General features: G+C 39.8%; 39 protein-coding genes, 1 tRNA gene and 1 other RNA gene. 27 read left to right on the top strand and 14 right to left on the bottom strand.

Translation table 11 applies throughout. The annotated features are described in order from the left end of the window. Positions 1 to 11: 11 nt before the first annotated feature. The 4 genes from EG2_RS15205 to EG2_RS15190 all read left to right on the top strand — a co-directional run bounded on the left by EG2_RS15205 (position 12) and on the right by EG2_RS15190 (position 5268). Positions 12 to 1427 (top strand): SpaH/EbpB family LPXTG-anchored major pilin, encoded by a 1416-nt coding sequence (locus EG2_RS15205; protein ID WP_060815291.1) that lies wholly within the window; start codon positions 12 to 14, stop codon positions 1425 to 1427. Then, positions 1424 to 3301, top strand: a complete 1878-nt coding sequence (locus EG2_RS15200; RefSeq protein ID WP_060815290.1) for a SpaH/EbpB family LPXTG-anchored major pilin — start codon at positions 1424 to 1426, stop codon at positions 3299 to 3301. Before EG2_RS15205 ends, EG2_RS15200 begins: the two co-directional genes overlap by 4 nt. A 277-nt stretch (positions 3302 to 3578) precedes the next feature. Beyond that, positions 3579 to 4418 carry a class C sortase gene (locus EG2_RS15195; protein ID WP_060815289.1) on the top strand — a complete coding sequence of 280 codons (840 nt, stop codon included), beginning with the start codon at positions 3579 to 3581 and terminating at the stop codon, positions 4416 to 4418. Between the two features lie 598 nt (positions 4419 to 5016). Next, the gene (locus tag EG2_RS15190) at positions 5017 to 5268 is read left to right on the top strand and encodes a hypothetical protein (protein ID WP_060815288.1); all 252 of its coding nucleotides are present in this window, start codon (positions 5017 to 5019) and stop codon (positions 5266 to 5268) included. A gap of 297 nt (positions 5269 to 5565) precedes the next feature. Here EG2_RS15190 and ssrA read toward each other — a convergent pair. Beyond that, positions 5566 to 5929, bottom strand: a transfer-messenger RNA (tmRNA) gene (ssrA, locus tag EG2_RS15185). A 62-nt stretch (positions 5930 to 5991) separates the two neighbouring features. Further along, positions 5992 to 6762, bottom strand: a complete 771-nt coding sequence (locus EG2_RS15180; protein ID WP_060815287.1) for a Cof-type HAD-IIB family hydrolase — start codon at positions 6760 to 6762, stop codon at positions 5992 to 5994. A 143-nt stretch (positions 6763 to 6905) separates the two neighbouring features. On the opposite strand from EG2_RS15180, the gene EG2_RS15175 reads away from it, so the two are divergent. Genes EG2_RS15175 through EG2_RS15165 form a run of 3 tightly spaced genes read left to right on the top strand, consistent with a single transcriptional unit; the run spans position 6906 to position 9410 of the window. Next, the gene (locus EG2_RS15175; protein WP_060815286.1) at positions 6906 to 7256 is read left to right on the top strand and encodes an SdpI family protein; all 351 of its coding nucleotides are present in this window, start codon (positions 6906 to 6908) and stop codon (positions 7254 to 7256) included. Then, the gene (locus tag EG2_RS15170) at positions 7237 to 7950 is read left to right on the top strand and encodes a response regulator transcription factor (protein ID WP_003127824.1); all 714 of its coding nucleotides are present in this window, start codon (positions 7237 to 7239) and stop codon (positions 7948 to 7950) included. Before EG2_RS15175 ends, EG2_RS15170 begins: the two co-directional genes overlap by 20 nt. Continuing rightward, positions 7950 to 9410, top strand: coding sequence for a sensor histidine kinase (locus tag EG2_RS15165; protein ID WP_060815285.1), 1461 nt, complete (start codon positions 7950 to 7952; stop codon positions 9408 to 9410). The genes EG2_RS15170 and EG2_RS15165 overlap by 1 nt, the downstream gene beginning before the upstream one ends. Positions 9411 to 9507: 97 nt before the next feature. On the opposite strand, the gene EG2_RS15160 is transcribed toward EG2_RS15165, so the two are convergent. The 3 genes from EG2_RS15160 to EG2_RS15150 all read right to left on the bottom strand — a co-directional run bounded on the left by EG2_RS15160 (position 9508) and on the right by EG2_RS15150 (position 12935). Continuing rightward, positions 9508 to 9981 (bottom strand): hypothetical protein, encoded by a 474-nt coding sequence (locus tag EG2_RS15160; protein WP_060815284.1) that lies wholly within the window; start codon positions 9979 to 9981, stop codon positions 9508 to 9510. Next, positions 9957 to 10697, bottom strand: coding sequence for a hypothetical protein (locus EG2_RS15155; RefSeq protein WP_060815283.1), 741 nt, complete (start codon positions 10695 to 10697; stop codon positions 9957 to 9959). Before EG2_RS15155 ends, EG2_RS15160 begins: the two co-directional genes overlap by 25 nt. Positions 10698 to 10853: 156 nt before the next feature. Further along, a complete protein-coding gene (locus tag EG2_RS15150) occupies positions 10854 to 12935 on the bottom strand; it encodes an LTA synthase family protein (protein WP_060815293.1) in 2082 nt (693 codons plus the stop codon). Positions 12936 to 13174: 239 nt separating this feature from the next. On the opposite strand from EG2_RS15150, the gene EG2_RS15145 reads away from it, so the two are divergent. The 3 genes from EG2_RS15145 (at position 13175) to ybaK (ending at position 15732) form a co-directional block, all read left to right on the top strand. Then, positions 13175 to 14344 (top strand): class I SAM-dependent rRNA methyltransferase, encoded by a 1170-nt coding sequence (locus EG2_RS15145; RefSeq protein WP_060815282.1) that lies wholly within the window; start codon positions 13175 to 13177, stop codon positions 14342 to 14344. 5 nt (positions 14345 to 14349) lie between these two features. Continuing rightward, the gene (aroD, locus tag EG2_RS15140; RefSeq protein ID WP_060815281.1) at positions 14350 to 15111 is read left to right on the top strand and encodes a type I 3-dehydroquinate dehydratase; all 762 of its coding nucleotides are present in this window, start codon (positions 14350 to 14352) and stop codon (positions 15109 to 15111) included. A gap of 129 nt (positions 15112 to 15240) precedes the next feature. Beyond that, positions 15241 to 15732 (top strand): Cys-tRNA(Pro) deacylase, encoded by a 492-nt coding sequence (gene ybaK, locus EG2_RS15135; RefSeq protein ID WP_060815280.1) that lies wholly within the window; start codon positions 15241 to 15243, stop codon positions 15730 to 15732. An 83-nt stretch (positions 15733 to 15815) separates the two neighbouring features. Here the strand turns inward: ybaK and EG2_RS15130 are convergent, their stop codons facing one another. Further along, positions 15816 to 16853 (bottom strand): tagatose 1,6-diphosphate aldolase, encoded by a 1038-nt coding sequence (locus EG2_RS15130; RefSeq protein WP_060815279.1) that lies wholly within the window; start codon positions 16851 to 16853, stop codon positions 15816 to 15818. Between the two features lie 221 nt (positions 16854 to 17074). Next, complete coding sequence (locus tag EG2_RS15125; protein ID WP_060815278.1) at positions 17075 to 18337, bottom strand: BaiN/RdsA family NAD(P)/FAD-dependent oxidoreductase; 1263 nt, start codon at positions 18335 to 18337, stop codon at positions 17075 to 17077. Between the two features lie 162 nt (positions 18338 to 18499). Here EG2_RS15125 and gdhA point away from each other — a divergent pair, with 162 nt between their 5' ends. The 3 genes from gdhA (at position 18500) to EG2_RS15110 (ending at position 21950) form a co-directional block, all read left to right on the top strand. After that, on the top strand, positions 18500 to 19849 hold the full coding sequence (gene gdhA, locus EG2_RS15120) for an NADP-specific glutamate dehydrogenase (RefSeq protein WP_060815277.1): 1350 nt from the start codon (positions 18500 to 18502) through the stop codon (positions 19847 to 19849). Positions 19850 to 19954: 105 nt separating this feature from the next. Further along, the gene (locus tag EG2_RS15115; protein WP_005472008.1) at positions 19955 to 21301 is read left to right on the top strand and encodes a glucose-6-phosphate isomerase; all 1347 of its coding nucleotides are present in this window, start codon (positions 19955 to 19957) and stop codon (positions 21299 to 21301) included. A gap of 442 nt (positions 21302 to 21743) precedes the next feature. Continuing rightward, complete coding sequence (locus tag EG2_RS15110; RefSeq protein ID WP_060815276.1) at positions 21744 to 21950, top strand: hypothetical protein; 207 nt, start codon at positions 21744 to 21746, stop codon at positions 21948 to 21950. 118 nt (positions 21951 to 22068) lie between these two features. Here EG2_RS15110 and EG2_RS15105 read toward each other — a convergent pair whose 3' ends face one another. The 4 genes from EG2_RS15105 to EG2_RS15090 form a co-directional block, all read right to left on the bottom strand. Further along, on the bottom strand, positions 22069 to 23871 hold the full coding sequence (locus EG2_RS15105; protein ID WP_060815275.1) for a glycerophosphoryl diester phosphodiesterase membrane domain-containing protein: 1803 nt from the start codon (positions 23869 to 23871) through the stop codon (positions 22069 to 22071). A gap of 127 nt (positions 23872 to 23998) precedes the next feature. Further along, positions 23999 to 24598: a TVP38/TMEM64 family protein gene (locus EG2_RS15100; protein ID WP_003127844.1), complete on the bottom strand. Its 600-nt coding sequence runs from the start codon at positions 24596 to 24598 to the stop codon at positions 23999 to 24001. Positions 24599 to 24847: 249 nt separating this feature from the next. Next, positions 24848 to 25321 (bottom strand): threonine/serine exporter family protein, encoded by a 474-nt coding sequence (locus EG2_RS15095; protein ID WP_060815274.1) that lies wholly within the window; start codon positions 25319 to 25321, stop codon positions 24848 to 24850. Then, positions 25318 to 26076: a threonine/serine exporter family protein gene (locus EG2_RS15090; RefSeq protein ID WP_060815273.1), complete on the bottom strand. Its 759-nt coding sequence runs from the start codon at positions 26074 to 26076 to the stop codon at positions 25318 to 25320. The genes EG2_RS15095 and EG2_RS15090 overlap by 4 nt, the downstream gene beginning before the upstream one ends. 283 nt (positions 26077 to 26359) lie before the next feature. Between EG2_RS15090 and EG2_RS15085 the strand changes: the two genes are divergently transcribed. The 3 genes from EG2_RS15085 (at position 26360) to EG2_RS19230 (ending at position 27524) form a co-directional block, all read left to right on the top strand. Further along, positions 26360 to 26926, top strand: coding sequence for a TetR/AcrR family transcriptional regulator (locus EG2_RS15085; RefSeq protein ID WP_005472096.1), 567 nt, complete (start codon positions 26360 to 26362; stop codon positions 26924 to 26926). 83 nt (positions 26927 to 27009) lie between these two features. Beyond that, positions 27010 to 27097, top strand: a tRNA-Ser gene (locus EG2_RS15080). A gap of 265 nt (positions 27098 to 27362) precedes the next feature. Then, on the top strand, positions 27363 to 27524 hold the full coding sequence (locus EG2_RS19230) for a hypothetical protein (protein WP_003127848.1): 162 nt from the start codon (positions 27363 to 27365) through the stop codon (positions 27522 to 27524). Positions 27525 to 27619: 95 nt separating this feature from the next. Here the strand turns inward: EG2_RS19230 and EG2_RS19225 are convergent, their stop codons facing one another. Next, entirely contained in the window at positions 27620 to 27769 is a 150-nt protein-coding gene (locus EG2_RS19225) for a hypothetical protein (protein ID WP_003127849.1), read from the bottom strand. 367 nt (positions 27770 to 28136) lie between these two features. On the opposite strand from EG2_RS19225, the gene asnB reads away from it, so the two are divergent. Beyond that, positions 28137 to 30032, top strand: coding sequence for an asparagine synthase (glutamine-hydrolyzing) (asnB, locus tag EG2_RS15075; RefSeq protein WP_060815292.1), 1896 nt, complete (start codon positions 28137 to 28139; stop codon positions 30030 to 30032). A gap of 93 nt (positions 30033 to 30125) precedes the next feature. Here the strand turns inward: asnB and EG2_RS15070 are convergent, their stop codons facing one another. Continuing rightward, positions 30126 to 30929: a Cof-type HAD-IIB family hydrolase gene (locus EG2_RS15070; protein WP_060815272.1), complete on the bottom strand. Its 804-nt coding sequence runs from the start codon at positions 30927 to 30929 to the stop codon at positions 30126 to 30128. A gap of 267 nt (positions 30930 to 31196) precedes the next feature. Between EG2_RS15070 and EG2_RS15065 the strand changes: the two genes are divergently transcribed. Together EG2_RS15065 and EG2_RS15060 are read left to right on the top strand one after the other, a co-directional pair. Next, positions 31197 to 32636 carry an NCS2 family permease gene (locus EG2_RS15065; protein ID WP_060815271.1) on the top strand — a complete coding sequence of 480 codons (1440 nt, stop codon included), beginning with the start codon at positions 31197 to 31199 and terminating at the stop codon, positions 32634 to 32636. A gap of 239 nt (positions 32637 to 32875) precedes the next feature. Continuing rightward, positions 32876 to 34078 carry a multidrug efflux MFS transporter gene (locus EG2_RS15060; RefSeq protein ID WP_060815270.1) on the top strand — a complete coding sequence of 401 codons (1203 nt, stop codon included), beginning with the start codon at positions 32876 to 32878 and terminating at the stop codon, positions 34076 to 34078. Between the two features lie 47 nt (positions 34079 to 34125). Here EG2_RS15060 and EG2_RS15055 read toward each other — a convergent pair whose 3' ends face one another. Further along, entirely contained in the window at positions 34126 to 34308 is a 183-nt protein-coding gene (locus EG2_RS15055) for a YjzD family protein (RefSeq protein WP_003127855.1), read from the bottom strand. A gap of 149 nt (positions 34309 to 34457) precedes the next feature. Here EG2_RS15055 and dnaE point away from each other — a divergent pair, with 149 nt between their 5' ends. The 8 genes from dnaE to EG2_RS15015 all read left to right on the top strand — a co-directional run bounded on the left by dnaE (position 34458) and on the right by EG2_RS15015 (position 45725). Next, on the top strand, positions 34458 to 37766 hold the full coding sequence (gene dnaE / locus EG2_RS15050) for a DNA polymerase III subunit alpha (RefSeq protein WP_060815269.1): 3309 nt from the start codon (positions 34458 to 34460) through the stop codon (positions 37764 to 37766). Between the two features lie 168 nt (positions 37767 to 37934). Continuing rightward, on the top strand, positions 37935 to 38897 hold the full coding sequence (gene pfkA / locus EG2_RS15045) for a 6-phosphofructokinase (RefSeq protein WP_003127857.1): 963 nt from the start codon (positions 37935 to 37937) through the stop codon (positions 38895 to 38897). Between the two features lie 84 nt (positions 38898 to 38981). After that, positions 38982 to 40766: a pyruvate kinase gene (pyk, locus tag EG2_RS15040; protein WP_005472102.1), complete on the top strand. Its 1785-nt coding sequence runs from the start codon at positions 38982 to 38984 to the stop codon at positions 40764 to 40766. 197 nt (positions 40767 to 40963) lie between these two features. Further along, complete coding sequence (locus EG2_RS15035; protein WP_060815268.1) at positions 40964 to 41524, top strand: YceD family protein; 561 nt, start codon at positions 40964 to 40966, stop codon at positions 41522 to 41524. Positions 41525 to 41580: 56 nt separating this feature from the next. After that, entirely contained in the window at positions 41581 to 41760 is a 180-nt protein-coding gene (gene rpmF, locus EG2_RS15030; protein ID WP_060815267.1) for a 50S ribosomal protein L32, read from the top strand. Between the two features lie 198 nt (positions 41761 to 41958). Further along, complete coding sequence (gndA, locus tag EG2_RS15025) at positions 41959 to 43380, top strand: NADP-dependent phosphogluconate dehydrogenase (protein WP_060815266.1); 1422 nt, start codon at positions 41959 to 41961, stop codon at positions 43378 to 43380. A gap of 144 nt (positions 43381 to 43524) precedes the next feature. Then, complete coding sequence (locus EG2_RS15020) at positions 43525 to 44211, top strand: response regulator transcription factor (protein WP_003127863.1); 687 nt, start codon at positions 43525 to 43527, stop codon at positions 44209 to 44211. A gap of 14 nt (positions 44212 to 44225) precedes the next feature. Further along, entirely contained in the window at positions 44226 to 45725 is a 1500-nt protein-coding gene (locus EG2_RS15015; RefSeq protein ID WP_082709580.1) for a HAMP domain-containing sensor histidine kinase, read from the top strand. Positions 45726 to 46223 lie beyond the last annotated feature (498 nt).

Below are 46223 nucleotides of genomic sequence, written 5' to 3'. Positions count from 1 at the left end.
GGGGGTAGCGGATGAAAAGCATGCGTTGGTTTAGTGTATGCATTTTTCTATTTGTGTTACTAGGTTTCTCCCAACAAGTTTCAGCAGGAGAAATGCAAGCGAATGTTCGCATCACGTTACACAAGTTACTATTTCCTGAAGGGCAGTTACCCCAAGAACAAATCAATTCCGGAGAAGGTACATTGCTTCAAGCTTATCGCGGTTTAAATGATGTCACCTATCACGTATACGACGTCACCGATTCTTTCTATCAATTACGGGCAGATGGTGAATCGGTGGAAGCTGCGCAAAGAAAGTTGGCTGATCAAGGACCTGCCGCCGGGGCCCTGATTGCCGAAGGAAAGACCGAGAAGATCCAAGGAGAAGATGGGTTACTTAGCTTCACATTAGCAGCCAAGGACAGCCAGCAGCGGGATAAGGTCTATTTATTCGTGGAAGCAGAGGCTCCTAATGTCGTGAAAGAGAAAGCCGGAAACTTGGTCGTTGTTTTACCAGTTCTTGATCAGAAAGGGAATCAAATGACCACGATTCATTTGTACCCAAAAAATGAAGAGAAGGCATACGATTTGCCGCCTCTTGAAAAAGAAGTGCAGTCCAAAACCTCTGATTTTACCTATGGCGAGAGAGTGGGTTATCAGCTGTCAACACATATCCCAGAAAATATCTTGGATTACCAACAATTCCAATTATCGGATACAGCAGATTCTGCCTTATTTCTCTTACCAGAAACGATCACAGTAAAAGTAGGAACATCCGTTATGACAGGATATACACTTCAAACAACGGATCATGGCTTTGTCCTGGATTTCTCTATTCAGCAGCTAGAAAAATTTGCCAATCAAAAATTGCAAGTCTCTTACCAAATGAAAGTAATGAATGCAGAGCCTGACACAGAGATCGTAAATGAAGGGCAATTGCTGACGGATAAACACACCATCAACAAAAAAGTCGACATACGAACTGGTGGGAAACGGTTCGTCAAAAGAGATAGTCAAGATCCGCAGCGAACATTGGCAAATGCCGTATTCGTCGTAAAAAATCAAACGGGAGCCTATTTGCATGAATCAGCCAATGGTTATCAATGGCAAGGAGAAAAAGCGGGAGCTAAACGATTCACTTCTGATCAAGCCGGAGAATTTTCCGTCAAAGGGTTAAAAGATGGCCACTATTTCTTGGAAGAAATCCAAGCCCCCAAAAATTACTTGCTTAATCAAACAGCCATTCCGTTTGTGGTTGAAAAAAATTCCTATACAACAAATGGAAAAGCAGCCACCCCACTGGCAATCATCAACAAGAAACATACTGGTTTCTTACCAAAGACTAATGAGCAACAAGCAACAGGATTGATCTTAGCCGGTGTAGCATTGATAGGTTTCGTCATTGCTGGGCTGATTAACCAAAAACAAAAACGAGGAGAAAGAAAATGAAACAAGCAAAAAAAGTATGGTACTTACTAAGTACGCTATTACTAACATTACCTGTTTTTATCAATGGGTTGGGTACAGTCGCTCATGCTGAGGAAAATGCAAGCAATGCCCAAATCGTCATTCATAAAAAGAAAATGACCGATCTTCCGGATCCGCTCGTTCAAAATAGCGGGAAAGAGATGAGTGATTTTGATCAATACCAAGGTCTTGCAGATGTCACTTTCCGTATTTATAATGTGACGTCAGAATTTTATGCGCAACGAGCTGCCGGGGCAACTGTCGAAGCTGCAAAACAAGCAGTTCAAGGTTTAACCTCAGGTTCGCCAATAGCTGAAGGTACAACAGATGCAGATGGCAATATTACCGTAAATGTACCGAAAAAACAAAACGACAAAGATGCTGTCTATACCATCAAAGAAGAACCAAAATCTGGGGTAGTGGCTGCTGCCAATATGGTCATTGCTTTCCCGGTTTATGAGATGATCAAGCAATCAGACGGCTCGTATAACTATGGGACAGAGGAATTATCTACGGTTCATGTTTATCCCAAAAATATTGTTTCAAATGATGGGGCATTACATGTGAAAAAAAGAGGTACTGCTGAAAATGAATCGTTGAATGGTGCAGAATTCGTACTCTCAAAAAGTGAAGGTTCCCCAAGTACGACCAAGTATATTCAAGGGGTAAAAGATGGTCTCCACACTTGGACAACCGACAAAGGACAAGCAAAGCATTTTGTTACTGGTAAAAGCTATGGAATCGGCGAAGATGATTTTACAGAATCTGAAGATAAAACTGGTGAACTAACGGTGAAGAATCTCGAAGTGGGTTCCTATACGCTTGAAGAGGTCAAAGCACCGAACAATGCTGAATTGATTGATGATCAAACAAAGACACCCTTCACTATTGAAGCGGATAATCAAACCCCAGTAGAAAAAACCGTTAAAAATGATACATCAAACGTTGAAAAAACAACGCCTAATTTAAACGGCAAAGATGTAGCGATTGGTGAAAAGATCAAGTACGAGATTGCGGTCAATATTCCATTAGGTATTGCTGATAAAGAAGGAAATGCCAATAAATACAACAAATTTAACTTAGTAGATACCCATGATGACGCATTGACCTTTGACAATACACCTTCAGGAGATACAGCCTATGCTCTTTATGATGGTGATACACTGATCGCATCTGAAAACTATCAAGTAACTGAACAGGCAAACGGCTTCACCGTCGCTGTCGATCCTGCGTTCATCCCTTCTTTAACACCAGGAGGTACATTAAAATTTGTTTACTTCATGCATCTAAATGAAAAAGCAGATCCAGCGAAAGGCTTTAAAAACGAAGCCAATGTTGATAATGGTCATACCAATGACCAAACGCCACCAACAGTAGAAGTCGTCACCGGTGGGAAACGATTTATCAAAGTCGACGGGGATGTTTCATCCACGCAAGCTCTAGCAGGTGCCTCTTTCGTTGTACGTGATCAAAATAGTGAGGGTGCAAACTATTTGAAGGTTGATGAAGCAGCGAAAACAGTGACTTGGGTGGCAAACAAAGCAGATGCAACAACATTCACGACGCAAGCTGATGGTCTAGTCGTCGTTACTGGACTAAAATATGGTTCCTATTATTTGGAAGAAACTGCAGCACCAGAAAATTATGTATTACTAACAAATCGAATCCAATTTACAGTGGATGAGCATTCTTACGGAACTACAGAAGAATTAGTTGCTCCTGAAAAAGTGCCTAATAAACACAAAGGAACATTGCCTTCTACAGGCGGAAAAGGCATCTATCTTTATTTAGGCAGCGGTACGCTGATCTTGATCATTGTGGGTTTGTATTTCATGAAACGAAAAGAAACTCGGTGATTTTCTGTTTTGCCAGATTTTCACTTCTAGAAAAATTGACAGCCTCAAAAGCAGATCTCAGCTATTTTGACCTAGTCAGATAAAAACGGGAGGTTGCGACAGACGTGGTCCGCTTCAAGAAATAAGAAAGGATTTTCAAAAATAGCTTATCCAATTTTTTTGAAAAACTATTTTCGAAAAAGCTGATTCTAACCGCTTGTTGAACCACTTGTTCGGAAAAAAGGAGCTGTGACAAGTCTTTTGTCACAGCTCCTTTAATTTTTTTGAGGAGGAAACGATGAAACAAAAAAGAGGACGCCAGATAGTCGATCGATTGATGATCCTTTTGTTGTTGATTGGTGTAGGGATTTTTTCCTATCCATTCATTAGTGATGCACTGAATAATTATTTGGACCAACAGATCATTGCGCATTACCAAACAGAAGCAAATCAAGAAAATGCCGCCGCAATGGCGAAATTGCAAGAACAGATCGACAAAAATCAACAGCTAGCCAAAGAAGGCGGCTCCCCCGGACTGGATCCATTCTCTGAAGCAGAGAAAATCAGTAAAAAACCAGATAAATCCTATTTTGAAAGCCATACGATTGGTGTGTTAACGATCCCCAAAATCAATGTACGAGTCCCTATTTTTGATAAGACCAATTCAGCCTTGTTGGAAAAAGGCAGCTCATTACTGGAAGGGACTTCTTTTCCTACAGGAGGCAAAAATACCCACGCCGTCATTTCGGGTCATCGTGGACTGCCGCAAGCAAAACTATTTACTGATTTGCCAGAATTGCAGGAAGGCGATGAGTTTTATTTAGAAGTCTACGGCGAGACACTCGTCTATCAAGTCGATCAAATCAAAACTGTTGTCCCCACCGATACACAAGACCTTCAGATTGAATCTGGTAAAGATCTTGTCACATTGTTGACCTGCACTCCCTACATGATCAATAGTCATCGATTATTGGTAAGAGGACACCGGATTCCTTATCATCCGAAAGTCACTGATGGCATAAAAAAAGTCACACAGCAACAACAGCAGTTTCTGTGGATCCTCATTTTTACTGCCTGCGGCTTCCTCGTTTTTGGTATTTGGTGGTATAAGCGGCGAAAGAAAAGAGCCTCTATTTAAGGCGGACTCGCTGTTCTACGAAAAGAACCTGAGACATCAGGCTATCATCAGTTTATAATCATATGACTTGCAAAAAATAATATTTTCACCTATGGTTACTACGCAACATGCATTAATCTTAGAAGAGTATTAGGACAAAAGGCTTGGGGAAGACTTTTTGTAGACACCTAATACTCTTCGTTTTTGTATTTTATCATGCTATCAGCTAGTTTGTATTAAATGGACGAAATTTCGTCCACCTTATTTTGATAGGATCCTCTCAGGTTGAATTCTGGGGTGATCGTACATCCCAATGTTTGCTTTGTTCAGGCTGATACATATCTTCGATCATTTCTATCAGTTAAAACTCGGTTAGAAATCGAGTCCAAAATAGTCCGTTAGTAATTTTAAGTAAAAAAGCAAATAGTAATAAGAAAAGGGTTCTCCTAATAAGAGATACGATCACTTTCTCACAATCTGATGAGTAAGAGAAAATTCTTGTTCTGAAAAGTTTATTTTATCAATATCTGTACCATTTATCTTTAGTGAATCATTTAACTTTAAATTATTTAATTATGGTCGTAAGATAGTTTTATCAAATATATAAGGAGTGTTATCTATGGCAAACTATGAAGAAAAAGAATCAAAAGCATTGTTAAAAATCGGAGAAGTTTTGGACAAGTTAGATGCTAATTTAGCAGAATTAGATTCTCTAGAAGCAGATGCTAAAAAACATAGTATGAAGAAGTGGATTGTTGAGAAGAAAGCGATTCATGAAATCAAGAAGATTGCACACGAAGCTGGTAAATATGAAAAATATGATGAAAAAGAATTACAGAAAGAATTGGACGAAGTAGAAAAATATATGTAAGGAAGAGAAGTTTTCTTTTCGTTTTTTTCTCGTATTTAGTTAAAATAAATTTCCAGCACACTCAGGATAAATTTGTTTGATTAGAGGGAAGCCCGCTTGCTTGATTTTTGAGTAAGGAGGCTTCTTTGCTTATACAAGCGACTTAAAGAATGCATCTGTCGCGACGCTAGTCGGTTTGACTGTTTACTGATAATCTCAGAGAAGGCAGTTTAAAAATAAAAAAGAAGCAAGATGAACCTCGTACAAACAAGGTTCATCTCACTTTGGAAAAACTACGAAAATCTTCTCGATTTTAGTCTATGGAGATGGCGGGAGTCGAACCCGCGTCCAAACATATTGCTACCTAAAAATCTACGCTCATAGTCAGCTCATTTAAGGATTCGCTTTACAGCTTGCCGAGTGACAGGCAGTCTGTATTGCTAGTCTGATGTTCTCTTTTTTTACTTGCAGACGGAAAGTTAAAACGTATCCCACTTAGAATAGGACCCTTACTCGAGCACATGGGCGATGCCGAGAGGATCTACGCTAACTGTTTTTAGGCAGCTAAAGCGTAAGAGTTTTCGTTTTTAGCAGTTATATTTAACTGTAACGTTTTAACGTAGACGTAACCTACGAAGCGCAATTCAGGCTCAACTATGCCTGTCGAATCCGTAACATCCCCCTGATAAAAGGGGTATCGCTACCAACCATTAGTATAACATAATTTGCGCTATATGCAAAGATTTAGATCAATTCAAAATGGTTCAAGGCATGCACGATGCCGCCTTCAGTATTTTTAAGAGTAACAAAATCAGCAATCTCTTTTAGTTCTGGCAAGCCATTACCCATGGCAATTTTATAGTCGCAAGCTTCTAAAAGAGCGAAGTCATTGCTACCGTCACCAAAGCCAAATGTTGGCACATCTTTGAGATTTAGTAAGTTCACCAATGTCTTAATTCCTGTTCCTTTAGAGGTGCCGCTTTTCACGACATCAATTGAAAAAGGTGTATTGCGGTAGAAAGTCAATTCAGGGAACTGTTCTTTATAGAATGTTTCATTGGCGATACCTAATACGAGCATCATATTGATCCGGTCTTTTTCATAATGGAATGGATCGATTTCTGGAAGGGGGCTGCGGACATAATTGTAAGCCTCGATCATCTCATCATTGTGTCCAGTTGCCCAGTAACCATTCTCGTTATAATATGAAAGTTCGTCGCCATGATCTCTCACGGCTTCCAACATCCGTGCGCAGAGATTTTTATCTAATGTGTCTGAAAACACTTCTTTGCCATCGATACGAATGAAGGCTCCATTCATGACAATATTTGAGGTGATCCCAGCAGCCTCGCGAATAGCAAGAACTTCTGTTTCCGTTCTGCCGGTTGCAATGATTGGTAAAACATCATTTTGGCGTAAGCGATGCATGGCCTCAGAAATTTCGGGGGTGATCTGGGAGTGTTCATCTAGTAGTGTGCCATCTAAATCAAAAAATGCTAAAGATTTATAATTCATACAGTTTTCTCCTACTCTTATTGACAGTTACAAAATCAATCTTAACAAAGATTGCTAAAAACGCAAACCTTTATGAAGAAACCGTGAAGTTGTTGGTAGATAGGAGGTTTTCGAGTATACTAGAGAAAGAATGGAGTGGGAATATGATTTTTTTAGTGATTGGAGCGATTTTCTTTTTGATCGGTTTTGTTTTTTTGATTCTCCCTTCAAAGAAAATCAATTTTATCTACGGCTATCGTTCTTATTTAGCAAAACAGAATGAACGAAATTGGCAGTATGCACAAAAGATCTGTACGCGGTATTTTCTGCTGTTTGGGGGAGTCATGACATTGATAGGAATCCTACTGAAGTGGCAGGGATGGACCAATTTCTTTCTCTTAGAAATGATTGCAATTCCTTGGTTTATTGTACCGATTTTTGGTTTGATCGAAGAAAAGCTGCAACGATTTGATGAACAACATAGGGGTGAAGACAATGAATATTCTAATGATTGAAGACAATGAATCTGTTTCAGAAATGATGCAAATGTTTTTTTTGAATGAAGGTTGGGATGCGACTTTCAAATATGATGGCAAAGAGGGACTGGAAGCTTTTGCCGAAACTCCGGAAAAATGGGATATGATCACGCTGGATTTAAATTTACCTACCATGGACGGAATGATCGTTGCCAGAGAGATTCGCAAGATTTCTAATACAGTGCCCATTATTATGCTGACTGCCCGTGACTCAGAAAGTGATCAAGTGATCGGGCTGGAAATGGGCGCAGATGATTATGTGACGAAACCATTTAGCCCATTAACATTGATTGCTCGTATCAAAGCCCTTCATCGGCGGAGTGAAATTGCTGAGAAGGCAAGTTCTGAGACTTCAGACACGACATTTGATATCGTTACCGATCACTTTAAAATGAATACCAAGACTCGGGAGGCTTATTTGAACGGCAAATTGATCGATGGCCTGACGCCCAAAGAATTTGATTTGCTTTATACATTAGCGAAAAAACCGCGACAAGTCTTTTCCCGGGAACAATTACTAGAGTTGGTTTGGGATTATCAATATTTTGGTGATGAGCGTACCGTCGATGCGCATATCAAAAAGTTGCGGCAAAAAATTGAAAAAGTGGGACCGCAAGTGATTCAGACTGTTTGGGGAGTTGGCTACAAATTTGATGATGCAGGTGCTGCCTAATGCGGTATCTTTATCAACAATTGATTGCGTTTTTTGCTGTGATTCTAGTCATTTTGATGACGATTGGAGTAGCGTTTACCCAAATGACCAGACAGACGTTGCAAGAGCGAAATTACGAGCAATTGATGGGGTATGCCTCTTCCGTAGCAAAAATTTCCCAGATCAGTGACTCTGAATTTTTTCAGCAGAACATGACGCGAGATGAATACTTGCAGTATTCGCTGCATCTTGCTGAAAATATTCTGAGCAATCAAGATATTTCTTTTGCTTTTTTTAAAAGTCCGAAAGAACAGATCTATCCATTAGATACTGCGGGACGAGCGGTCGACTTTAGCATTTCAGAATCAGATTGGCAGTCATTGCAAAATGGTGGTCGATTACAAATGACTTCGAATACCAATCTATTCGGCGAACGAGAGTTGACTTCCTATGTGTTGATTCCTTTTTCTGTTAATCGGACGGATTTTTATGGTGTGATGGTGGTTTCTCAATCTGCCAGCAATATTTTGAATCTAGTCAGTGCCTTTAATCAAAATTTATTCAAAGTCTTCTTGATTTCGATCATTGTTTCGCTGTTGATCAGTTATCTATTCGCGACTTTCCAAGTTCGACGGATTAATCGGATGAAGCGGGCAACCAAAGAAATTACGAACGGGAATTTTGACATCTCACTACCTGTTCATAATCGCGATGAATTTGATGAATTGGCAGAAGACTTTAACCAAATGTCCCAGTCATTGAAAGAGTCGCATGAAGAAATTGAGCGTCAGGAAGAACGACGACGGCAATTTATGGCTGATGCTTCCCATGAAATGCGTACGCCTTTAACAACTATCAATGGGTTGCTAGAAGGATTAGAGTACCATGCAATTCCGGAGAATCAGCGAGACAATGCGATCCGTTTGATGAAAAATGAGACCAATCGTTTGATTCGGTTAGTGAATGAAAATCTGGATTATGAAAAAATCAGAACCAATCAGATTTCTATGGTCATTAAGAAGTTTGATGCGACCAAGACAATGACCAATCTGTTGACGCAATTGGAAAGCAAAGCAGAAGTCGCAAACGATCGTTTGATTCTGGAAACAGAGGAGTCGATCGACGTCTATGCCGACTATGACCGGTTTGTTCAAATTATGGTTAACATACTCCAAAATGCGATTCAATTCACACAAGACGGTGAGATCCGCGTGCGAATCGAGAAAGGCTATCTAGAAACGATCATTGAGATTTCTGATACAGGAATCGGTATGTCCGAGGAACAAGTCAAAAATATTTGGGATCGCTACTATAAAGTTGATCCTTCTCGAAAAAATCGACAATTTGGTGAATCGGGATTAGGGTTATCGATAGTGGAACAGTTGGTTCGCCTCCACAAAGGTAAAATCGAAGTCGATAGCGAATTGGGGCAAGGAACGACCTTCAAAGTGACTTTTCCTGATATCGAAATAGAAGAATAAGCTGGAAACATACAGTATGCTTTTTTGCAGTGATAGACTAAAGGAAACCATCGTCATCGATGGTTTCCTTTTTGTGTACCTATAAAATAGAAAAGTCTCATTGTTTTGTGATATAGGGGGTATGAGCTAAGCGTTCATCTTCATTCATTAAATAGATCGATAACTGAAATTGTTTTGCTAGTTGACTGCATAAAGGCAGAAGGGCTTGGATGTCGGCGGTATGTAAATTTTTTGAAAGAGTCTCTAAAACTATGACCGGTTTTTCCAATAAAAGCGCCAGTAACAATTGTACTTTAACTTCTTCTAAAGAAGTGAGTTCATCTAAGGATCTTTTCAAAAAAGTCGGTTCTAAATGAACGGCAGTTAATAGCTCTTCCAAAGGTTTTTCTTTTTTATTGGCTAAGGAAAGATTATCTTTCAATGATAGGAAGGGGACATACTGCCATTTTGGCTCTATGGTAACCGCTTGGTTAGTTTGCAGAAAGTGAGCCAACGTCTCTTTCGCAGCAAGGTCATTGGCTGCAAGATAGAAAAGACCTGGGGTGTTTAGTTGATTTTTTGGTTTTTCCATTGCTGATTCCTCCAATAAAAACAGTGGCTGGTGACGACGACTAACGTAATGATTGAGACTGAACCAACGAGTAGGACAAAGGTTTGGCGTAAACTTTTTAGAATCATTGACAACCATTCATTGCTGTTCAATTCAACATTCTGAATGAATGCTTGGCTTGTTTGTGGAATCGTGATGCCGAAATCCGCTGTTGTTTGGCTATTGACCGACTGCCAAATCTGCAAGGAGGCATCTTCTCTGTCGAAAGTTGTGATATGGCTGGTAATCATTTCTCGTTGAAAGAAAGGCTGAAATAGAATCAGCAATGCAAAGACGAGGACGATGATTGCAAGCAGTGGCAGGAGGACTTCCAAGAGCTGCATTCCTACCCATTGCCGGGAGGAAGCTCCACTCATCAACCATGCCTGAAATTCCTTTCTTTTCATTCGTTGGTAAAAAATAATGAAACCTGTGAAAACAAATAGGAAACTGATGAAAATCAACAGAAAAAGATTCTGATAAATAGATGCAATTGGTTGGATCTCTTGTGCGATTTTTGCCGGCATTTCTTCGCCAATCAAATAATCTTTGGCTTGCGTAAATAATTGGTTCAATGAGTGGAGCAGAGTATCACTAATGATTAAACCAATCACGGCAAAAAAGGTCAACAATCCATAGAGGATTAATGCTTTTTTATGATAATGAATGCTGGCTACAGCAAAACGAAAAGTTTTCATTCAATTCACCTCATTCTACTATCTAGTATAAAAGGGGAGTTTGAATAAAGTATGAAGTTCTTGTACAAAAAAAAGAAAGTCAGCGGAGACTTTTTGATTTTTTGTGCAAAAAAGTACCGCGAGCGATCAAACGCTTGCGGTACTTTTGATTGAAGCTTATTTATCGGTCTCTTTGACCATTTCTTCGTATTCTTTATAGGTCTTCGTATGATACAAATCGACGGTCGATTTCTCACCATTTTTTGAGAAGACACTCGTTGAATCGGCACCGAGTTCTTTTTCTTTGGCACTCAATTTTTGTAAGGCATTTTTGTAATCATAGTTATCTGGATCGACTTCTTTCAATCCGCTTTTCGCATAGAAGCGCAACAGATCACCATTATTGATTTGATCAGAGACCGACAGTTGCTTATCGACTTTGGCTTTCCATTCATCCACTTGTTTTTGTAAGCTTGCTGAAGGACTTGGGATCGCCATGCCAGTACTGTTACTGTAAAGGACGCCTCCGTAATAAGTATACTCTGGTGTAACAAAGTCACCGTCTCTAAATGCAACGAGCTGTTCGTTTTGTTTAGAGAACAAATCTTGTCCTAATTGGATATATTTCGAAGTATCTACACCTAACAGATGAAGTAAGGTTGGCAAAGCATCCACTTGACCACCGTACGTATGATTGATTCCGCCCTTCGATTGTCCAGGAATATGGATCATGTAAGGGACACGCTGTAAGGCTGCATTATCAAAATTAGACCAACTAGCGCTGTCTTTACCAAGCAATTCTGCTAAGTTTTTGTTTCGTGAATTTGAAATACCGTAGTGGTCACCGTATAAGACGATCACAGAATTATCATACAGACCAGATTCTTTCAAGTAGTTGAAGAATTCTTCAACTGCTCGATCTAAGTAGTTGGCAGTAGCAAAGTACCCGTTGATCGTTTCATCAGAAGTTGTTGCTAACGGGAAGCCACCTTCATCATTGGTAAATTCAGAATATGGGTAGTGATTAGAGACAGCAATAAATTTGGCGTAAAATGGTTGTTGCAACCGTTCCAAGTATTGCGCTGATTGTTCAAAAAATGGTTTGTCATGCAACCCATATTGGAATGAGTTATCTTCGTTGACATCATAGTAAGAAGCATCGAAGAAGTAATCATAGCCAAAGCGTTTGTAAGTCTCATTTCGGTTCCAGAAGGTACCAGTGTTTCCATGAAAAACGGCTGATGTGTAGCCTTGTGTTTGTCCTAAAATATCTGGTGCTGCTTCAAAGGTATTCTTCCCGCCGAGTTGCGTGAAGAGAGCACCTTGATTCAAACCAAAGAGTGAATTCTCAAAGAGTGTTTCCGCATCACTGGTTTTTCCAGCTTTGACTTGATGGAAGAAATTATCAAAGCTAAATGTGCTTTTACTGTGATACAAACTATTAATGAATGGCATCACTTCATGTTCTACGCCGTTCTCATCTTTTAATTTATAATCGATCAGAAATTGTTGTGTACTTTCTAAATGGACATAAATGACATTTTTTCCTTTAGCGATCCCGAACATGTCGTCATTAGGTTCTGCATAATGCTGCTTGACATAACTTTCGACTTCGTTCATATCATTGGGACTAGCTTCTGCTCGAACTTGAGAAGCTTGATAAGTCTGCACACCATCATAAACAGTAAATGCATTGATCCCTAAATATTTGACCAAGTAGTCACGAGAAAAAGTTCTAGTCAATAATTCTGGACGATCTGCTTCTGCTAAGAATAAATTTCCTGAGAAGATCATTACTGCCAATGTTGAAATGGCAAAAGCCATCCGAGCTTTAACGGGACGCTGATCCATTTTGATTTTCTTCATAACGAGAGCTGCAATCAAAATGATGAAGTCCACGAAGTACAATAAATCGTAAGGTCTGAAAAGTCGAATCGCACTTTCCCCCAGACCACTAGCAACTTTTCCGGCACCAAGCATCGTATTGATGGTAATGAAATCCGTGAACTCTCGATAATAACTGACATTTGAGAACAGTAGCAGCGTCATCAAGAAATAGATGGCGATCATGGTGATATAGGCTGCTTTTGTTCGTCTCACATACAGTGCGATCGAAAGTAAAAATAAAGTTGTTGCGATTGGATTGATAAATAAGATGAAGTATTGCACAGTGCTTTCAATCCCAAGGTGGAAGTCCACCAAATAAGCAAAGATATTTTTTAACCAAAATAATAGGGCCAATATGAAAAAAAAGCCCATTCTTGTATTCACAAAAGTGGATACTCTATTTTTTTTCAAAGGAATCTTCCTCTCTCTTTCCAGCTTAAACGAATAAGATTCGAATTTACATCATCCTATATTCTACTAGTCCATCGAAACAGTGTCAATCGAATTCCCTGTCGTGGTGCGGAATTAAGTATTTCTTTACTTTCAAGAATACAGACAAAGAAACAGGTTTTTGCTATACTTATCAATAGAATGAATGGAGCAGATAAACGATGAAAATGAATTTAAGCAAAAAAGGAATCAAAAAATTCCATAAAAAAAAACCATTGATCCAAGAAGATGATCTCCTGCAAGTCAAAGATACACAAGATTGGGTCTCTTTTGTCGATTCTCAAGGGAAAATTGTCGGAACCGGCTATTTAGGGAAACAGAATAAAGGCATCGGCTGGGTATTGGCTTTTGAAGATCGTCCGATTAACAAGGACTTTTTTGAAGCAGCTTTTGCAAAAGCCAAAGCCAAAAGAAGTGCTTACTATGCCAGCGAAGAAACAGATGCTTTTCGTATCGTTAATGGAGAAGGCGACCACTTAGGTGGATTAACGATTGATCTCTATCGAGAATTTGCCGTATTTTCTTGGTATAACGAAACATTGTACCAAAATAAATCTCTATTGATCCAAGCGTTCCAACAAGTCTTTCCAGAAGTCAAAGGAGCGGTTGAAAAAATCCGCTTTGACTCTGATCTGCCAGAATCAGCAGCCGTCTATGGAGAGGAGGCGCCCGAACCGCTGATTGTGAAAGAAAATGGCGTTCACTATGCTACCTATCTTAATGAGGGACTGATGACCGGGATTTTCCTTGATCAAAAGGAAGTACGCGGACAACTCGCCGAAGGGCTGTCAGCAGGCATGACAGTGCTCAATATGTTTAGTTATACCGGTGCTTTTTCTGTTGCGGCTGCGATGGGCGGTGCGACAAAGACAACGAGTGTTGATCTTGCCAAGCGCAGTTTGGAGAAGACCAAAGAGCAGTTTGCAATCAATGGCTTTGATCCAGAAAAACAGAAGATTCATGTGATGGATGTTTTTGGCTATTTTAAGTATGCCAAGAAAAAAGAGCTGACCTTTGATATGATCATTTTGGATCCGCCTAGCTTTGCCCGCAACAAGAAAAAAGTCTTTTCTGTCGCAAAAAATTATGGTGAACTGGTTACGGATAGTTTGGCGATTATGAACAAGGAAGGCTTGTTGATTGCTTCAACGAATGCTGCCAACCTTTCCCCAAAGAAATTCCAACAAATGATCGAAGAAGCAATGGATCAGGCCCAAGTCACGTATCAATGTACACAAGAATATCGACTACCAAGTGATTTTGCAGTTGATCCTAACTTTTTAGAAGGAAATTACTTAAAAGTATTCTTTTACCAAATCAAAAAGGAGTGAGACGGATGGTTCAAGTAAAGTCGATCGAGTTGGATGGCAAGCACCCGCGCATTTGTGTGCCGCTGACCGGAACAACTAATGAGGAAATTATCAAGCAAGCCCTAGCCGCAGAAACTTCGGATGCAGAGATCATTGAGTGGCGGGCTGATTATTATAAAAAAGTAGATAGTTTATCCGACGTTCTGGATGTACTTTCTCACGTTCGGACCACTCTAAAATCAAAAGTTTTTTTGTTTACGTTTCGAACCATCGAAGAAGGGGGACAAATCCCTTTCACTTTGACACAATATAAACATTTATGTCTAGGCGTTGCAGAATCTGGATTGATCGATATGATTGATGTGGAATTGGAAAAAGCTGAATTTTTAGGCAGAAACTTTATTCAGAAAATCAAAGAACATCAAGTCAAATTGGTGTTAAGCAGTCACGATTTCGACAAAACACCAGAAGATGCTGTGTTGATCTTAAAAATAGGGATTATGAATCAATTTGGCGCTGATATCGGAAAACTAGCAATGATGCCTCACAATGTGCAGGACGTTTTGCGTTTGATGGGCATTATCAATAAAGCGCGGGGATTCAATCAATTACCTTTAGCAGTCATGTCAATGGGAAATTTAGGCAAAATCAGCCGCGTCAGTGGTAGTCTGATCGATTCAGTCATGACTTTTGCTGCGCTGGATCAAGCTTCTGCCCCTGGTCAGATTCCAGTGGAGCGGATGAAAGATTATTTAGCTGAGTTTTCAATCGAGACGATGAAAAATTAAACAATAGGGAACGTAAACAGAAAAAAATGGGGCAGACTAGTCCTATAGTTTAGAGCAGTCTTAAATGAGACTCTTAAAATTGAAGTCGTAAAGAAAGAACCAGAAGTTTGGATAAATGAGGAATGCGTCATGGCAAAAGTAAAAAAAACAAATGCGATTCGGATGGTAGAACAAAAGAAACTCTCCTATCAGGAATATACGTACGAATGGTCAGAAGATCATTTGGATGCAGGGGCTGTTGCTCAGCAAATCGCTCATCCAGAAGCCATCTATAAAACGCTGGTAGCAGTTGGTAATAAAACGGGTCCCATCGTCGCAGTCATCCCTGGAGATCACGAATTAGATTTGAAGAAAATTGCTAAAGCCAGCGGCAACAAAAAAGTAGAAATGTTGCACTTAAGAGACCTAGAAGAGACCACAGGGTATATTCGCGGTGGATGTTCACCGATCGGCATGAAGAAGCTCTTTCCAACCTATATTGATGAAAGTGCGCGACATTTGGAAGAAATCATCATCTCAGCAGGAAAGCGTGGTTTACAAATAGGACTGTCTCCAACAGATTTGAGCAAATTGGTCCGCGGACAGTTTGTCTCGCTGACTGCTATTTCTGAAGTTGACTAAACAGGAACAGACAAAACAACAGAGCCACTGCATTGAAGTATCCTACCTCAATGCAGTGGCTCCGTTGTTTGTTCTATAGATAATTATTCCATAACGGAAATATCAAAGACTTCAATGTTATCTAATCCACCATAAAATTCATACCATGGGGTAGCATATTCTTTTAGAATAGCATTCAGTTCTTCGACATTTTCCCGGCCTTGCGTGTCTAACCAATCCAGCAGTGCTTTTTCCCCTTGTTTTCCATAGATTTCCACGCTGTCTCGCCAAGTTGCACGTCCGCCAAGAATACCAGAGAACTTTGCCCCATGTTCGCCGGCAAAGCGTAATTCTTCTCGGAAGATGTTTGCGGGAACCCCTGCACTTAAGTAAATGAAAGGACGAGTAGCGGCATCGCTAGCTTCTCTAAAGTAGTTGGCAGCTTCTTCTTGGGTATACACAGCTTCTAAGCCTTCTTTTTGAAACCCTTCAACCAAATCAAATTGTACGGGTACTTCAACTTTTAAAATATCGATATGGTATTTGTCTTTGGTCAATTCTTGAATCGTACGAATGACTTTACTAGGTTTGATTTTAGCGAAAGCCGGTGATTTATCGTCGGTGATTTCATCGTCATAGACGATTGGTTCGACAAAAATTGGAATATCGGCTGCTTGTGCTTCCGTACCTAAACGTTCTAGAAAAGCATGTTTCGTATCAAGAATCTCTTGCGGTTCATCAGGATTGTAATAAACCAGCACTTTAGCTGCGTCAGCTCCTTTTTGGACTAGACGTTGCAGAGATTCATTTGGCAACAGCTCCGGCAATCGTCCTGGAGTATTGACATCATAACCGGTTTTTTCATAAGACAGAATCAAACCAGCATTGGGATTTTTCGCTTCGATGCCTTGAAATCCATATTCTTCATCCAATAAAATGCTGCTGACATACTTCGTCAATTCTTGTGAAACCAACCGTTTGAAGTCATAAATTTGTTCCATTTTGAAATTATCGGGCCCTGTGGCAGCTTTCATCATTTTTTTCATTGATCCTCGCTGATCAATGGCCAATGCCGCAATCACCCCATCTTCATTTGAAAGTTTCTGCATTTTTTCAAATTTGCCTCTTGAAATACGTTTCATTTGTCCAGCCTCCTTTAAGTTCTCTTTCAGTCTACGCCTTCTCACAAAAATCGCCAACTAATAAGCAATTTCTAGAAATGCAAACAAAAAAACGAATCTTTGTCACTACCCACTAGCAATGGTATGTGACAGCAACTTTACTCAGATGCAAGTCTGCGAAAGATTCGAAATTTCTTGTATTTCATTGTGTCAGATCGTTAAGAGAATAAAGGCTATCCTTGTTAATAGTGAAAATAGCTGGCCATCTCCGCGGCATGGGTGCCAGCCACATGACCAGTACAAAAGGCAGCAGTAATATTGAATCCACCAGTATAACCGTTGATATCGAGTAATTCGCCGCCGAAATAAAGGCCATTGATGCACTTACTTTCCATTGTCTTGGGATTCACTTCTTTTAAATGAATTCCTCCACCCGTCACAAAAGATTTTTCCAGCGGAAATGTTTTAGAAATTGTGATAGAAAAGCCTTTCATGATAGCTGCTAAAGCCTGTAGCTGATCTTCAGTTGTTTGCTCAGCCACCAGATCAGAAAGTGCCAGTCGATGGATAAAGAACTCTAGCAGACGTTCTGGCAAGATGCCGTTCAGTGCATTGACTAATTTTTTCTTCGAATGGGCAGCCACTGTCAACTCCTTCACCAATTCATTCGCTGTTTTTTCTGGAAAACAATCCAGCATCACTGTGACCGGTGTATGACTCTTCAATTCTTGATTGACAAAAGAAGAACAGCGCAGCGCAGCTGGACCCGAAAGCCCGAAATGCGTGAACAAGAGATCCATGGTATGAGAGACAACGGTTTTTCCTGTAGAATCCAACACAGATAAAGCAATATCTTGTAAAGAGATCCCTTGCAGTGTGCGTTCCTTGATAAATGTTTCCTCTGATATGAGAGGAGACTCGGTAGGATAAAGCGGTGTGATGGTATGCCCTAATTTTTTGGCCATTTTGTAGCCGTCTCCAGTTGCTCCAGTCGAAGGGTAAGTTCGACCACCAGTCGTCAGGATCACACAGGGCGCAGTAAATTCTTCGAATTCTGTTCGAACGCCTTGGATCTGAGTCCCATCATGAAGTAATTTAGTGACGACTGTATTAGTCAACAAAGTGACTTGTTTCTCATGGAGCGCCTGTAATAAGCCTTCAACGATCGTTTTCGATTTGTCTGTGACAGGAAACATCCGTCCGTGATCTTCTTCTTTCAGAGGGACACCATGGGATTCAAAAAAGGTCATCACATCGAAATTATTGAATTGCGAGAATGTACTATATAAAAATTTTCCGTTGCCGGGAATATGGGCGATCAAATCATCGACAGAGCGATGATTGGTCACGTTACAACGACCGCCGCCGGTCATAAGCAATTTTTTGCCAACTTTTTTATTTTTTTCTATAAGTAATACGTCTGCACCGTTTTCGGCTGCTGAAATAGCGGCCATCATGCCACTGGTCCCAGCACCAATCACGATCACATCATAGGATTTCTTCATCTTCCTTCACCTCTTTGTGGATTGTACCATATTGCAGGAACAAGCGGGGAGAAAGCCGTTTGTTTAATGAATCGAAAAAAAATTCTGACAATTTCGTAAAAAATAGATGCAATTTCTGAAATTTTCTATAAAATAGAATTTAACTAAAGGAGGTAATGCCTGATGACAAATGCTTCAGAGTATGTAAAAGCGATCCAAGAGAAACTGCATGAAAAAGATCAGAACCAAACGGAATTTTTACAAGCGATAGATGAATTTTTACCAACAATCATTCCTTTCTTAGAAAAACATCCAGAATACATTGAATCGAATTTGGTTGATTTATTAACAGAACCAGAGCGATTTATTCAATTTCGTGTGCCATGGCAAGATGACCAAGGCAATTGGCAAGTCAACCGTGGTTATCGGATCCAATTTAATTCTGCATTAGGGCCTTACAAAGGCGGCCTGCGTTTTCATCCCAGTGTCAACTTAAGTATCTTGAAATTTTTGGCTTTTGAGCAGATTTTCAAGAACAGTTTGACTGGATTACCGATTGGTGGCGGCAAAGGCGGAAGTGACTTTGATCCAAAAGGGAAATCAGATGGAGAAGTGATGCGTTTTTGTCAAAGTTTCATGACGGAATTAGCCAAACATATCGGACCTGACTTAGATGTGCCTGCGGGGGACATTGGTGTGGGTGGCCGTGAAATTGGCTATCTCTTTGGGGCTTACAAACGTCTGAAACAATATGATGCTGGTGTCCTTACAGGGAAACCATTGGACTTTTGGGGAAGTAAAAATCGGACGGAAGCTACCGGTTACGGGGCAGTCTATTTTGTTAAGCATCTGTTGAAAGATTTAAAGGAAGACTTCCAAGGGAAACAGGCAATTGTATCTGGAAGCGGCAATGTAGCCATTTATGCGATTGAGAAATTGCATGAGTTGGGCGCAAAAGCCATCACTTGCTCTGATTCTTCTGGCTTCATTTATGACAAAGAAGGTATCGATCTGGCATTATTGAAAGAAATCAAAGAAGTAAAACGGGAACGTTTGACAGCATATGCCAACGCACGTCCCTCGGCAGAGTACCATGAAGGAGCTTCTGTCTGGGACTTCGATGTTCAAGCGGAATTAGCCTTCCCTTGTGCGACTCAAAATGAAATCAATCTAGAACAAGCCAAACGGGCAAAAGCGAATGGTGTCCGGATTGTTTCTGAAGGTGCCAATATGCCAAGCTCCCTTGAAGCGGCAGAATATTTTATTGCTGAAGGAATCTACTATTGTCCTGGTAAAGCGGCTAATGCGGGTGGCGTAGCGGTTTCTGCTTTAGAAATGAGTCAAAACTCACAACGTTTGCAGTGGGAGCAAGCAGAAGTCGATCAAAAATTGGATGAGATCATGAAGAATATTTATGATGCTTGCCGTGACACTGCAGAAGAATTTGATCAAAAAAATAATTTCATGCTAGGAGCAAATGTGGCTGGATTTGAAAAAGTTGCTAAAGCAATGTTTTCTCAAGGACTTGTCTAACTCTGCCAGATAGGCGATATAATAAGGAATTACTTGAAAAAAGTTCAAAAAAAACGTAAAGTAGTACTTGTATGAAAAACTAATTTTTTTCAAGGAGGACAAATCATGTCACACATCAAATTTGACTATTCAAAAGTAGCACCATTCGTGAATGAATACGAATTAAGCTACATGCAAAGTCAAGTTACAGCAGCAGATAAACTCTTACGTGAAGGTACTGGTGCAGGTAACGACTTTTTAGGCTGGATCGACTTGCCTAAAAATTATGATAAAGAAGAATTTGCACGAATCAAAAAAGCAGCAGAAAAAATCCAATCGGACTCAGAAGTATTAGTTGTTATTGGTATCGGTGGTTCTTATTTAGGGGCAAAAGCTGCGATTGATTTCTTAAACCATTCATTCTATAACTTGCTTTCATCAGATGAACGGAAAGCACCACAAATCTTTTTTGCCGGAAACTCAATTTCTTCGACTTATTTAGCTGATTTGATCGAAATCATCGGTGATCGTGATTTCTCTGTCAATGTCATTTCTAAGTCAGGAACGACGACAGAACCAGCGATCGCATTCCGTGTCTTCAAAGAACGCTTGATCGAAAAATATGGCAAAGAAGAAGCAAACAAACGTATCTATGCAACGACAGATAAAGCAAAAGGTGCCGTTAAAGTTGAAGCAGATGCTGAAAATTGGGAAACATTCGTAATTCCTGATGATGTTGGCGGACGTTTCTCTGTCTTGACAGCTGTAGGTCTATTGCCAATCGCTGCTAGCGGTGCGGATATCGATGCTTTGATGCAAGGTGCAGCAGACGCTAGTGAAGCATATGCCAGTGATGACCTTGAAAAAAATGAAGCGTATCAATATGCAGCAATGCGTAACATCCTTTACCGCAAAGGAAAAGTAACCGAATTGCTGATCAATTATGAACCAGGAATGCAATACTTCTCTGAATGGTGGAAACAATTATTTGGAGAATCAGAAGGAAAAGACCAAAAGGGAATTTACCCTTCAAGTGCTAACTTCTCAACAGACTTGCATTCATTGGGTCAATATATCCAAGAAGGCCGCCGCAACATTTTTGAAACAGTTGTTAAAGTTGAAAAACCACGTAAATCAATCACAATTCCTACGCAAGAAGCTGACCTTGATGGACTTGGCTACTTACAAGGAAAAGAAGTTGATTTTGTAAATACCAAAGCCTTCGAAGGAACGTTATTGGCTCACACAGATGGTGATGTACCAAACCTATTGGTTAAGATCCCAACGATGGATGCCTACACATTAGGTTATACAATGTACTTCTTCGAAATCGCTGTTGGCATTTCTGGCTACTTGAATGGTGTGAATCCATTTGACCAACCAGGTGTGGAAGCTTATAAGAAAAACATGTTCGCATTACTTGGCAAACCAGGCTTTGAAGAGCTTGCAAAAGAATTGAACGAACGTCTATAATTTATCGTTCTAACTAAAAAGAACCAGTCCTCCGATCATTCTTCTGAGGACTGGTTTTTTATTTACATAAGCGGATGGTTTAGAATAAGGACGCTTATTCGTTTAACCATAAAATGACCGTCACAATAGGACATTGAGTTGTGGTCTTTAGGAACAGTCAACCAACCAAGGAGTCATCAACGATTTTCCTTTAAACCAATCAATAATGCGACTGTCAAGAGACCAAAAATACATGTTTGGATTACTGGCATTCTGTTCATCTCCTTTCCTTTATGTTACTAGGGCTTGCTGGAAGATGCACGAACACATCAGTCATAAGAAGCGAACGATTTTGTCATTTTGGCTGCGGAAATAAGTAGGCGCCATATTTCTTATAAAAGCGCTTGCATAAATCAGTATTTTTGTTATTATATTTTTAGAAAAGAAGTTCTGAGGTGGTAAGATGCTAGATGTTGAAATTGGAAATGCCTATGTGTGTCAACCTGTGGGGGCAAAGAAATCGCTAGTCGGTGTAATTGAGAAGCTGTATGAGCATACGGCTCTTGTGAAAGTGACCGATTATGAGATGGAGGATCAATCCATTGTATTGGAGTGCAATCAGCGGATGTTGGTAAAATTTGATAAGATTACCGCAGTGGCTGTGGCTTAATAAAAATAAGACTGGAACTCGCTAATAAAAATGTATCATGTCAGCATGCTGAAAAGTCAGCTTGTAGGCACTGATTCATCTTTATTGACTAGAGTCCAGTCTTTTTAGCTGGCGTGAATTAGCCGACGCCGATCACAAAGTTCAGTAGTTTATCTGAGTAAGTCATTTCATCGGTGGACTCACTGAGAGTTTGGTTCAAAATGTCCATCCGATCGGTAATGATGCCGTCCACACCGTAGAACTGCATCCGACTGATCTCGGCATCATCATTTGGAGTCCAGACAAAGACATCTTTATGATCCGTTTTGGCAGATGAAACAAAGTTGCGGTTGATCGTACTATATTCCATCGTTAAAAAATCAGCACTTGTTAATGGAGGGCCAACGATGTTGAAGGGCATGATATACCCAGCAGTTAGGTCCGGAGCCTCTTGTTTCAATTCTTCCACTACATTATAGGTCAAGCTTTGTAGAATATGTTCATGTTCGGCTAGATTTTCACGGTAGCGTTCAAGAAATGAATGGACTAATGCTGTCGTATCTTTTCGTTGTGTCTTGATTTCTACTAGCAATTTCTGATTCAACGAATTCGCTAAGGATAAGTAGTCATCAAATGTCGCAATCGGAGCCGTTTGTCCATTTTCAGAGACGGTTAATTTTTGTGCTTGTGCCAAAGTTGATTGCTCCGGTTTCTGATTGAAGCCAGTCAACGCTTTAAATGAAAAATCGTGATAAACAATGAAATGACCATCGCTAGTTTGTTGAACATCCATTTCAACGTAATCAGGATGGTAGTTCTCACTGGTGAAGCGCAGTGCTTCTAATGAATTTTGAACGCCTTGACCATTGCTGACGCCGCGATGCGAGATCGTCAATGGTCGAGTATTAGCGGCAGAGGTCAGATAATTCATGTTGTATAAACTTACTCCTACCCCAAAGAAGACGGCTACTACAGTAATCAAAGAGGCTTTTAGTCGTTGAAAATTTCTTGCTGGCAATGGTTCTTCACTGAACCATTGTGGTATCTCAGGTAAAAAACCTTCATCGTCCATAAAATCAACAATGATATAGAAGATTGCTACGGTAGACAAAATGATATTCAACAACAAAACGAGTTGAAGGAGCGTCATAATGAAGACTGCTGAATACAGCGCATAGTCAGCGAAAAGTTCTTCAATGATCGCTTGCAGGATAATCAAAAAAGTGAATCCTACTGTTGAAATGAATAAGATCGCGCCGCCAATAAAGACAAATTGGCCAACAATCGCAAAGAAACGGCGTTTCGTTGTCTGCAAACTTTCTCGAATGGCCTGTCGAAAAGGAAGGTCACGTAAGATCATTTCTGGTAAAGCGAATATCACACGAATCCCTAGATAAATCAAAAGTAAGTAGCCAAGCACCACGGCTCCGATAATCAATACACGATTCGTAAAGATGAAATCCATGATAAAAGCAGGGATTTTCACTTTAGAGAGCAAATCTGAGTTAAAACTTAGCCCGCCAATTGGCAAAATCAAAAAGAAATAAAACAAGAAAAACAAAAAGGTCATGGGGCGTAATTTGCGAATTTGTAAAAATGTCATTCGCAACAGCTGTCGCAATCGGACCGGCTGCTTTTTCTTGATGAAATAGACGCTCAGCAGCAGGAATGTAAACTCAAAAAAAACTGCTAATAAAATCAACAACAAGATCAGAGAGAGCGAGAATAGAACCATTGGATGCTCTGTAAAAATACTACCTATATTATCGAAAGACAGGTAGGCTAATCCCCCACGACGCAGGACAAATTTTGTTGAAGAAGAAAGCAGTGGGATAACCAAAAAAAGCAAGAAACCATGCATTAGCAGAACATCTCGAAAATAAGCATCGCTTGCCTTTAGAAAATCCCAAGTGTTGATCAAACTATTTTTTAGATATTTCATGTTGTTCATCCTAACTCTAGACTATAAAAAAACCGAACTATCGTGTTTGATTCCTGTAATGAAAGGAATGACCACCATCTATAGTTCGGGAATTTCCTGTATTTATTTTTGCTATTAAGCCCGGCACTTAGCCGCCTAATAGCCCTGTTAAAAACGTACCGCCATAAATCAATGCCATACTATATAAGAAAATCGATAATGGTTTTGCCAATAAAATGATCAAAGTGAATTTCTTGACTGAAATATTTGTTAGTCCAGCCATCAAACACAAGGCATCATCCGGTGCTACCGGTAAAAAGATAGCAAGTGCAAAGAGTTTTTCAAATCGACTTTGGTTATCCAACCAGCCAATATATTTATCATACGTTTTATCACTGATCATACTGAGGATAAATGGTTTACCATATCTTCTGCCAAGCAAGAAGATGATCACTGAACCAATACTAATGCCAACATAATTGTAGACAAATCCAAGATATGGTCCAAAAATCAAGACGCCAGCCGCACTGGATATCCCACCAGGAATGATCGGAATCACAACTTGTAAAATTTGTAGCAACATGAAGATGATTGGTCCCAAAATAACAGAGTTGCCTACCAAACCACGCAGTGCATTAATATCTTTAAAGACACCTAGATTAATGAAGTAAATCGTTAAGGCAATTGATAGCCCTAATCCTATAATTGATATCGTATTAATGATACGACGAGAAGTGGCGATACTCACAGACTTTCATCTCCTTTATTCGTTTCTAATTCCACTATACGTGGTGTAATTAGAAAAATCCAGCAAAATAAATGACATTCGTCAAACAAATTTGTAAGATTTGATACCCTTATTATAAAAGAAGAATAGCAAGAAGGCATTGTACTAAAGTCTGAAATAAGAAAAATTTAGCAATTCATGTACAAATTATAACGAGTGATCGATAGGCAAGTTGTTTTCATCTCTAGTTTATTGCTTTCATTTTTTTGTTTATTTCCTAGTTGTCTCCTCTTTATCAAGGCGTGCTCTTCGTTTGTTTTGCCAACTTGCGATGGTCTTTTCAACGACACTCGTCATCATAAACCCGCCCGCGATTGCTCCTGCAGTGATCAAAACAATCATGAGGTTCTCTAATCCCAAAAAGTTATCTCCCAAGGCGAATTCACGAACAGCTTTATAAGCCGGACCACCGGGGACCAAGGGAACTAAACTAGGAATATTGAAGATGATCATGGGCATTTTCTTGCGCCGTGAAAAAAAGATGCTGACACAGCCAACCGCAAAGGCAGCATAAAAATTGGCACTGCCAATGCCATGACCCATTTCATGCAGCTGCCAATAAATCATCCATCCAACAGTTCCAGCGATCCCGGTTGCAATCAATGCACGTTTCGGTATATTTGTTAATATGCCAAAGGTGACGGTACTTAGAAAACTAAAACAGACATGAATCAAAATGGTCATGATAACCCCCCAAACAAGGTGAAGACTGTAGCGATTCCTACGCCGATTGCGGCTGCAGTAAAGATAGCTTCAGTTCCTCGCGCAGTCCCACTGATCAGATGGCCAGCTAGAATATCACGGAATGAATTTGTGATGGCCACTCCAGGAACTAACGGCATCACGGCACCAATGATCATGTTGTCAACATTTCCCGCCAAGCCCCCGCGAACAGATAGGATCGCTAAGCACCCAATCACTAAAGAGGCGACGAACATATCCAAAAAGCGGATATCGATCGCTTTTTTCACCCAGAGACCTGTAATGAACCCGATGCTGCCAATGAAAAAAGTAGCAATGAAATCAGACCAATTGCCGCCAAAAATAATCATTAATGTACTGCTGACCACTCCAGCACTCAATACTTGTAACCAGAGAGGAAAGCTTGGTGTGACTTGATTGACCTCTTTAAGAGACGCATACAATTGCGGTAATGTGATCTGTTTTTCTGCAAACGACCGGGAAAGCCGATTGACGGCCACTATTTTCTCCAAATTGATCACACGATCATGAACATTTTCTACTTGAGCGTAGTGACTGCTTCGCAATCCCATAAAAATGCCTGTAGCGGTCACATAACTGATGCTATTGGCTTCGCCAGCGTTAGCAGCGATACGATTCATGGTATCTTCGACTCGATAAACTTCGGAACCATTCTCCATCATGATTTTTCCTGCCAAGAGGCAAGTTTCTAACAATAACTCATTTGTTTCTTGCATTTTAACGCCTCTCTATCTTGAAAAGTAATCCTCCTTTAGTTTACCTTTTTCATTCCAATTCAACAAGAGAAGTATCCGGTGAGTTAAATAACTAATAATAAAGAAAATATCTTATTTTTTGAAAGCAACCATTTTATTTAAATTGGTAAAAAACTTCACAAATAGCGGTGTGGATATAATTGTAGAACAATTCAGACAGTTATAAGATAACGAAATGAGTATATTGTTTTTCAATTTGGAAAATCTCGGTTACAATTAGATAAAGGAAAAGGGGGATTTATTGATGCGAAGAAAGGTCTATACAAGAGAACATATTTTGAAGGCCGCGTATGAGTTGATCAATAAAGAAGGATTTGGCAACTTTACCGCCCGAAATATAGCAAAGCAAATGGGGATTTCAACACAACCGATTTATTTGGAATTTGAAAACATGCAGGATTTGAAAAACACTTTAGTTGAAGCGGTCTTCAAAGATCTTTCAGAAAACGTGTTTCCTGTTGAACGGACTGGTGATAAAGTCATTGATTTAGGATTAAACTACATTCACTTCGCACAAGAAAAACACAACTTGTATATTGCTCTTTTCGTAGATGACTATGGCGGAGGGAAATTGATGCACGATTTTTCGTCTGATTATTTCAAAAAATTGATCAAGTCCGAACCAAAGTATGCGGATCTATCGGAAGAAGCGATTACAGCCTTGCACAATGGTGCTTGGATCGTTGTTACCGGCATTGCTTCATTGATGTCAGCTGGAATCATTACGCCAACGGAGGAACAAATCATTAAGGTGATCGAGGAAACGATCACTGGGATTTTAGATAGAACAGACATTTTTATTTTTCAATAATAACGAATCTGCAACCATTTTTTTTGGATGGATTGCAGATTTTTTCTTGACTTTTTCTGAAAAAAGTAGAAAATAAACGTTATGGAGAGTTGGCAGAGTGGTAATGCAGCGGACTCGAAATCCGCCGACCCGGTTCATCCCGGCGCGCAGGTTCAAATCCTGTACTCTCCTTACAGTAACGCTTTGAAGCGTTTGGCCTATCCTTGGTGATAGGCTTTTTTTGTTTTGTAAGCAAAGACATGGGGAGGAGGGTGCCCAAGGTGTGAGAAAAGCATCGTACACGACTCATAAAATTTAATTAATGAGTTGATTAGTTGATTCAGACAGCAGTGAGAGCTTAGGAAACGAGTTTTGATAATGTCATGCCATTGCTTCTTTTTTTGAATGAAATCGATTAAACTAGAAGAAAGAGAACAAGAAAGCAGAAGGTGATAAAATGGCTGAGTTTGAAAAAGATTATGTCATGCGCCAAACGAAATTAGCTGTTAAGGGACTATCCGTTTTTTTGAAGGATGAATCAGTAGATGAGATCATGCAGTTGGATGAACAGCAGAGTGGACAAAAGAAAGAGCCAGAAGAAGAAAAGCAGTTGGAGTAGCTGTTTAATTTCATGACAAAACAAGAAAGCACCTGCTATTAGTCTTAGCGAGGTGCTTTCAGTACGAATCGGTATCCTTCATTTGGATGAACTCCTTATGCAGTTTTAGTCAATTCTTGTACAGCTTGTTCGATCGTCACACCAGTTGCAAAACGGTTAGCATCTTTTTTATCAAAAACGATAAAAAGGTTTAGTTTTGTATCTAGAGTAACTCGATATTGTAATTCTGTGTTATAGAATGTCATAGTCATTCTCCTTTCAGTGTTATTCGTAACGAAAGGCAACGGTTAAGTTGATAACGAAATTCCATGATCAGAATAACACGTTGCTTGGCGTCTGTCCAATAATAACTGAATGGTAGAGGAAGTTTACTAAAAATTTATTAAGGAGAACAGAAGTTATCTAAAAAAATCAAATAACAAATTTGTAAGGAAGCTCCTCTAGTGTCTGAGTAAAAAGCGGTATGAAGCGTTTTTGCTTGGAAAACTCTTTTTGTTGGGTTAAATAATTAATTTATTATATTTTTTTTAAATTTAATTTTACTCAATTTATGGTAAGATAAGATTTGTTTCAGGGGAAATGAAAAAGGAAAATGAAAATGGATGTGAAAATATGTGCGGAATTGTAGGTTTCGTTAATACTAAAGACCAAAAAGCCGAAATCATTGAACAGATGATGGATCGAATCATTCATCGCGGTCCTAATAGTTCTGGAAAATTCATTGATGACCAAGTTGCTCTTGGCTTTCGGCGTTTATCGATTATTGACTTAGAAGGCGGTACGCAGCCTATTTATAATGAAGATGGAACGAAAGTAATTATTTTTAATGGTGAAATCTATAACTTTCAATCATTAAGAGAAGAATTGATCCAAGCTGGACATGTCTTTACGACTCATGCAGATACTGAGGTTCTTCTTCATGGGTATGAAGAATGGGGAACTGATTTATTGCAAAGAGTTCGCGGCATGTTTGCTTTTGCCATTTGGGATCGCGAAAAGCAAGAACTCTTTGGGGCAAGAGATCACTTCGGAATCAAACCTTATTATTACGCAGAAATGAATGGTACATTCATGTTTGGTTCTGAAATCAAGAGTTTTTTACCACATCCAGATTTTGAAAAAGAATTGAATAAGGATGCCTTAAAACCCTATTTGACTTTTCAATATTCGCCACTAAATGGCGAAACTTTCTTTAAAGGCGTTTATCGCTTACAAGAAGGACACTATTTTACTTATAAAAATGGCGTCATGGACATTCATGAATATTGGGATGCAGACTACAGTCATAAAGAAAGCTACAGCAAAGAAGATTGGGTCCAAAAAATCGATGATACCGTTCAAGAATCGATTGCTGCACACAAAATCAGTGATGTAGAAGTAGGGTCATTTTTATCAAGCGGTGTCGACTCAAGTTATGTTGCCGCTGTTCTGCGTCCAGATCATTCTTTCTCAATTGGATTCGATGACAAGACCTATAATGAAGCAATTGAAGCTAGAAAATTGACCAAGATGCTGGGATTGAACAATACAGCAGCGGTGATTGATGGCGAGATGTCCTTCAACGCTTTTCCACTGATCCAGTATCATTTGGATGAGCCCGACTCCAATCCGAGTTGTGTCCCGCTCTACTTTTTAGCTAATCTCGCATCGCAACATGTTCGTGTTGTACAATCTGGTGAAGGCGCCGATGAATTATTTGCCGGCTATGCTGCTTATGGTTGGCATACGAACTCCAAAATGATTCGTGTATTTGCTCAAGGATTGAAAAAATTACCTAAGAATATCCGATTCAAATTAGGCCGGACAATTGGTAAGATGAGAAACTTCCATGGACGAATTCATCTCTATGAAGCCACCGCACCTGCAAAAGATTTCTTTATCGGACAAGCACTGGTCTTTGAAGAGCAAGAAGCCGCTGAGATATTGCATCCAGACTATACTAATGGTCCATCAGTGGCGGAAATCGTCGCACCATACTATGAAAAAGTCAAAGATCTTGATGAAGAAGTCAACAAAATGCAGTATTTGGATGTTCATCAATGGATGCCCAAAGACATCTTATTAAAAGCAGATAAGATGTCAATGGCTAGTTCTTTGGAATTACGGGTGCCATTACTTGATATTGAAGTCATGAAAGTAGCACAGACGATTCCGACAAAATATTTGATCAATCAGTACAATACGAAAGATGTCTTTCGTCAAGCAGCAAATCGCCACCTCCCAACAGAATGGGCCAATCGGGAAAAATTAGGTTTTCCGGTCCCTATTCGGGCATGGCTGAAAGAAGGGACTGGTTACAAAACCGTCAAAGAACTATTTACGGCGGATTTTGCTGCAGAATTCTTTGACCAAGAAAAGATTTTGCAATTATTGGCTGATCATCGCGCCGGTAAACAAGGACTTCAACGGAAAATCTGGACGATCTACACTTTCTTGACCTGGTATAAAGTATTCTTCATTGATGAAAAAATTCCTAAGGCAGAAACAATCATCTACGAAACAATTTAAAAACACGAGGACAGATGTTGTCCCTCTAAAGTCCATTTTCATACAGACTTCGGAGAGGAGAGACATCGAATCCTCGTGTTTCTTTTTGTCTTTTTATAGGGCTAATAAATTTTCCAAGTAGTCAGCTAAACCGTCCTCGGCATTCGTTTTATCCGTTACATCATTGGCAATAGATTTTAATTGTGCGGTTCCATTTGCCATAGCCACACCCCAGCCGGCATATTCCAACATTTCTAGATCATTGTGTTCATCGCCAAAGGCAATAATATTTTTGGGATCAATCTTCAGATAATCGGAAATCACTGATAGACCTAATGCTTTATGGACCCCTTTTGGAACAATCTCCAAAATTGCATGAGGACCACCCCATGTACGGACATCAACCGTGTCATTGAATTGATCGTTGATTCGTAGAGCAACAGACTCAGCAAATTCATTTTGTGTTTTGACCAATAAAGAAGTCGGATCAGATTTCATGTTCTTCAATAAGTTTTCTTCAGTAATACTATCGGAAGAAAAGAAACGCTGATCAAAGCCTTCAAGTTGATCGATAAAAAAAGTTTCCCGATTTTCTGCAGCAACAAAATCTAAGTTTAGGTTCTCTTTTTGAGCCATTAGTTCAAAAGCGATTTCTTTTGACACAGAGAATTCTGTTTCATTTGCCCATACTTGACGAGGTTTGTGTACCAAACCTCCATTAAAATTGATCATAGGTGTTTTTAGGGCTAATTGACGATAAAACTGATCACTCATTCGAAAAGGACGACCGGTTGCGATGGTCACATAATGTCCAGCTTTCGTTGCTCGTGTCAAAACATCAAATGTCCGCTTTGAAATTTGGGACTCTGTATTTAAAGTAGTGCCGTCTAGATCGATGGCAATTAATTTAGTGTTCACTCGACTCGCTCCATTCTCTTTTTCTAGTTGTTTAAGTGTAACACATTTTACTGATTTCACAAGAGATGAAAGGGGGATGGTAATTTTCTGGAAAAAATCAGCTCTCTAATAAAACACGAACGTTCGGATAAAATATTTGATTTTTGTTAATTTTTTTGTTGTGGAATAAGGGGCATTCGCCTATAATTTGTAATTGTTCGATGGAAAGTGCAATTATTCTTTTCTTTTCAGAAACACTAACTAATCTTGTAGGAGTGAACGATTTACATGGAAAAGTTTTTCAAATTAAAAGAAAATAAAACAACTGTTTCAACAGAAGTGATGGCTGGGGTAACCACCTTCTTTGCAATGAGCTACATTCTTTTTGTTAATCCTTCGATTCTTTCCGCATCTGGTATGCCTTTTCAAGCAGTCTTTCTGGCAACCATCATTGCCTCTGTCATTGGAACGCTGGTCATGGGTCTCTTTGCAAACGTACCGTATGCGCAAGCACCAGGAATGGGATTGAATGCCTTCTTTACCTTTACAGTTGTCTTTGGGTTAGGCTATTCTTGGCAACAAGCATTAGCTATGGTCTTTATCTGTGGTGTGATCAATATTTTGATCACGATCACTAAAATTCGTAAATTGATCATTCACGCCATTCCAGAGAGCATGCAACATGCCATCGGTGGTGGGATTGGGATCTTCGTTGCTTACGTTGGGTTAAAAAATGCCAATCTATTAAGTTTCAGCGCGGATACTGCAGCAGTTACTGGATCAACTGTTGATGGTGATACGATTGTTAGTGCTTCATTTAATGGAGGCATCGTGCCGGCACTAGCTAACTTTAATAATGCACCAGTTATCTTGGCAATCATTGGCTTAGTTTTAACAACGTTATTAGTGATTAAAAACGTCCGAGGAGCAATTATTATCGGTATCATAGGGACAACGATCATTGGTATTTTGATGGGTGTGGTCGATTTAAGCACGATTGATTGGCAAGGAAACTCTTTGGGAAGTTCAATTAATGAACTTGGAACAACTTTTGGCGCTGCGTTTGGCCCAGAGGGAATGGGTTCATTGTTTAGTGATTCTGCTAAAATTCCTCAAGTGATCATGACGATTATTGCCTTTAGTCTTTCAGATACATTTGATACTATCGGCACATTTATTGGAACAGGACGCCGTACTGGAATCTTTTCTCAAAAAGACGAAGAAGCGTTGGAAGATAGCAAAGGGTTTAATACAAAGATGGATAAAGCCCTTTTTGCCGATGCAATTGCAACTTCGATCGGTGCGATCTTTGGAACATCTAATACCACTACTTATGTTGAATCGGCTGCCGGGATCGGTGCTGGGGGACGAACAGGATTGACTTCAGTGGTAGTAGCAGCTTTGTTTGCCATTAGTAGTTTCTTTTCACCATTGATTTCCGTGGTCCCTGCTCAAGCAACAGCGCCGGCATTGATTTTAGTCGGTGTGATGATGCTCGCTTCATTTGCGGATATCAATTGGACGGATCTTGAAGAAGCAGTTCCAGCATTCTTTGCTTCGATTTTTATGGGACTTTGTTACAGCATTTCTTATGGAATCGCAGCTGGCTTTATCTTTTACGCAATCGTTAAAGTCGTAAAAGGAAAATTCCGCGAAGTATCTCCAATTTTGTGGGTCGTAAATATTCTCTTTATTTTGAACTTCATTATTTTAGCTGTGATCAGCTAGTACCAATCAATAAAGAGCACTGATTTCTGGTCGTGCTTTTGACAATGAACTATCCAAACTATAACGGATTCTTTCTTTGATCGATGAGCTGTTTTATGTGGGCTGTAAAGAACAAAGGAGGCGAAATCAGTTGTAGTGGGGATAGTTTTATTTTGTAGACAGATCACACAATCTTCTGTCTTTTTTAATTTTACTATTTTAAAAAATGCGGTATAGTTTAAGAGAAAGAGGGTTTTGACATGAAAATTGATTGGAAACGAAATCTCCTAATTTCTTGGATTGGCTGTTTTTTTACTGGTGCAAGTTTTAGTTTAGTTATGCCGTTTATTCCGCTATATATTGAAGAGTTAGGGGCGCCAAAAAGCCAAATCGAGCTGTTTTCAGGTCTAGCAATCTCAGTGACCGCATTTGCAGCTGCAATCATTGCGCCGGTTTGGGGAAATTTAGCAGATCAGAAAGGTCGCAGATTGATGATGATTCGGGCGGCTGCTGGTATGACAGTCACCATGGGCTCATTAGCCTTTGTACCGAATGTCTACTGGCTATTGATTATGCGCTTTTTTACGGGTATCCTTTCGGGTTATATTCCAAATGCGACTGCATTGATTGCTTCTCAAGCACCGAAAGAAAAGAGTGGCTGGGCACTAGGAACATTAGCAACCGGAGCTATCGCCGGAAATTTGATCGGGCCTTCTATGGGTGGTGCTTTAGCACAGTGGTTTGGTATGAAGAATGTATTTATCATCACAGGAATTGTTCTTTTGATCACATTGCTGTTAACGATCTTTTTGGTTCAAGAAGATTTCGAACCTGTTGAAAAAGGGGACCTTCTATCTGTCAAAGAAATTTTTGGACAAATCAAAAACCTACAACTATTGATTGGCTTATTTATTACTTCATTGATCCTGCAACTTGGTGTAACAAGTATCAGTCCAATTTTGACTTTATATATCCGTGATCTAAGCGGCAATACAGGAAACCTTTTATTTGTCAGCGGGTTGATCGTATCGATTGCCGGTGTTTCAGCTATTATTTCTTCGCCAATATTAGGTAAAGTAGGGGACCGCTACGGAAATCATAAAGTGTTATTAGGAGGACTACTGCTTTCATTCCTTTGCTTTATTCCAATGGGCTTTGTTACGTCACCATTCCAATTGGGCGTTCTACGCTTTCTTTTGGGCTTTTCTACTGGTGCGTTAATGCCATCGATCAATACGTTGATCAGTAAAATCACACCAATGGAAGGTGTTAGTCGAATTTATAGTTACAACCAAATGTTTTCTAACTTTGGTCAAGTCCTTGGTCCAATGGTCGGTTCAACCGTTGCCCATAGTTTTGGCTATCCAGCCGTGTTTTGGGTAACCAGCGCGTTTGTCTTTTTGAATATTTGTCTTTCTACATTTAATTTCCGTAAAAATTTTCATAAGCACGATCTCAGTTGAAAAGAAAAAAAAACCAGTTACAATGAAGGTAACTGGTTTTTCTTCTATTAATGACTTGTCTTTTTTGGCGAAGGTGCAATCAAACCAAGAAGGATAATTAGTACACCTGCTACCAAAGAGATGATTGAGGTCAATTGGAAATCATAAGTAGCTCCCGCTAGTGAGCTGCCTAGATAGCCGACAACTTGGCCTAAGATAAATGTCCAAAATAATGTTGCTAAGTAGCGCATGACGACACCTCTTTTCTGCGTATCTTGCTTTTCGACTTTAGTTTATCACAAAAAATTTCAATGTAAAGATTTTCACATTTTCATTTATTCTTTTCAAATTTGAAATAAAGCAGAAACAAACGGAATTATCATTTTCGGAGGGATTTTCTATGTATCATCAATTGACAACCTTAAGCGCGTATTCCTTACTTCAAAGTACGATCAAAATTCCTCGTTATATTGCTGCTGCCAAAAAAGCTGGTTATAAAGTTTTGGGGCTGGCAGATCACAATGTGTTATATGGAGCCTTAGAATTTTATCAGCAATGCCAAAATGCCGGAATCAAACCTGTGATCGGTGTGTTATTCGATTGCACGTTTGGCACATCCTCTATGCATTTTCCATTGTATCTTTTTGCAAAGAATCTATCAGGCTACCGATTATTGATGCGCCTTTCCAGTGAGAAAATGATCAACGGTCATTTGGATCTATCTGAATACTTAACGTTACCAGATCTGTTTGGTATTTTGCCGCAAGGGCAAGGTTTCTCTCCAGATCAATCGGAAGACTTGGCACAGCTTTCTCGAACACTGACAGACTTTGTCGCTCGGTTTGATCAAAAGAGTCTTTTCCTAGGTGTTCAAAAAGCAGCGGCAACGCCAGAAAGAGAGTGGTTTCAACAGCATGGTCTTGAGCTGTGCGCTTATCAACCCGTAGCAGCATTGGAACAAGCAGAACTATTTGCTGTTCAAGTCATGGAACATATTAAGAACGGTACTCAGATCGAAGATTTTCGTAAAGCGAAGGAACAATCTTCCGAAACGTATTATTTAGAACAGCCTGGGGAACTGATTCAGGCATTTGGAGAGAATTCAGAAGCATTGGTAAATAATCAGCGAATTGCAGAAGAATGTACTCTGACGATTCCTCTCCATCAACGTTTGCTCCCGCATTTTCCTTTAGAAAAAGGGGGAAATGCGGCTGATTTTCTTAGAAAACTGTGTTTTGAAAAGTTGCCTGAACGTATTACGCAGGTCACAGATATTTACCGTCAGCGTTTGGATTATGAACTATCCGTTATTCATACAATGGGATTTGACGATTACTTTTTGATCATTTGGGATGTGATGGATTTTGCTCACAAGAACGAAATTGTTACCGGCGCAGGGCGGGGCTCAGCAGCAGGTTCATTAGTAGCTTTCGTATTAGCCATCACCGATGTCGATCCAATTGAATATGACTTGCTGTTTGAGCGTTTCTTGAATCCCGAACGCTATACCATGCCCGATATCGATTTAGATATACCTGATAACAGACGTGATGAGATTTTGCATTATGTCCGTCAAAAATATGGTCAGGAGTACATGGCGCAAATTGCTACTTTTGGAACGATGGCGGCCAAAATGGTGCTGCGGGATGTCTCACGAGTATTTGGTTTGTCACAAAGCGAAGCCAATCGCTGGTCAAAAGCCATTCCTAATGCATTAAAAATGACATTGGCTTTAGCTTATGAACAATCTAATCAATTACGAGAACTGGCTACCTTCAACGAACGAAATGAAACGATGTTTGCAGTGGCTAAGGTACTGGAAGGATTGCCTCGACATGTTTCCACCCATGCAGCTGGTGTGGTGATCAGCGACAAGAATCTCTTGGACCTAGTCCCCCTTCAACAAGGAAGTGATGAGATCCTCTTGACTCAGTTCACAATGAATGATGTGGAAACAGTGGGATTGTTAAAAATGGATTTTTTAGGATTACGGAATCTTTCAATCATTGACAATACTTTAAGAGGGATCAAGCGAGTTACAAATGAAACAGTTACCCAGAAAGCCATTCCTTTAAATGACCCAGCTGTGCTGCGACTATTTCAGCAAGGCGATACTGCCGGGATCTTTCAGTTTGAGTCAGCGGGGATCAGAAATGTTTTGCGGAAACTGGGACCTGAAAGTATCGAAGATATTGCAGCCGTCAATGCGTTGTATCGGCCAGGACCTATGCAAAATATCGATACGTTTATTCGCCGGAAAAAAGGACAGGAAAAAGTCGTTTATCCGGATGCTGCTTTAGTGCCGATTTTACAAAATACCTATGGAATCATTGTTTATCAAGAACAAATCATGCAAGTTGCTTCTAAAATGGCAGGCTTTTCTCTTGGCCAAGCAGATATCTTGCGGCGAGCCATCAGCAAAAAGAAAAAAGACGTTCTGGATGAAGAACGGCGCCATTTTGTTGAAGGAGCCGTAGCCAACCATTTTTCCGCGGAGAAAGCAGAAGAAGTTTACGATTATATTGAGCGTTTTGCCAATTACGGGTTCAATCGTTCTCATGCGTTTGCCTACTCATTTATCGGCTTCCAAATGGCGTATTTAAAGGTACATTATCCAGGACCATTTTTTGCTGCATTATTGCACTCGGTTAGGAATAATCCAGGTAAATTAAAAGAATATTTGAATGAAGCGACTCGGTATGATGTAGCAATCTTACCGCCGTCCATCAACAAGAGTGGCTATAGTTTCTATCTTCAATCGGAAAAACAGATTCGTTTTGGCTTTAGCAGTGTTAAAGGAATACGTAGAGACCTGATTCAAGATATCTTAGATGAACGAAAGGAGAATGGGGCATTCTCCTCCTTAGATCAATTCCTGTTGCGCTTGCATCAAAAGAATAACAAATGGCTGAAGGAAGATTATATCCGTCCGTTGTTAAGTATTGGTGCGTTTGATGAATTGGTCACTAATCGGAAGCAAGCACTTATCCAATTAGAGGGAAAAATCCAAAATATCACCTATAGTGGCGGCAGTCTCGATTTGTTAGAGACAATGGCTCTCAAAGAAGCCGAAGTCGCTGATTATGACTTGGAGCAAAAGTTAGCGTTGGAAGAAGAATATCTAGGGGTTTATTTATCAGGGCATCCTGTTCAACAATATCAGAAGCTGCAACAGTTGAAGCAGACGATAGCAATCGCTGACTTAGTTCCCAATGAACGTGTCCGGATACTATTTTATGTGCGTCAAATTCGAGAAATCCGCACAAAAAAAGGAGAGCAAATGGCGTTTCTTGAAGGAACAGATGCTAGTAAAGAAGTCTCGATCACTGTTTTTCCCACATTGTATCGTCATGTACGATCTGACGTTGCAGAGAACGCCGTCTTGTATGTTGAAGGAAAAGTGGAAGTAAGTCGTTACAATGGTGAAATACAACTGATTGCTGATAAAATAGAGCTAGCTGAAAAAGCACAAGCACAGCTAACAGATCAAACGTGTTATCTGAAGATCACACGTGATGTTGAGACGAACCATTTGCAAGAATTGTCGCAGTTGCTGAGAAAGCATCGAGGACGGGTTCCTGTGGTGTTGTTCTATGAAAGTAACGGGAAAAAAGTGTTGCTGACGGAAGAGAATTGGCTAAAAAAAGACGAAGAAATGGAAAGAAAGCTTGGGCACTTGTTGGGAGAGGAAAATGTTGTTTTCAAGTAATTTTCCGAAAACGTTAAATTTTACTTACACTTTTTTCAACTTTTTCCCACTATTTCAAGACATTTCTCTGGAATAATGGTAAAATACTACTCGTGGTTATTACTTGAAAAGTATCAAATAAGGGAGTTCCAAATCCCTAAACAAATCTACTAATGAGGTGAATGGATAATGAAACGCATTGGAATTCTAACCAGTGGCGGCGATGCGCCGGGGATGAACGCAGCGGTTCGGGCAGTTGTAAGAAAGGCTATCTTTGATGGGCTAGAAGTGTATGGAATCAATTACGGCTATGCTGGTTTGGTAGCTGGAGATATTCGCCGTCTTGATGTGGCAGATGTAGGTGACAAGATTCAACGAGGTGGTACATTCTTGTACTCTGCGCGCTATCCTGAATTTGCGACACAAGAAGGTCAGTTGAAAGGAATTGAACAACTGAAAAAATTCGGCATTGAAGGTTTGGTCGTTATTGGCGGCGACGGCTCTTATCATGGTGCGATGGCACTAACACGCCATGGTTTTCCGGCGATCGGTATTCCAGGAACGATTGACAATGATATTCCTGGGACGGACTTTACTATCGGTTTTGATACAGCAATCAATACAGTATTGGAATCAATCGACCGAATTCGTGACACTGCAACTTCTCACGTCCGGACATTCGTAATCGAAGTAATGGGTCGCGGTGCAGGTGACATTGCGCTTTGGTCAGGAGTTGCCGGTGGGGCAGATGAGATCATCATCCCAGAACATGACTTTGATATGGCTGTTGTTGCGAACCGAATTCGTGAAGGACGGGACCGCGGTAAAAAACACTGCTTGATCGTCTTAGCAGAAGGCGTGATGGGCGGAAACGAATTTGCTGATAAATTATCTGAATATGGCGATTTCCACACACGGGTATCGATTTTAGGACACGTTGTTCGTGGTGGATCACCAAGCGCAAGAGACCGCGTTCTAGCAAGTAAATTTGGTGCCTACGCAGTTGAGTTGCTTCAACAAGGCAAAGGCGGATTGTGCATCGGTATCGAAAACAACCAGATGGTTGCTGCAGATATCATCGAAACGCTTGAAAACAATCGTCACAAACCAGATATTTCTTTATACGACTTGAACAAGGAAATTTCCTTTTAAGTTTAGGAAGTATGAAACGCAACAGTAATTTTGTAAAAAAAGCTTATTAAGCTATTTTAAATAAATGAATAGGAGCGTTTAGTAATGAAAAAAACAAAAATCGTCAGCACATTAGGACCAGCAAGTAATAGTGTAGAAATTATTTCTGAACTGATCGAAGCCGGTGCAAATGTCTTCCGTTTCAATTTTTCTCATGGAGATCATGAAGAACAATTAGGACGTATGACAATGGTGCGTGAAGCGGTCAAGAAAACTGGTAAAGATGTAGGGATTCTTTTAGATACTAAAGGAGCAGAAATCCGTACAACCGTTCAAGACACAACTGAAGCAGATTATGGTCGTGCCGGCTATATCCAATTCAACGTTGGTGACCAAACACGTATCTCAATGGACCCAGAACACAAAGGAACAAAAGAAAAGATTGCAGTGACATATCCTGGATTGTTTGATGATGTATATGTAGGCGGCCATATCTTATTTGATGATGGTTTGATCGATATGGAAATCATCGAAAAAGACGAAGCAGCACGTGAATTAGTTGTTGTTGTTAAAAATGCAGGAATGTTGGGTTCTCGTAAAGGGGTCAATGCACCTGGCGTATCAATCAGCTTGCCTGGTATCACTGAAAAAGATGCTGACGATATTCGTTTTGGATTAGACAATGATATCGACTTCATCGCAGCTTCATTCGTACGTAAAGCTCAAGACGTTTTAGAAATTCGTGAAATTCTTGAAGAAAAGAACATGACTCATGTACAAATCTTCTCTAAAATCGAATCTCAAGAAGGTATCGACAACATTGATGAAATCATCAAAGTTTCTGACGGTATCATGGTTGCTCGTGGAGACATGGGTGTTGAGATTCCAGCAGAAGAAGTACCAATGGTTCAAAAACGAATCATCAAAAAATGTAATGCGGTAGGTAAATCAGTTATCACTGCAACTCAAATGTTAGAATCAATGCAACAAAATCCTCGTCCAACACGCGCAGAAGCTTCTGACGTTGCCAATGCAGTCTTTGACGGAACAGATGCAACAATGTTATCTGGAGAATCAGCAAACGGAGACTATCCTGTACAAGCTGTTGCAACGATGGCTCGTATCGATATCGAAGCAGAAAATGCTTTAGCAGAAATGAGTACTTTCCAAATCAACCAATTTGATAAAACTGATGTAACAGAAACAATTGGTCTTTCTGTGGCACGTGCAGCTAAAAATCTTGGCGTAAAAACAATCGTTGCTGCAACTGAATCTGGCTATACTGCGAAAATGATTTCAAAATATCGTCCAGATGCAGATATCTTGGCAGTAACTTTCGACGAACGTACAAAACGTGGTTTGATGTTAAACTGGGGTGTTTATCCAACAGTTGCTGAAAAACCTTCAACAACTGACGAAATGTTCGAATTAGCAGCTAAACAAGCTGTGGATCTTGGTTTTGCCAAAGAAGGCGATTTGATTTTGATCACTGCTGGTGTGCCAGTTGGAGAACGTGGAACAACAAACGTGATGAAAATTCAAATGATCGGTTCTAAATTGCTTGAAGCACAAGGAATCGGTGAAAAATCAATCGTTTCTAATGCCGTTGTAGCCAACAGTGCAGAAGAAGCAATTGCTAAAGCAAAAGATGGCATGATCTTAGTTGTTCCAACAACAGATAAAGAATATATGCCTGCAATCGAGAAAGCAGCAGCACTTGTTGTTGAAGACGGCGGTTTGACTTCTCATGCAGCAGTTGTCGGCATTGCGAAAGACCTTCCAGTGATCGTTGGGGCAAAAGATGCCACAACAACGATCAAAGATGGTGAATTGATTACTGTGGATTCTCGTCGTGGAATCGTCTACCGTGGAGAAACAACAGCTATCTAATCTTCTTTTGAAAGATTCATTAATGGAGGCAACAGGCTCGTGCACAAGTAGCGAGTCTGTTGTTTTTTTCTCTAAAAGTATTCACTTTTTTGTGCGTAAAATTACAGCTTTAGAAATGAAAAAGGTGTCAAGAAAATTTCATTGACAAAGGGAAATAACCCCTGTATAATTGCTTTTGTTGCTTAGGGGTGATAAAAATGAAATGGTCTTTATTGGAATTAAAAAAATACCAAGAGACACCGCTGATGTTCGACGAAACGTTGAACTTAAAAAATCAATTGATAAAACGCGATGGACAGATCATTGATTTGTCTCCTGTGAAAATCACTGGCATGATGTCTGTTGGAAAACATGAATATCTCCTACATTATCGAGTGGAGACAACGATCACGTTACCTTCAACACGCTCATTGACTCCAGTTGCTTTACCAATGGATTTTACAGTGGATGAACTCTTCATGACACCAGAGCAATTTCAGCGGCGAGATGAAATGATTCCAGAAGAAGATGTCTTGATCATTGAAGGCCAGACGATCAGTTTGGATGATTCAGTTGCTGATAACCTATTACTTGCGATTCCCATGCAAGTCCTTACTGAGGAAGAAAAAAATAGCACAGAAATGCCGTCAGGAAATGACTGGGTTGTTTTATCAGAAAAAGACTATGCAAACCAAAAAGAAGCGCAAGCCCAACAAATTGATCCTCGTCTTGCAAAATTATCGGAACTGTTCAATGATTCAGAAGATGATAACGCGTAGGATTGGAATAAATTGCAGCCTCAAGGTTGCTTTCATTTACAAGGAGGTGTAGCAAAATGGCAGTACCAGCAAGAAGAACTTCTAAAGCGAAAAAAGCAAAACGTCGTACTCATTACAAATTGACAATCAACGGTTTGAACGAATGTGCAAACTGTGGTGAAATGAAAAAAAGCCACCATGTATGCTCAAACTGTGGTTATTACGATGGAAAAGATGTAGCAACAAAAGAAGCATAATCCTTTTTTACAGAAAAATGGATTTCAAAATCCTAAGGCTAACCATGGAGCCTTAGGATTTTTCTTTTTGTTTCAGATTAATTTCATGAAAACTAGAACTTTTCTGAAATAATTCTTACTCTTTGAAAGAGAATAGTTCAAAACAACTATCTTTTGCGCTATAATGAAACAGATAACTGAATCTTAGGAGGATGAGTGATGACAAAACAACAAATCGGTGTTGTCGGTATGGCAGTCATGGGAAAAAACTTAGCGTTGAACATTGAAAGCCGCGGTTATTCAGTTGCCCTATTCAACCGTACAGGATCTAAAACAGAAGAAGTAGTAAAAGAACATCCAGATAAAAACTTTAAAGCAACCTATACGATTGAAGAATTCGTACAATCGATCGAAACACCACGACGCATTCTTTTAATGGTCAAAGCGGGTTTTGCGACAGACGCAACCATCCAAGAATTATTGCCTCACCTTGAAAAAGGGGACATCTTGATCGATGGAGGCAACACATTCTTCAAAGATACGATCCGTCGTAATGAAGAATTAGCAAATTCTGGTATCAACTTTATCGGTACCGGAGTTTCTGGTGGAGAAGAAGGCGCATTGAAAGGCCCGTCAATCATGCCTGGCGGACAAAAAGAAGCTTATGAGTTAGTGGCTCCAATTTTGGAACAAATCTCAGCAAAAGCAGAAGATGGCACTCCTTGTGTTACCTACATTGGACCAAATGGTGCAGGACACTATGTAAAAATGGTTCACAATGGTATCGAGTATGGAGATATGCAGCTAATTGCTGAATCCTATGATTTAATGCAAAAAATTCTAGGGCTATCTGTTTCTGAAATGGCGGAGATCTTCTCTGAATGGAATAAAGGCGAATTAGATAGCTACTTGATCGAAATCACAGCAGACATCTTAACACGCAAAGACGATTTAGGTACTGGGAAACCAATCGTTGATGTGATTTTAGATGCTGCCGGCAACAAAGGAACTGGGAAGTGGACGAGTCAAAGTGCATTAGATCTTGGTGTTCCACTACCGTTGATCACAGAGTCTGTTTTTGCGCGTTATATTTCTGCTTATAAAGAAGAACGAGTGAATGCTAGCCAAGTCTTACCAAAACCTGAAGGATTCGAATTTACAGGAGACAAACAAGAATTTGTTGAGAAAATTCGGGAAGCATTGTATTTCAGCAAAATCATGAGCTATGCACAAGGTTTTGCGCAATTACGGACCGCATCAAAAGAATATGATTGGCAGCTGCCATTTGGTGAAATTGCTAAAATCTGGCGTGCAGGTTGTATCATTCGTGCGCAATTCTTGCAAAAAATCACCGATGCTTATGAAAAAGATGCGGATATCGAAAACTTATTGCTTGATGACTATTTCAAGGAAATCACAAAACGCTATCAACAATCCGTTCGTGATGTCGTAGCATTGGCAGTCCAAGCTGGCGTACCAGTCCCAACATTCTCTTCAGCAATTGCCTATTTTGATTCTTATCGCTCAGATCGTTTGCCTGCAAACTTGATCCAAGCACAGCGGGATTATTTCGGTGCCCATACGTATGAACGTACGGACAAAGAAGGAATCTACCACTACTCTTGGTATGAGGAAGAATAAGTCGAACAATTGAGAACGAATTAAGAGAATGACCGAACAGTGAGAACTTTCGGTCAATCTCTTTTTTATTTTTTAGATACATGATAAAATAAAGCAGATAGTGTCTAACTATATGCAGAATAACCGATAAAGGAGCTCTAACTAATGAGTAATATTCTAATCATTGAAGATGAAAAGAACTTAGCTCGATTCGTGGAATTAGAATTAAAGCATGAAGGCTATAATACCGAAGTACATTATAATGGCAGAACTGGATTGGATGCAGCGTTGAACAATGAATGGGATGCCATCTTACTTGATTTGATGCTACCAGAACTAAACGGATTAGAAGTTTGCCGTCGTGTGCGCCAAACCAAAAATACGCCAATCATTATGATGACAGCAAGAGATTCAGTGATCGATCGGGTCTCAGGGCTAGATCACGGAGCAGACGATTATATTGTGAAACCCTTTGCGATTGAAGAGCTACTAGCTCGTTTGCGTGCGTTGTTACGTCGAATCGACATTGAAGGAGACAAGAATGTTGCCAAACAAACGACGATCACTTATCGTGATTTAACCATTGAGAAAGAAAACCGTGTGGTGCGTCGAGGCAGTGATGTCATTGAATTGACGAAGCGTGAGTACGAGTTGCTTCTTACTTTGATGGAGAACGTCAATGTCGTCTTAGCCCGTGATGTTCTGCTGAACAAAGTTTGGGGTTATGAAACAGAAGTAGAAACCAACGTCGTCGATGTGTATATTCGTTATCTACGGAATAAGATCGACGTACCTGGAGAAGAAAGCTATATCCAAACTGTTCGGGGGACAGGATACGTGATGCGTTCGTGAGCTTGAAAAAAAGAATGAAAAAACTAAAAGAACTGAAGGGGCCTTCTTTGACTGTGAAGTGGGCCTTCGCAAGTTCTTTCTTTATATTTGTTGTTTTTACAATTTTTGCAGTCATCACCTACAAAACGTCTATCAACCTGATTGTGGCTAAAGAAGAAAATAACGTGGAGCGTACGATGTCGGAAGTAGCTTCCAGGTTAGCAAATTCAGACCAAGAATTGACATTGGTGCGAACCTATCGCAATTTAACTAAGAACGATAGTGGTGATACGAGCATCTACGACCGAACTTCAACAATTGATGGGAACTTAATGAAGATCGATTCGTTTATTTCCGAGTTAGGTCAGTCTCCTTTGAGCTTATTTGTTTATAATCTGAATCAGGAATTGATTTTCAAAACCCATGAAAATAATCTTTCTCTGATCGATGTGCAGCGAAAGCCGCCCACGATCGTGACATTGGACAATATTACAGGCTTTTTGTCGATCCAACCAATCTACTCAAAAGAAACGAGAGAAAAAATCGGTTATGCTCAAACATTTTATGAACTGACCTCATTTTATGAAATTCGCAGTAAGCTCTTGTTAACGCTGATCATACTTGAAGTCGTTTCCTTGATTCTCAGTAGCGTTTTAGGTTTTTTCTTATCTGCTTATTTCTTGCAGCCGCTGAAAGTTTTGCGGGATACAATGGAAACCGTTCGAAAGAATCCCCAATCGACCGTGCATATGCCTGAACTGAATACAAATGATGAATTATCTGATTTGGCAGACATCTTTAATGAGATGCTCGACCGTATGCGGCTATATATCGAGCAGCAAGAACGGTTTGTAGAGGACGTTTCTCATGAATTACGGACGCCAGTGGCAATCATTGAAGGACATATGAGCTTGTTACAGCGCTGGGGCAAGGACGATCCAGAAGTATTAGATGAATCGCTTGCAGCCAGCATGCAAGAAATCAGTCGAATGAAGACACTTGTGCAAGAAATGCTCGACCTTTCCAGAGCTGAGCAGGTAGATGTCCACTATGCAAATGAAACGACAAAAGCCAAAGAAGTCGTATACCAAGTATTTAATAATTTTAAAATTCTTTACCCGGAATTTGTTTTCACATTGGATGATGATCTTTACCACGAATTGACTTTAAAAATTTATCGGAATCATTTCGAACAAATTATTATTATCATCTTAGATAATGCCGTCAAGTACTCCACAGATCGCAAAGAGGTCCATTTATCTATTTCTTCTGATCGACAAACGTTTGAGATTGCAATTCAGGATTTTGGTGAAGGGATCAGCAAAGATGACTTGGATAAAATTTTCAATCGGTTTTATCGAGTGGATAAGGCAAGAGCAAGAACCAAAGGGGGGAATGGGTTAGGACTATCCATTGCTAAGCAATTATTGGAAAGTTATAAAGGGCGTATTACTGCAGAAAGTGTGATTGGGCAAGGAACGATTTTTAGAATATATATTCCTGTAGTTCAATCTAGTAAGGATGTTTTGAAATAGCGCAGATCCTCTGCGAAGGAATCAGCTGGTTGTTGTAGGTTAGCGACAATCAGTTGGTTTTTTCTTTATAAGGGATCTTACTTAGGGGACAGCGTTTCTGCTTGTTCATATAAACAGGAACGATTGAGGAACACGAATAGTTATAAAACGTAATTATTGCTATAAAAGCGAACGATGAGATAAAGAATAGAAGAAAGATTCGGCTAAAAAAAATGTTGAGAAAAAGCTTTGTTTTTTGTTGATTTTTCGCAGTAGAATTGCTATATTAGTATTTGTCTTTGTGATAGTCACTGTTTAAATCTTTCAAATATTTTTTCAAAATAAATGTTGACGAAGATTAAGACAGATGTTATTATAACAAAGTCGTCAGAAAACATTAGGTAAGACAACTTAAAAAGTTAGAAAAAACTTTCAAAAAAGTTGTTGACACAAAGCTTTCGAGATGATAAGATATAAAAGTCGCTGAGAGATGAAGAGTGATTAAATAACAATTGCTCG

Source organism: Enterococcus gallinarum NBRC 100675 (genome assembly GCF_001544275.1).
GTDB classification, from domain to species: domain Bacteria; phylum Bacillota; class Bacilli; order Lactobacillales; family Enterococcaceae; genus Enterococcus_D; species Enterococcus_D gallinarum.
Note: the sequence above shows the minus strand (reverse complement) of the source record. Positions and strands in the feature narration are given on the sequence as shown.

Bases quoted from the DNA above. Each gene is read 5' to 3' on its own strand.
- EG2_RS15165 (WP_060815285.1), top strand. From the start codon at position 7,950: ATGCGGTATCTTTATCAACAATTGATTGCGTTTTTTGCTGTGATTCTA.
- EG2_RS15170 (WP_003127824.1), top strand. From the start codon at position 7,237: ATGAATATTCTAATGATTGAAGACAATGAATCTGTTTCAGAAATGATG.
- ybaK (WP_060815280.1), top strand. From the start codon at position 15,241: ATGGCAAAAGTAAAAAAAACAAATGCGATTCGGATGGTAGAACAAAAG.
- EG2_RS15115 (WP_005472008.1), top strand. From the start codon at position 19,955: ATGTCACACATCAAATTTGACTATTCAAAAGTAGCACCATTCGTGAAT.
- EG2_RS15155 (WP_060815283.1), bottom strand. From the start codon at position 10,697: ATGAAAACTTTTCGTTTTGCTGTAGCCAGCATTCATTATCATAAAAAA.
- EG2_RS15015 (WP_082709580.1), top strand. From the start codon at position 44,226: ATGAAAAAACTAAAAGAACTGAAGGGGCCTTCTTTGACTGTGAAGTGG.
- rpmF (WP_060815267.1), top strand. From the start codon at position 41,581: ATGGCAGTACCAGCAAGAAGAACTTCTAAAGCGAAAAAAGCAAAACGT.
- EG2_RS19230 (WP_003127848.1), top strand. From the start codon at position 27,363: ATGGCTGAGTTTGAAAAAGATTATGTCATGCGCCAAACGAAATTAGCT.
- EG2_RS19225 (WP_003127849.1), bottom strand. From the start codon at position 27,769: ATGACATTCTATAACACAGAATTACAATATCGAGTTACTCTAGATACA.
- EG2_RS15035 (WP_060815268.1), top strand. From the start codon at position 40,964: ATGAAATGGTCTTTATTGGAATTAAAAAAATACCAAGAGACACCGCTG.
- EG2_RS15085 (WP_005472096.1), top strand. From the start codon at position 26,360: ATGCGAAGAAAGGTCTATACAAGAGAACATATTTTGAAGGCCGCGTAT.
- EG2_RS15180 (WP_060815287.1), bottom strand. From the start codon at position 6,762: ATGAATTATAAATCTTTAGCATTTTTTGATTTAGATGGCACACTACTA.
- EG2_RS15090 (WP_060815273.1), bottom strand. From the start codon at position 26,076: ATGCAAGAAACAAATGAGTTATTGTTAGAAACTTGCCTCTTGGCAGGA.
- EG2_RS15195 (WP_060815289.1), top strand. From the start codon at position 3,579: ATGAAACAAAAAAGAGGACGCCAGATAGTCGATCGATTGATGATCCTT.
- EG2_RS15160 (WP_060815284.1), bottom strand. From the start codon at position 9,981: ATGGAAAAACCAAAAAATCAACTAAACACCCCAGGTCTTTTCTATCTT.
- EG2_RS15110 (WP_060815276.1), top strand. From the start codon at position 21,744: ATGCTAGATGTTGAAATTGGAAATGCCTATGTGTGTCAACCTGTGGGG.
- EG2_RS15105 (WP_060815275.1), bottom strand. From the start codon at position 23,871: ATGAAATATCTAAAAAATAGTTTGATCAACACTTGGGATTTTCTAAAG.
- EG2_RS15130 (WP_060815279.1), bottom strand. From the start codon at position 16,853: ATGAAACGTATTTCAAGAGGCAAATTTGAAAAAATGCAGAAACTTTCA.
- EG2_RS15190 (WP_060815288.1), top strand. From the start codon at position 5,017: ATGGCAAACTATGAAGAAAAAGAATCAAAAGCATTGTTAAAAATCGGA.
- dnaE (WP_060815269.1), top strand. From the start codon at position 34,458: ATGTATCATCAATTGACAACCTTAAGCGCGTATTCCTTACTTCAAAGT.
- EG2_RS15060 (WP_060815270.1), top strand. From the start codon at position 32,876: ATGAAAATTGATTGGAAACGAAATCTCCTAATTTCTTGGATTGGCTGT.
- EG2_RS15150 (WP_060815293.1), bottom strand. From the start codon at position 12,935: ATGGGCTTTTTTTTCATATTGGCCCTATTATTTTGGTTAAAAAATATC.
- EG2_RS15175 (WP_060815286.1), top strand. From the start codon at position 6,906: ATGATTTTTTTAGTGATTGGAGCGATTTTCTTTTTGATCGGTTTTGTT.
- EG2_RS15205 (WP_060815291.1), top strand. From the start codon at position 12: ATGAAAAGCATGCGTTGGTTTAGTGTATGCATTTTTCTATTTGTGTTA.
- EG2_RS15055 (WP_003127855.1), bottom strand. From the start codon at position 34,308: ATGCGCTACTTAGCAACATTATTTTGGACATTTATCTTAGGCCAAGTT.
- EG2_RS15095 (WP_060815274.1), bottom strand. From the start codon at position 25,321: ATGACCATTTTGATTCATGTCTGTTTTAGTTTTCTAAGTACCGTCACC.
- gdhA (WP_060815277.1), top strand. From the start codon at position 18,500: ATGACAAATGCTTCAGAGTATGTAAAAGCGATCCAAGAGAAACTGCAT.
- EG2_RS15020 (WP_003127863.1), top strand. From the start codon at position 43,525: ATGAGTAATATTCTAATCATTGAAGATGAAAAGAACTTAGCTCGATTC.
- EG2_RS15200 (WP_060815290.1), top strand. From the start codon at position 1,424: ATGAAACAAGCAAAAAAAGTATGGTACTTACTAAGTACGCTATTACTA.
- pfkA (WP_003127857.1), top strand. From the start codon at position 37,935: ATGAAACGCATTGGAATTCTAACCAGTGGCGGCGATGCGCCGGGGATG.
- EG2_RS15125 (WP_060815278.1), bottom strand. From the start codon at position 18,337: ATGAAGAAATCCTATGATGTGATCGTGATTGGTGCTGGGACCAGTGGC.
- EG2_RS15065 (WP_060815271.1), top strand. From the start codon at position 31,197: ATGGAAAAGTTTTTCAAATTAAAAGAAAATAAAACAACTGTTTCAACA.
- EG2_RS15145 (WP_060815282.1), top strand. From the start codon at position 13,175: ATGAAAATGAATTTAAGCAAAAAAGGAATCAAAAAATTCCATAAAAAA.
- gndA (WP_060815266.1), top strand. From the start codon at position 41,959: ATGACAAAACAACAAATCGGTGTTGTCGGTATGGCAGTCATGGGAAAA.
- pyk (WP_005472102.1), top strand. From the start codon at position 38,982: ATGAAAAAAACAAAAATCGTCAGCACATTAGGACCAGCAAGTAATAGT.
- aroD (WP_060815281.1), top strand. From the start codon at position 14,350: ATGGTTCAAGTAAAGTCGATCGAGTTGGATGGCAAGCACCCGCGCATT.
- asnB (WP_060815292.1), top strand. From the start codon at position 28,137: ATGTGCGGAATTGTAGGTTTCGTTAATACTAAAGACCAAAAAGCCGAA.